The sequence below is a fragment of the Streptomyces sp. NPDC096176 genome (genome assembly GCF_044763255.1).
GTDB lineage: Bacteria > Actinomycetota > Actinomycetes > Streptomycetales > Streptomycetaceae > Streptomyces.
The window spans coordinates 222,498-279,073 of record NZ_JBIWFV010000001.1 but is presented as its reverse complement, the minus strand read 5'-3'; the positions used below and the strand labels follow the sequence as shown (position 1 = coordinate 279,073).

At 70.8% G+C, this 56,576-nt stretch carries 51 protein-coding genes (2 of these 51 cut by a window edge); 22 read left to right on the top strand and 29 right to left on the bottom strand.

All coding sequences use genetic code 11. From position 1 onward, the window contains the following. Positions 1-917: the 3' portion of a tetratricopeptide repeat protein gene (locus tag ACIQ7Q_RS01435; protein ID WP_403855054.1), read on the top strand. The gene continues 304 nt to the left of window position 1, outside the view; only the last 917 of its 1,221 coding nucleotides appear in the window; its start codon lies beyond the left edge, outside the window; its stop codon occupies positions 915-917. Between the two features lie 381 nt (positions 918-1,298). Here ACIQ7Q_RS01435 and ACIQ7Q_RS01430 read toward each other — a convergent pair whose 3' ends face one another. Further along, positions 1,299-1,652 (bottom strand): hypothetical protein, encoded by a 354-nt coding sequence (locus tag ACIQ7Q_RS01430; protein ID WP_403855052.1) that lies wholly within the window; start codon positions 1,650-1,652, stop codon positions 1,299-1,301. Positions 1,653-2,030: 378 nt separating this feature from the next. Between ACIQ7Q_RS01430 and ACIQ7Q_RS01425 the strand changes: the two genes are divergently transcribed. Further along, a complete protein-coding gene (locus tag ACIQ7Q_RS01425) occupies positions 2,031-3,080 on the top strand; it encodes an NlpC/P60 family protein (RefSeq protein ID WP_403855050.1) in 1,050 nt (349 codons plus the stop codon). A gap of 95 nt (positions 3,081-3,175) precedes the next feature. Continuing rightward, complete coding sequence (locus tag ACIQ7Q_RS01420; protein ID WP_403855048.1) at positions 3,176-3,940, top strand: GNAT family N-acetyltransferase; 765 nt, start codon at positions 3,176-3,178, stop codon at positions 3,938-3,940. Positions 3,941-3,947: 7 nt separating this feature from the next. Here the strand turns inward: ACIQ7Q_RS01420 and ACIQ7Q_RS01415 are convergent, their stop codons facing one another. Beyond that, on the bottom strand, positions 3,948-4,637 hold the full coding sequence (locus ACIQ7Q_RS01415; RefSeq protein ID WP_403855046.1) for a LuxR C-terminal-related transcriptional regulator: 690 nt from the start codon (positions 4,635-4,637) through the stop codon (positions 3,948-3,950). Further along, positions 4,634-5,926, bottom strand: a complete 1,293-nt coding sequence (locus ACIQ7Q_RS01410) for a PspC domain-containing protein (protein ID WP_403855044.1) — start codon at positions 5,924-5,926, stop codon at positions 4,634-4,636. Before ACIQ7Q_RS01410 ends, ACIQ7Q_RS01415 begins: the two co-directional genes overlap by 4 nt. A gap of 181 nt (positions 5,927-6,107) precedes the next feature. On the opposite strand from ACIQ7Q_RS01410, the gene ACIQ7Q_RS01405 reads away from it, so the two are divergent. Further along, positions 6,108-7,445: a PspC domain-containing protein gene (locus ACIQ7Q_RS01405; protein WP_403855042.1), complete on the top strand. Its 1,338-nt coding sequence runs from the start codon at positions 6,108-6,110 to the stop codon at positions 7,443-7,445. Positions 7,446-7,649: 204 nt separating this feature from the next. Here the strand turns inward: ACIQ7Q_RS01405 and ACIQ7Q_RS01400 are convergent, their stop codons facing one another. The 4 genes from ACIQ7Q_RS01400 to guaA form a co-directional block, all read right to left on the bottom strand. After that, positions 7,650-8,171: a DoxX family protein gene (locus ACIQ7Q_RS01400; protein ID WP_403855040.1), complete on the bottom strand. Its 522-nt coding sequence runs from the start codon at positions 8,169-8,171 to the stop codon at positions 7,650-7,652. A 137-nt stretch (positions 8,172-8,308) separates the two neighbouring features. Continuing rightward, the gene (locus ACIQ7Q_RS01395; RefSeq protein ID WP_403855038.1) at positions 8,309-9,550 is read right to left on the bottom strand and encodes a hypothetical protein; all 1,242 of its coding nucleotides are present in this window, start codon (positions 9,548-9,550) and stop codon (positions 8,309-8,311) included. A gap of 150 nt (positions 9,551-9,700) precedes the next feature. After that, entirely contained in the window at positions 9,701-10,513 is an 813-nt protein-coding gene (locus ACIQ7Q_RS01390; protein WP_403855036.1) for a class II aldolase/adducin family protein, read from the bottom strand. A 101-nt stretch (positions 10,514-10,614) separates the two neighbouring features. Next, positions 10,615-12,195 carry a glutamine-hydrolyzing GMP synthase gene (gene guaA, locus ACIQ7Q_RS01385; protein ID WP_403855034.1) on the bottom strand — a complete coding sequence of 527 codons (1,581 nt, stop codon included), beginning with the start codon at positions 12,193-12,195 and terminating at the stop codon, positions 10,615-10,617. Positions 12,196-12,503: 308 nt separating this feature from the next. Here guaA and ACIQ7Q_RS01380 point away from each other — a divergent pair, with 308 nt between their 5' ends. Both ACIQ7Q_RS01380 and ACIQ7Q_RS01375 read left to right on the top strand, forming a co-directional pair. Continuing rightward, a complete protein-coding gene (locus tag ACIQ7Q_RS01380; RefSeq protein WP_403855032.1) occupies positions 12,504-12,806 on the top strand; it encodes a chorismate mutase in 303 nt (100 codons plus the stop codon). Between the two features lie 848 nt (positions 12,807-13,654). Further along, positions 13,655-14,668 carry an LAETG motif-containing sortase-dependent surface protein gene (locus ACIQ7Q_RS01375; protein WP_403855030.1) on the top strand — a complete coding sequence of 338 codons (1,014 nt, stop codon included), beginning with the start codon at positions 13,655-13,657 and terminating at the stop codon, positions 14,666-14,668. Positions 14,669-14,775: 107 nt separating this feature from the next. Here ACIQ7Q_RS01375 and ACIQ7Q_RS01370 read toward each other — a convergent pair whose 3' ends face one another. From ACIQ7Q_RS01370 to ACIQ7Q_RS01345, 6 genes are all read right to left on the bottom strand, one after another. After that, positions 14,776-16,587 carry a GMC oxidoreductase gene (locus ACIQ7Q_RS01370; protein ID WP_403855028.1) on the bottom strand — a complete coding sequence of 604 codons (1,812 nt, stop codon included), beginning with the start codon at positions 16,585-16,587 and terminating at the stop codon, positions 14,776-14,778. Between the two features lie 42 nt (positions 16,588-16,629). Continuing rightward, positions 16,630-18,246: a succinic semialdehyde dehydrogenase gene (locus tag ACIQ7Q_RS01365; protein ID WP_403855026.1), complete on the bottom strand. Its 1,617-nt coding sequence runs from the start codon at positions 18,244-18,246 to the stop codon at positions 16,630-16,632. 224 nt (positions 18,247-18,470) lie between these two features. After that, positions 18,471-20,030, bottom strand: a complete 1,560-nt coding sequence (locus ACIQ7Q_RS01360; protein WP_403855024.1) for a serine/threonine-protein kinase — start codon at positions 20,028-20,030, stop codon at positions 18,471-18,473. Positions 20,031-20,143: 113 nt separating this feature from the next. Continuing rightward, a complete protein-coding gene (locus ACIQ7Q_RS01355; protein WP_403855022.1) occupies positions 20,144-23,245 on the bottom strand; it encodes a protein kinase in 3,102 nt (1,033 codons plus the stop codon). A gap of 129 nt (positions 23,246-23,374) precedes the next feature. Next, positions 23,375-25,906: a serine/threonine-protein kinase gene (locus tag ACIQ7Q_RS01350; protein ID WP_403855020.1), complete on the bottom strand. Its 2,532-nt coding sequence runs from the start codon at positions 25,904-25,906 to the stop codon at positions 23,375-23,377. A gap of 314 nt (positions 25,907-26,220) precedes the next feature. Continuing rightward, positions 26,221-27,927 (bottom strand): glycerol-3-phosphate dehydrogenase/oxidase, encoded by a 1,707-nt coding sequence (locus ACIQ7Q_RS01345; RefSeq protein WP_403855018.1) that lies wholly within the window; start codon positions 27,925-27,927, stop codon positions 26,221-26,223. 243 nt (positions 27,928-28,170) lie between these two features. Here ACIQ7Q_RS01345 and ACIQ7Q_RS01340 point away from each other — a divergent pair, with 243 nt between their 5' ends. Together ACIQ7Q_RS01340 and ACIQ7Q_RS01335 are read left to right on the top strand one after the other, a co-directional pair. Beyond that, positions 28,171-29,394, top strand: coding sequence for a nucleotide sugar dehydrogenase (locus ACIQ7Q_RS01340; RefSeq protein ID WP_403855016.1), 1,224 nt, complete (start codon positions 28,171-28,173; stop codon positions 29,392-29,394). A 137-nt stretch (positions 29,395-29,531) separates the two neighbouring features. Continuing rightward, entirely contained in the window at positions 29,532-30,014 is a 483-nt protein-coding gene (locus ACIQ7Q_RS01335; protein ID WP_403855014.1) for a hypothetical protein, read from the top strand. An 82-nt stretch (positions 30,015-30,096) separates the two neighbouring features. Here the strand turns inward: ACIQ7Q_RS01335 and ACIQ7Q_RS01330 are convergent, their stop codons facing one another. From ACIQ7Q_RS01330 to ACIQ7Q_RS01315, 4 genes are all read right to left on the bottom strand, one after another. Beyond that, positions 30,097-31,221, bottom strand: coding sequence for a GuaB3 family IMP dehydrogenase-related protein (locus tag ACIQ7Q_RS01330; RefSeq protein ID WP_403855012.1), 1,125 nt, complete (start codon positions 31,219-31,221; stop codon positions 30,097-30,099). Positions 31,222-31,333: 112 nt separating this feature from the next. Continuing rightward, a complete protein-coding gene (guaB, locus tag ACIQ7Q_RS01325) occupies positions 31,334-32,833 on the bottom strand; it encodes an IMP dehydrogenase (RefSeq protein WP_403855010.1) in 1,500 nt (499 codons plus the stop codon). A gap of 138 nt (positions 32,834-32,971) precedes the next feature. After that, the gene (locus ACIQ7Q_RS01320; RefSeq protein ID WP_356637910.1) at positions 32,972-33,559 is read right to left on the bottom strand and encodes a sigma-70 family RNA polymerase sigma factor; all 588 of its coding nucleotides are present in this window, start codon (positions 33,557-33,559) and stop codon (positions 32,972-32,974) included. Between the two features lie 221 nt (positions 33,560-33,780). Beyond that, positions 33,781-34,392: a response regulator transcription factor gene (locus ACIQ7Q_RS01315; protein ID WP_003948568.1), complete on the bottom strand. Its 612-nt coding sequence runs from the start codon at positions 34,390-34,392 to the stop codon at positions 33,781-33,783. 505 nt (positions 34,393-34,897) lie between these two features. Between ACIQ7Q_RS01315 and ACIQ7Q_RS01310 the strand changes: the two genes are divergently transcribed. Beyond that, positions 34,898-35,221 (top strand): WhiB family transcriptional regulator, encoded by a 324-nt coding sequence (locus tag ACIQ7Q_RS01310; protein ID WP_356637911.1) that lies wholly within the window; start codon positions 34,898-34,900, stop codon positions 35,219-35,221. Between the two features lie 192 nt (positions 35,222-35,413). Here the strand turns inward: ACIQ7Q_RS01310 and ACIQ7Q_RS01305 are convergent, their stop codons facing one another. After that, complete coding sequence (locus ACIQ7Q_RS01305) at positions 35,414-36,310, bottom strand: LysR family transcriptional regulator (RefSeq protein ID WP_403855007.1); 897 nt, start codon at positions 36,308-36,310, stop codon at positions 35,414-35,416. 82 nt (positions 36,311-36,392) lie between these two features. On the opposite strand from ACIQ7Q_RS01305, the gene ACIQ7Q_RS01300 reads away from it, so the two are divergent. From ACIQ7Q_RS01300 to ACIQ7Q_RS01280, 5 genes are all read left to right on the top strand, one after another. Next, complete coding sequence (locus ACIQ7Q_RS01300) at positions 36,393-37,097, top strand: MOSC domain-containing protein (protein WP_403855005.1); 705 nt, start codon at positions 36,393-36,395, stop codon at positions 37,095-37,097. Between the two features lie 425 nt (positions 37,098-37,522). Next, positions 37,523-37,795, top strand: coding sequence for a multicopper oxidase domain-containing protein (locus ACIQ7Q_RS01295; RefSeq protein WP_403855003.1), 273 nt, complete (start codon positions 37,523-37,525; stop codon positions 37,793-37,795). A gap of 9 nt (positions 37,796-37,804) precedes the next feature. Next, on the top strand, positions 37,805-38,578 hold the full coding sequence (locus tag ACIQ7Q_RS01290) for an SDR family NAD(P)-dependent oxidoreductase (RefSeq protein WP_403855001.1): 774 nt from the start codon (positions 37,805-37,807) through the stop codon (positions 38,576-38,578). 66 nt (positions 38,579-38,644) lie between these two features. Continuing rightward, positions 38,645-39,673, top strand: a complete 1,029-nt coding sequence (locus tag ACIQ7Q_RS01285) for a hydroxyacid dehydrogenase (protein WP_403854999.1) — start codon at positions 38,645-38,647, stop codon at positions 39,671-39,673. A 60-nt stretch (positions 39,674-39,733) separates the two neighbouring features. Continuing rightward, the gene (locus ACIQ7Q_RS01280) at positions 39,734-40,426 is read left to right on the top strand and encodes an ester cyclase (RefSeq protein ID WP_403854997.1); all 693 of its coding nucleotides are present in this window, start codon (positions 39,734-39,736) and stop codon (positions 40,424-40,426) included. A 92-nt stretch (positions 40,427-40,518) separates the two neighbouring features. On the opposite strand, the gene groL is transcribed toward ACIQ7Q_RS01280, so the two are convergent. The 3 genes from groL to ACIQ7Q_RS01265 form a co-directional block, all read right to left on the bottom strand. Beyond that, positions 40,519-42,141, bottom strand: coding sequence for a chaperonin GroEL (gene groL / locus ACIQ7Q_RS01275; protein ID WP_403854995.1), 1,623 nt, complete (start codon positions 42,139-42,141; stop codon positions 40,519-40,521). A gap of 112 nt (positions 42,142-42,253) precedes the next feature. Then, positions 42,254-42,562, bottom strand: a complete 309-nt coding sequence (gene groES, locus ACIQ7Q_RS01270; protein ID WP_005313390.1) for a co-chaperone GroES — start codon at positions 42,560-42,562, stop codon at positions 42,254-42,256. Positions 42,563-42,825: 263 nt separating this feature from the next. Beyond that, complete coding sequence (locus ACIQ7Q_RS01265; protein ID WP_403854993.1) at positions 42,826-43,866, bottom strand: polysaccharide deacetylase family protein; 1,041 nt, start codon at positions 43,864-43,866, stop codon at positions 42,826-42,828. A 90-nt stretch (positions 43,867-43,956) separates the two neighbouring features. On the opposite strand from ACIQ7Q_RS01265, the gene ACIQ7Q_RS01260 reads away from it, so the two are divergent. The 7 genes from ACIQ7Q_RS01260 to ACIQ7Q_RS01230 all read left to right on the top strand — a co-directional run bounded on the left by ACIQ7Q_RS01260 (position 43,957) and on the right by ACIQ7Q_RS01230 (position 49,305). Further along, positions 43,957-45,135, top strand: coding sequence for an SAM-dependent methyltransferase (locus ACIQ7Q_RS01260; RefSeq protein ID WP_403854991.1), 1,179 nt, complete (start codon positions 43,957-43,959; stop codon positions 45,133-45,135). Between the two features lie 96 nt (positions 45,136-45,231). Further along, positions 45,232-45,621, top strand: a complete 390-nt coding sequence (locus ACIQ7Q_RS01255; RefSeq protein WP_403854989.1) for a WXG100 family type VII secretion target — start codon at positions 45,232-45,234, stop codon at positions 45,619-45,621. 30 nt (positions 45,622-45,651) lie between these two features. Continuing rightward, positions 45,652-45,951: a WXG100 family type VII secretion target gene (locus tag ACIQ7Q_RS01250; RefSeq protein WP_037773978.1), complete on the top strand. Its 300-nt coding sequence runs from the start codon at positions 45,652-45,654 to the stop codon at positions 45,949-45,951. Next, positions 45,951-47,669, top strand: a complete 1,719-nt coding sequence (locus tag ACIQ7Q_RS01245; protein WP_403854987.1) for an RNase A-like domain-containing protein — start codon at positions 45,951-45,953, stop codon at positions 47,667-47,669. Before ACIQ7Q_RS01250 ends, ACIQ7Q_RS01245 begins: the two co-directional genes overlap by 1 nt. Positions 47,670-47,698: 29 nt before the next feature. Continuing rightward, positions 47,699-48,337: a hypothetical protein gene (locus tag ACIQ7Q_RS01240; RefSeq protein WP_403854985.1), complete on the top strand. Its 639-nt coding sequence runs from the start codon at positions 47,699-47,701 to the stop codon at positions 48,335-48,337. After that, the gene (locus ACIQ7Q_RS01235; RefSeq protein WP_403854983.1) at positions 48,334-48,648 is read left to right on the top strand and encodes an RNase A-like domain-containing protein; all 315 of its coding nucleotides are present in this window, start codon (positions 48,334-48,336) and stop codon (positions 48,646-48,648) included. Before ACIQ7Q_RS01240 ends, ACIQ7Q_RS01235 begins: the two co-directional genes overlap by 4 nt. A gap of 12 nt (positions 48,649-48,660) precedes the next feature. Continuing rightward, the gene (locus ACIQ7Q_RS01230) at positions 48,661-49,305 is read left to right on the top strand and encodes a contact-dependent growth inhibition system immunity protein (RefSeq protein ID WP_403854981.1); all 645 of its coding nucleotides are present in this window, start codon (positions 48,661-48,663) and stop codon (positions 49,303-49,305) included. Positions 49,306-49,369: 64 nt separating this feature from the next. On the opposite strand, the gene ACIQ7Q_RS01225 is transcribed toward ACIQ7Q_RS01230, so the two are convergent. The 6 genes from ACIQ7Q_RS01225 to tsaB form a co-directional block, all read right to left on the bottom strand. Beyond that, on the bottom strand, positions 49,370-50,719 hold the full coding sequence (locus ACIQ7Q_RS01225) for an RNA polymerase sigma factor (protein WP_403854979.1): 1,350 nt from the start codon (positions 50,717-50,719) through the stop codon (positions 49,370-49,372). Between the two features lie 45 nt (positions 50,720-50,764). Beyond that, on the bottom strand, positions 50,765-51,121 hold the full coding sequence (locus ACIQ7Q_RS01220) for a YciI family protein (RefSeq protein ID WP_403854977.1): 357 nt from the start codon (positions 51,119-51,121) through the stop codon (positions 50,765-50,767). 107 nt (positions 51,122-51,228) lie between these two features. Then, positions 51,229-51,486 carry a hypothetical protein gene (locus tag ACIQ7Q_RS01215; protein WP_403854975.1) on the bottom strand — a complete coding sequence of 86 codons (258 nt, stop codon included), beginning with the start codon at positions 51,484-51,486 and terminating at the stop codon, positions 51,229-51,231. Then, a complete protein-coding gene (tsaD, locus tag ACIQ7Q_RS01210) occupies positions 51,483-52,592 on the bottom strand; it encodes a tRNA (adenosine(37)-N6)-threonylcarbamoyltransferase complex transferase subunit TsaD (protein ID WP_403854973.1) in 1,110 nt (369 codons plus the stop codon). The genes ACIQ7Q_RS01215 and tsaD overlap by 4 nt, the downstream gene beginning before the upstream one ends. Beyond that, positions 52,592-53,047, bottom strand: coding sequence for a ribosomal protein S18-alanine N-acetyltransferase (rimI, locus tag ACIQ7Q_RS01205; RefSeq protein WP_403856379.1), 456 nt, complete (start codon positions 53,045-53,047; stop codon positions 52,592-52,594). Before rimI ends, tsaD begins: the two co-directional genes overlap by 1 nt. A gap of 20 nt (positions 53,048-53,067) precedes the next feature. Next, entirely contained in the window at positions 53,068-53,721 is a 654-nt protein-coding gene (gene tsaB, locus ACIQ7Q_RS01200; RefSeq protein WP_403854971.1) for a tRNA (adenosine(37)-N6)-threonylcarbamoyltransferase complex dimerization subunit type 1 TsaB, read from the bottom strand. A 152-nt stretch (positions 53,722-53,873) separates the two neighbouring features. On the opposite strand from tsaB, the gene ACIQ7Q_RS01195 reads away from it, so the two are divergent. Next, a complete protein-coding gene (locus ACIQ7Q_RS01195) occupies positions 53,874-54,437 on the top strand; it encodes a hypothetical protein (protein ID WP_403854969.1) in 564 nt (187 codons plus the stop codon). Between the two features lie 521 nt (positions 54,438-54,958). Here the strand turns inward: ACIQ7Q_RS01195 and tsaE are convergent. Both tsaE and ACIQ7Q_RS01185 read right to left on the bottom strand, forming a co-directional pair. Further along, entirely contained in the window at positions 54,959-55,486 is a 528-nt protein-coding gene (gene tsaE, locus ACIQ7Q_RS01190; RefSeq protein ID WP_403854967.1) for a tRNA (adenosine(37)-N6)-threonylcarbamoyltransferase complex ATPase subunit type 1 TsaE, read from the bottom strand. Continuing rightward, positions 55,458-56,576, bottom strand: the 3' portion of a protein-coding gene (locus ACIQ7Q_RS01185; protein ID WP_403854965.1) for an alpha/beta fold hydrolase. It continues 123 nt past the right edge of the window; only the last 1,119 of its 1,242 coding nucleotides appear in the window; its start codon lies off the right edge, out of view; the stop codon is at positions 55,458-55,460. Before ACIQ7Q_RS01185 ends, tsaE begins: the two co-directional genes overlap by 29 nt.

Here is a 56,576-nt window from a genome sequence, read left to right as displayed (position 1 = left end):
CCCTGAACAATCTGGGTACGGCTTTGCAGCAGGTGCGACGGTTCGACGAGGCCATCGACGCACATCAGCAGGCCGCCACCCGGTTCACCCATCTGGGTGACCAACACCGCGAGGGGCAGGCCCTGAACAATCTGGGTACGGCTTCGCAGCAGGTGCGGCGGTTCGACGAGGCCATCGACGCACATCAGCAGGCCGCCGCCCGGTTCACGGAACTCGGCGACCATGACGGTGAGGGCCGAGCCCTGAACAATCTGGGTACGGCTTTGCAGCAGGTGCGACGGTTCGACGAGGCCATCGACGCACATCAGCAGGCCGCCACCCGGTTCACGGAACTCGGCGACAACGAGGGCGAAGGCCGAGCCCTGAACAATCTGGGTACGGCTTTGCAGCAGGTGCGACGGTTCGACGAGGCCATCGACGCACATCAGCAGGCCGCCGCCCGGTTCACGGAACTCGGCGACAACGAGGGCGAAGGCCGAGCCCTGAACAATCTGGGCATGGCTTTGCAGCAGGTGCGACGGTTCGACGAGGCCATCGACGCACATCAGCAGGCCGCCGCCCGGTTCACGGAACTCGGCGACAACGAGGGCCGGGCCCTGAACAACCTCGGCACCGCCCTCCAGTCCCGGGGGCTGTGGCGGGGACGCAAGGGCAAGGACCAGAGCGATGCCAAGAGTGACGCCAAGGTTCGCGGCGAGCGTCTGGTGCCGCTCGTCGAGGACGTCCCCTCGGCATCCTCGGCCGTATCGGCGTCCGTGGCTACCGATTACCCCTCGTCCCCGGAGCTGCCCGCGAAGACGGAGGTCCTTTCGCTCGTATCCATGGACGAGTCGTCGGCGCAGGAAGACCTCCAGGCCAACAAGCGCTGGGGACGCCGCCGCAAGGTCGTGGACCCGGTGCTCTCCGACGACCGGTAGTGAGGCGGGGCGTGCGCCGTCATCAGCCGCAGACGCCGAAGCCGTACACCGTCTCCGAGCGGTACATCCTGCCCGGCCGCAGTTCCCTACTGGGAGCTGCGGCCGGTTGGGGCGTGAACCTCCTCCAACGCTCGGGCTGCCGTGGACACTCGGCCACCGATCTTGCGGCCCCGCAGTACCCCGGCCGCGGAGGATGGACAGCGCACGCACCGAAGAAGCGGGCCGTAGTCCACATGCCTGGGCTATGGCGAGCGGTCGGACGGCTCGGCCGTCCGGGCATCCGTGTGTCCGCCGCGTCGGCCCGGACCGCCACTCAGGTCGCGTCCGGGCCGCCCCTCAGGCCCGGAGCGGACCGCCCCTCAGGCCCGAGCGGACCGCTGCTCAGGTCCAGAGCGTGGCGATGAAGATGTTGACCACGGTCAGACCGCCGACCGCGCCGAACAGCGCCTTGTCGACCCTCTCCTCGTCCCGCTTCACGTACACCAGGCCGAGGATCACCACCAGGACCGCCAGCTTGATGCCGATCTTGAGGTTGTTCACGGTCTGGTCGTCCGCCTGGTTCAGACCCACCAGCGCCACGCCCGTGATCAGCATGGTCAGCGCGCCGTGCAGCATCGGCGCGTTGAAGCGGGCCGTGCCGTCGCGCATCGCCTTCGTCTGGGTCAGGAACCCGCCCAGCAGGGAGGCGATGCCGATGATGTGCAGTGCCACGAAGACATTGATGAGTACGTCCATGGCCGGACTCTAACCGCCGCCTTACCACTGCCCGTCGGGCAGGTGGGCGGGTTCGGTCGCATCGGTCGGTCGAGTACCGGAATGCGGGCCCGCGTCGCCGACGCGGCGTTCAGGAACCGATCCCGAATCTCCATCTTCGAAAGTTTGAGGACCTTCCGCCCCGCCCCCGTGACCGCCGGGTCTAGCGTCCTGCTCCAGGTGGCCGACTCCCCACCCGCCGTCGTGCAGCCGGACGGCACTCGGCCGCCACCGCCGAGGATCCGGCGGCGGACCGCTCCCCTGTGCGGCCCGCCGCCGGACCCGAAGGGACGGACCCAGCCCCTAGGGGACGGACCCGCAGGAACGGCGGCAGGCCGACGGAAGGACGTGGAAGCCCTCGTGGCAGCGCACCGCAGATCCAGGCAGCATCCGCTCACCGGGCCGGCCGTCCGCACCGCGGCCACCTTCGCGCTTGCCGGAGCGGCGACCACGACCGCGTTCGGCGGCACAGGACATGCCGAGCCCCGTCCCACCGCCGCACAGATCAAGGCACGGGTCGACAGGCTGTACCAGGAGGCGGAGGCCGCGACCGAGAAGTACAACGGCACCAAGGAGCGGGTGGAGAGCGCCCGGAGGTCGCTGGACTCGCTGCGCGACGAGTCGGCCCGCAGGACCGAGCGCCTGAACACCTCCCGCAACGCGCTCGGTTCCATCGCCACCGCCCAGTACCGGGGCGGCGGCCTGGATCCCGCCCTGCAGCTGGCGCTCACCTCGGACCCTGACGAGTACTTGGAACGCGCGGCCCGCGCCGAGCGCGTCGGCGCACGCCACGCGTCGGCGATCGCCGGTGTGCACCGGCAGCTGATGGAGCTCGCACGCCTCAAGGCACAGGCCGGCGAACGGATGGCCACGCTGGAGACACGCCGGGCCGAACTGGCCCGTCACAAGGCCACCGTTCGGGAGAAGCTCGCGGCCGCCGAGCGCCTGCTGGCCGAGCTGACGTCCGAGCAGCGCGCCGCCTACAACGGCGGCGGCCCGGCGGACGCCCCCGCACGCGCCGACCGCTCGAGCACGCCTCGCGGCCCGCTTCAGGCGCCGAGCAGCCGGGCCGCCCAGGCCGTCGCCTACGCCTACGGAGCGCTCGGCAAACCGTACGTATGGGGCGCGACGGGGCCCGGTGCGTTCGACTGCTCGGGCCTCACCCAGGCTGCGTGGCGTTCCGCGGGCGTCTCCCTGCCCCGCACGACCTACACCCAGGTCAACGCGGGCCGACGGGTCCCCCGTTCGCAACTCGCCCCTGGTGACCTGGTGTTCTTCTACTCGGGCGTCTCGCATGTCGGCCTCTACATCGGCGGCGGCCAGATGATCCACGCACCGCGCCCCGGCGCCCCGGTCCGTGTCGCGCCGATCGACCAGATGCCGTTCGCGGGAGCGACCCGCCCCGCGTAGCGGCCCCGGACGCGGTCCGAATTCGGTTGCCCGGGCCCTGGGCGGGTGCCACCATCCCGAGGTCCGTCCCCAAGGCCGACCGGCAGGAGCTGTACGTGGAACTCGACGTCCAGAACTATGTGCGCGCGCTCGCACTCCGCTCACCGAGCCACGTACGCGTCGGCCCCTTCACCGTGCGCTACAACGCCGACTGGCCCATCCCGCCCGTCAATTACGCCGTCCCCGACCCGGGCGCGAGCCCGACAACCGACGACATCAAGGCGCTGATCGAGGTGTTCAGGGAACGGGACCGGCTGCCGCGCCTGGAATTCCTGCCGTCCTGCTCGCCCGATGTCGAACCTGCCCTGCGGGAGGCCGGTTTCACCGTCGAGCGCCGTGCTCCGCTGCTCGCCTGCACGCCCGAGGCGCTCGTGCCGCCGTCCCCGGCGCCGGGCATCACCTTCACCGTGCTGTCCGACGAGGCCGGTTACCGCGCCGCGGCAGGCGTGCAGCATGACGCCTACGGCATGGAAGGCGAGCCGACGGAGGGCCAGATCGGCGGCCTGCGCGGCGTCGCGGAAGGCGGCGGCGTGGCGGCGCTCGGCACGGACGAGACGGACGGCATCCCGGTCGCCGCCGGCAGCTGCTCCATCCCGATCGACGGCCTCAGCGAGCTGACCGGTCTCGGGGTCGCCGCCTCCCACCGGCGCAGGGGCATCGGCGCCGCGCTCTCCGCCTACCTGACGGCGCAGGCCTTCGGCCTCGGGTGCCGCACCGTCTGGTTGGAGCCCGGCGACTCGGACATCGAGCGCATCTACGCCGGCATCGGCTACAGGCGCGCCGGCGACAAGACCGACATGTCCTTGACCCAAGGATCCTGACTGCCCGTCACACCAGGCGGCGGGCCGTCGCCCACCGTGTCAGCTCGTGCCGGTTGGACAGCTGCAACTTCCGCAGCACCGCGGACACATGCGACTCGACGGTCTTCACCGAGATGAACAGCTGCTTGGCGATCTCCTTGTACGCGTATCCGCGCGCGATCAGCCGCAGCACCTCGCGCTCGCGCTGGGTGAGCCGGTCCAGGTCCTCGTCGACCGGCGGCGCGTCGGTCGAGGCGAACGCGTCCAGCACGAAGCCGGCCAGCCGGGGCGAGAACACCGCGTCGCCGTCCTGCACGCGGAAGATCGAGTCGACCAGGTCGGTGCCCGTGATGGTCTTGGTGACATAGCCGCGGGCGCCGCCCCGGATCACGCCGATCACGTCCTCGGCGGCGTCGGAGACCGACAGCGCCAGGAACCGCACCGGGTTCTCCGCCGCCGCCATCAGCGTGGCGCAGCGGCGCAGCACCTCGACCCCGCCCCCGCCGGGCAGATGCACGTCGAGCAGCACGACCTCCGGCCGGGTCGCCGTGATCACGGTGACCGCCTGGTCGACATCCGCGGCCTCGCCGACGACCTCGACACCCGTGCGCTCCGTCTGGCCGATCTCGGCCTGCACGCCCGTGCGGAACATCCGGTGGTCGTCGACGAGCACGACCCGCGCCCGCCGCTCCGAACTCACTCCGGCAGTCTCGGTCATCCGTCCGCCCTCTCCATCTCCAGCTCCACTTCCGTACCCCCTCCGGGCACCGAGCGCAGCCGCGCCGTCCCGCCGTTGCGCTGCATACGGCCGATGATCGATTCTCTGACGCCCATACGGTCCTGCGGGACCGCGTCCGGGTCGAAACCCGGCCCCCGGTCCCGTACGGAGACGAAGACCGTACGGCCCTCGACCTCCGCGTAGACCTGCACCGCCCCGCCCGCGCCACCGTACTTGGCGGCGTTGACCATCGCCTCGCGCGCGGCCTGCATCTGTGCGCCCAGCTTCTCGTCGAGCGGGCAGTCGCCGACGACGACGACCTCCAGCGGGACGCCGTGCTTGTCCTCGACCTCCGCGGCCGCCTTCTTGACCGCCTCCGCGAGGGTGTCCGGCTCCTCGTCCTCGTCCTTGCCGGTGCCCTCCGGCTTGTAGAGCCAGTTTCGCAGCTCGCGCTCCTGCGCGCGGGCGAGCCTGCGCACTTCGCCGGCGTCGTCGGCGTTCCGCTGGATCAGGGTGAGCGTGTGCAGTACGGAGTCATGGACATGGGCGGCGACCTCCGCACGCTCCTGGGCCCGGATGCGCATGGTCCGCTCCTCGGAGAGGTCCTGCGTCATCCGCACCAGCCAGGGGCCGGCGAGCAGGGCGACACCGGCGATGACGGCGACCGCGGCGGTCAGGATGTTCCCCAGCTGGGCAGCCGAGCCGCGCACCACCATGAAGACGGTCAGGCCCATACCGACGAGCGCGACGCCCGCCAGCGCGCGGGCCAGCTGGAGCAGCCGGCGCCGACGGCCGACGTCGGTCCAGCGGGCGCGGCGGGCGTTGTCCGCCTGCCGCCAGACCAGGACCACACCGGCGCCGATGAGCAGCGTCGGCCACACGTAGCGGTTGCTGCCGCGCATGTCGACGTTGCCGACGAAGACCGCGGCACCGAAGAGCAGCGCGACCAGCGCGAAGAGCTGGCCCTTGTCGGGCTTCCGCAGCCGCCGGCGGCCGTCGGGCGTGGTCTCGAACACCGACCCCCGCGATTCGGCGGCCCGGCCGCCGACGCCGAGCGGCACGACGATCCAGAACACCGCGTAGAGCACTGCGCCCAGACCGTCGGCCAGGAACAGTCCGAGGAAGACAAGGCGCACCCAGACGACGGGGAGTCCCAGATGCCCGGCCAGGCCGCGCGCCACACCGCCGAGCATCCGGCCGTCGGCACTGCGGTACAGCCTGCGCAGAGCCGGCTCCTCCGGCAGCGGGGCGCGGGAGGTGCCGGTGGTTCCGGGCGTGGCGACTGGCATGCCCCGATCGTCACACGCGGGGGCCCGGCGCGGAATCAGGGTCGTCCCTTAAACCGACCCTGATACCGAGCCGGGCTCGTGTCAGCAGCGCGCGTCGTCGAGACACCTAGGGCCGGATATCAGGGAACGGCCAGGGTCGGGGCGGGTGCCCTCACGCCGCGCAGCCCGTCACCATGGACACATGACTGAGCCGACCACGCCGTCCGGGGAGCCGCACGCCGACGCGCGGACCCACGCGGGCCCGCGGGCGCCCGCGCCGGGCGGAACGGTGCCCGAGGTGCCGCCGCTTCGCCGCTCGCCCCGGCACAAGGTGGTGGCCGGCGTGTGCGGCGGTCTGGGCCGCTACTGCGACGTGGACCCGGTGATCTTCCGGATCGCCATCGGCGTCCTCTCCGTGACCGGCGGGATCGGCCTGATCTTCTACGGGTTCGCCTGGCTGCTGATCCCGTCGGAGGACGACGACGAGAACGAGTTCCGCCGCCTGCTCTCCGGACGGGTCGACGGCGCCTCGCTGACCGCCGTCCTCCTCGCGCTGATCGGCTGCGGGGTCTTCCTCTCCATGCTGGGCAACGGCGGCACGCTGTTCTTCGCGGCGCTGCTGTCGCTGACTGTCGCCGGTGCCGCCGTGTGGTCCCAGCGCCGCCTGCTGGCGACCACGGAGGGCGCGCCGATGGACACGGCCACGGCGCACGCGGTGGCGGAGGCCCCGCCGGAGACCAAGGCGCCGCCCGCTCCGGAGAGCCCGTCCTGGTGGCGCGACCCGATCGTCAAGGACGGCACCACGGGCCCCGTGCCGACCGGTTATCTGTGGGGTCCGGCCTCAGCGATGGCGGAAGCCGCCGCGCCGACCGTCCACGTGCGGGGGCCGGTGCCGCGGCAGGGCCGGGGTCCGCGGGGCATCGGCGGCCCGGTCTTCCTTCTCGCCCTGCTCGCGGGCGGGCTCGGCACCGCGATCGGCTGGGAGGGGCAGCCGCTGGGTACGGCCCTGCAGATCGGGCTGGTCGCCGCGCTGGCGGTCTTCGGGCTCGGTCTGCTGGTCAGCGCCCTGCTGGGACGCACGGGCTTCGGCACGATCCTGCTCACGCTCGTCACCGCCGGGATGCTGGCGGCTGCCTCCGCGCTGCCGAAGGACATCGGCACGAGCTGGGGCGAGACGGCGTGGCGGCCCGCCGCGGTCACGGCCGTGGAGCCGCTCTACGAACTGGGCACCGGCGTCGGCACGCTGGACCTGTCGGCCGTCGCCGTCCCGGCGGGCACGAGGGTGACGACACGGGCCGAGCTCGGTGCGGGTCAGCTCAAGGTCGTGGTGCCGAAGAACGCTCGGGTGGAGCTCACCGCCGAGGTGGGCATCGGCGACATCCGCCTCCCCGATGACACGGCGGAGGACATCGACGTCGGCCCGAGCCAGGACCGCAGGAGCACGCTGGCACCGGCGGCGGGCGTGAAGCCGGGTGGCACGGTGGAGCTGGATCTGGAAGTCGGCATCGGACAGGTGGAGGTCACCCGTGCAGCGCCATGAGTCGGGGGCCCGCCCGGGCACTGGGACGGGCCGCGGGTTCCGGCACGAATTCCGGCCCGCGCGGCTGATCGCGGGGCTGTGCGTGCTGACCACGGCCCTGCTCTACGGCGGGGACGCCGCGAACGCCTGGCACACCCCGTGGTGGCTGGCGTTCCCGCTCGTCTTCGGCGGGCTGTTCGTGGCCGGCGCGGTGGCCGCTCTGCACTACGGAGTGCGTCGCCGCCGTGCCGCGATCAGCGCGTCGAGGGAGAACACGGAGGCGCCGGCCAGCACCAGCGGCAGCCAGGCCATCAGGTAGGCGAGATCATTGCCGTAGTAGTACGGATCCGTCTGCCAGCTCACGGTCAGCCACAGGCTCAGCGAGATCAGCGCCCCTCCCAGGGCGGCGAGCCTGGCCAGCAGTCCGACGAGGGTGCCGATACCGACCGCCAGTTCGCCGAGGGCGATGGCGTAGCCGAAGCCATCCGGGTTGCTCAGCGCCAGGTCGACGAGGGCGGGCACGGCGGACGAGTCGCGCACGCCGTTCATCAGCTCTCCGACGGAGCCGGTGCCGCTCGCCGACATGAAGGCGCTGTCCGTGAGTTTGTCGATGCCCGCGTAGATGAACGTGACGCCGAGGAAGAGACGTAGCGGCAGCAGCGCGTACCGCTGAGCCTGCTCCTTCCATCCGCGCCGCTCGACGTCGAACGTTTCGTACGTGGATGTCGCCCGCTGCGTGTGTGTCATCGCTGGTCCCGCTTTCAGGTTGACCCGTCAGACGACCATACGTACGGCTTGGCCATGCCGCTCACCAGGTTGGCGACACAGACTGTGACACGCGGGGCACAAGAAGCACAGGAGGTGCGAGCAACCCGGACGGACCGTCAGTCGGTCACCTCGATGAGGCAGCGGTTGCTCTCCACGCCTGCGGCCGTCACCACCTGCACATTGACCTGGCCGGGCTCCACCTCCACCGGGACCGGCACGGTGAGCACCGTGTCGGTCGGGTTGGCGAAGCCGCCGGGGACGGGGATCAGCGGCACGTGCACATGTACTGCCCCGATACGTACGACCATGCGGGCCAGCCGGTCCGGCGCACCGGCGCCGGGCGGGACGAAGCCGGTGCCGCGGATCTCGATGTCGTCGCCGGTGCGGATCGGCCCGTCCAGGTCGCCGGCCTCGCGGGCCCGCACCACGGACATCACGACGGGCCGGCCGCCCTCCGCGTACTTGGCCGCCAGGTACGTCGCCGCTGATACCGCCACCAGCAGCGCGGCACCCCAGGGCAGGTCGGGCAACTGCCCGGGGCTGCGGCCCAGTCGTACCAGCGCGAACGTCACGGCCGCCGCGCTCACCAGCAGGTACTGCACATCGGCGAAGGCGGCGCGGCCGTCGTCGTCGCAGATCAGGTCGCGGGGGCGGGGCCGGTCGGCCCGCACCTTCTGCAGCCGCTGTCCCCGCACGCGTAGGGCGACGACCCGGCGCGCCGTCACGGCTACCGCGCAGGTGAGTGCGACGACGAACAGCAGACCGCCGCCCCGGCCGACGGCCATCCCCTCGAAGAGCCGGTCGCGGTCGGCGGGCGCGGAGGCCCAAGCCTGCTGCAGCGCGAGGACCATGACCGCGCAGCACACGAACAGCACCCAAGCGGCGGCCACGGCGCGGGAGGTGGAGAGCCGGTTGTCCTCGCCGGTCAGCGGGGCGAGCAGGCCGCCTTTCGCCCGATGGGCTTGGGCTGCGCCGGTCAGCAGCACGGCGACGGCCAGTCCCGCCAGGAGGCCGGCCGTACGGGCGCCGGTCCAGCCCGCTCCTATGGCGGTCACGGTCTGACCGAGGACGAGCGCACCGAAGCAGGCCCAGACGGCGGCCAGGGAACGGTGCCGCAGGCTGCGCAGCCGGGCCGTGGCAGCCGCTCGGCCGCGGTCGGAGACGGCACGGGCGGACTGCGTCAGTTCGTCGGACACCCACTGGCGGGAGGCGCCCGGCGAATGGGCGACTGCCGTGGGCAGGCCGTGACCGGAGGCGAACTCGTCCCGCCGACGGATGAATTCGGCCACTGCTCGCCGGTGGCTGTCGCGCGCGTCGTGCACGCACTCGTCGCACCGTCCCGCTTCCTGCACCGCCACGACCGAACGCCACCTCTCCACGCATCGCACCGGACCCATCGCCGTGTGATGCAGGGGAATTGTGCCGTACGCAAACCGCCGCCACCCCGATGGCCGAGGCCAGGGAGGGTGAATCATGACGTCACCGCATTGACGCTCCCCCGTCCTCGCTCACCGCAGCAGCTCCGGCTCCTCCCGGCTGATCTGCCGCCACAGGGGCTGGTAGTTGATCCATGCGGCCAGATCGCCGCCGATCTGGCCGCGCGTGGCCAGCGCCTCCCGATGCCCGATGAGCAGGGGCTTTCCGGCGGCCCGCGCCGCGAGCTGGACCTGGGCGCAACGCTCCATGGAGACGAACCACCAGGCGGCGGCGTCGACCGAATCACCGACCGTCAGCAGACCGTGGCCCAGCAGTACGACGGCTTTGTACGCGCCGAGGGCCTCGGCGATCCGCCGCCCCTCATCCTCGTCGACGGAAACACCCGTGTACGCGTCGATGAGCGCGTGGTCCTCGTAGAAGGCGCACGCCTCCTGAGTGATGGGCTCGATCAGCTCACCGAGCGCCGCGAGCGCCCGCCCGTGCACGGAGTGGGTGTGTGCGACGGCGACCACGTCGGGCCGGGCGAGGTGCACCTGCGCATGGACCGTGAACGCCGCCTGGTTGACGTGGTGGCGCCCGACGACGGCCTGCCCCTTCTTGTTGGCGAGGACCAGATCACCGGCGGACACCTGCGAGAACGGGACCCCGAACGGATTGACCCACAGGCAGTCGGCGAACTCGGGGTCCCGGACGGTGATGTGTCCGGACACCCCGTCCTCGTAGCCGAACCGCCCGAACAGCCGCAGCGCCCCGGCCAGCCGCTCCTTGCGGTACGCCCGCTCCTCGACCACGGTCGCGTGCACGGGCGGCATCGCGAACCGCAGCTGCTCCGCGGGTATGGGCTCGGGTGTCCGGGGCGTCTGCGGCGGTGGCGTCTCGGTCATGGCCGGAAGGTAACGCCGGACCCTTCAACTGACCAGACACACGACGAGGCCGCCGCCCACAAGGTGAGCGGCGGCCTCGGCAGCCGAGGGAGCGGGACCTGCTACTCCCACTCGATGGTGCCCGGGGGCTTGCTCGTCACATCGAGGACCACGCGGTTCACGTCCGCGACCTCGTTGGTGATCCGGGTCGAGATCTTCGCCAGCACGTCGTACGGCATCCGCGTCCAGTCCGCCGTCATCGCGTCCTCCGACGAGACGGGGCGCAGCACGATCGGGTGACCGTAGGTGCGGCCGTCGCCCTGGACGCCGACGCTGCGGACGTCGGCGAGCAGCACCACCGGGCACTGCCAGATGTCGCGGTCGAGACCGGCCACCGTGAGCTCCTCGCGGGCGATCGCGTCCGCCTCGCGCAGCAGGTCGAGGCGCTCGCGCGTGACCTCGCCGACGATGCGGATGCCGAGGCCCGGGCCCGGGAACGGCTGGCGCTGGACGATCTCGTCCGGCAGGCCGAGCTCCTGGCCGACCATGCGGACCTCGTCCTTGAACAGCTTGCGCAGCGGCTCGACGAGCTCGAACTCGAGGTCCTCGGGCAGGCCGCCCACGTTGTGGTGCGACTTGATGTTGGCGGTGCCGGTTCCGCCGCCGGACTCGACGACGTCCGGGTAGAGCGTGCCCTGGACGAGGAACGCGACGTCCTCGCCGTGCTCGGCCTCGGCCACGATCTCGGCCTGAGCCTGCTCGAAGACGCGGATGAACTCGCGCCCGATGATCTTCCGCTTCTCCTCCGGATCGGACACCCCTGCGAGCGCGTCGAGGAAGCGCTCCTGCGCGTCGACGACCTTGAGCTGGACACCCGTGGCGGCGACGAAGTCCTTCTCGACCTGCTCCGTCTCGCCCTGGCGCATCAGACCGTGGTCGACGTACACGCAGGTCAGCTGGGAGCCGATGGCCTTCTGCACGAGGGCCGCGGCGACGGCGGAGTCCACGCCGCCCGACAGACCGCAGATGGCGCGCTTGGTGCCGACCTGCGCGCGGATCGCCTCGACCTGCTCCTCGATGACGTTGCCCGTGGTCCAGTTCGGCTCGATGCCGGCGCCGCGGTAGAGGAAGTGCTCGAGGACCTGCTGGCCGTAGGTGGAGTGCATCACCTCGGGGTGGTGCTGCACGCCGTACAGCTTCTTCTCGTCGTTCTCGAAGGCGGCGACCGGCACGACGTCGGTGGACGCGGTGACCGTGAAGCCCTCGGGAGCGGCGGAGCACGCGTCGCCGTGCGACATCCACACCGGCTGCTCGGCCGGGGTGCCCTCGAAGAGCGTCGAGCTGCTCTTGGAGACATGGAGCGGCGTGCGGCCGTACTCACGGGCTCCAGTGTTGTCGACGGTGCCGCCGAGCGTCGTCGCCATCAGCTGGAAGCCGTAGCACATGCCGAAAACCGGGACCCCGGCCTCGAAGATCGCGCGGTCCAGGCGCGGGGCGCCCTCCGCGTACACCGACGAGGGACCGCCGGAGAGGATGATCGCCTTCGGGTTCTTGGCCAGCATCTCCGCCACCGGCATGGTGGACGGGACGATCTCGCTGTAGACCCGGGCCTCACGGACGCGGCGGGCGATGAGCTGGGCGTACTGCGCACCGAAGTCGACTACGAGTACGACGTCGGGGGCGGCGGAGGGTGCTGCTGGCACTGGGGCGGCCTTCCGGCGGGGAGAAAGGGTCTGCTCTGTCGATTCTACCGGCGCGCCGGTTATCACTTTTCGTCTCACCATCCGAACCGGGATTGGCCCCCTCGACGGGATCCGGTCCATACTTCTCGCATGCACAAGCAGCTGACCTTCGTCTTTACCTATGGCACCGGCCCGTCCGGCTGCCATAGTCGCGCTGCTTGATCTGCTGATCAGCGACTTCCCAGGCGCCCCGGGCCGACAAGGCCCGGGGCGCTCTGTCGTTCTCCGGACCGTGCCGATCCGGGCCCACCGACCGAGAGGCCCATGAGATGAGCATCACCGAGACCGCGCACACCACCGCCGAGAAGACCGGCGCCCGCACCGACGAGGCCGCGAACCTGATCACCGGGGCACGCGAGCGCATCAACACGCTCGACGACCGCATCATCGGCCTGATCCAGGAACGGATGGCCGTCTCCGCCGTCATCCAGGAGGCCCGGATCTCCTCCGGCGGCCGCCGGGTGAACCTGGCGCGCGAGATGGAGGTGCTGAGCCACTACAGGGACGCGCTCGGCAAGCCGGGTACGGCGCTGGCGATGACGATGCTGGAGCTGTGCCGGGGCCGGATCTGAACGGGGCCGGGCCGGGCCGGATCCCGGCCCCGGGCCCGATCGGTGCGGTCCGCGTACCCCTGCGTATCTGCGTTCGGGCGCATCCTCACCCGTACGGCGCGTGACGCACCCGGCGGGCCTTCGTTGGTCCGGTTGTCCGTGCCAGCCAGGGGCGGGCCGTGAAGGGAACCACGCGTGGCTCCGCTGGAGCGTGTGACGTACTGCAGGTACGTCGTGGGACCTCGCCCCAGCGCGCGTGACCGGTCGGCAGGGGACAGCAGCCCGGTCACCCAAAAGCGGTCGGCTCCGGGGACGCCCGGAGCCGACCGCATCGGGCACAGAACGGCCCGGCCGGCCGACAGCCTGCCCAGCACATGCAGCACGAGCAGGCCCCCTCTGCGCACCCACATCGCCGAAGGTCGTAACCACCGGGCGCCCCCTGTGCGCCGGGACCCTCGAGACCTCCCCGACGCGGCGCAACCGCCCGACGCCGCGTCTTCGCACCGCCGCTGCCCTGATGCCGGTGCTGGGCGCAGGGCCCCGCGGACGTGATGCCCGCGGGGCCCACTCTCATTCCTTCCTGCGCGAGGTGTCACTGGGGTGGGGGTGACGCCGCGTGCAGGAAGCCCCTCCGTCCCGGGGAACGTGGTGCGACGGCGCTTCACGGGATGAACTCGTTCCAGCCACGGGGGCGCGGGAGTGGCGCAGATCACACAAAGATCCTCTGAGTTGCGTGCAACCAATCCCCCTGGTCACAGGTCATGCATGCGTAACAACGACCTCACGTGTTCGCAGCCGTTGCGGTGCGGTGGGTCGGAACCCAGCCTTCGTGCCGCGTCCCGCGGTACCCAGACTTCACTGAGGTCTCCATGAAGATTCGCCGCGCCATGGCCGTCGCAGCCGCGACCGCTGTCATCGCCCCTGCCACCTTCCTGGCGGCGCCGGCCGCGTACGCGACGACCCCCACTCCGTCCACCACGGCCTCGGACACCGTGCCCCCGTCGGCTTCGCCCTCGGACACCGTGTCGCCGTCGCCGTCGGCCTCGGACACCACCTCCCCGTCGCCGTCGGCCTCGGACACCACCTCCCCGTCCCCGTCGGCCTCGGACACCACCTCCCCGTCCCCGTCGGCCTCGACGCCCACCGCGGACCCGGAGGACCCGGAGGAGCCGCCGTACTGCGAGGAACTGGACGAGAACTTCGAGGAGAAGGCCCTCGGTCTCGAGATCTCCGGCCTGCCCGGCAAGATCGTCGCCGGCAGCGGCTGGGAGGACTTCAACCTCACCGTCACCAACGAGTCGAAGGCCGACCTGAAGAAGGTCGTCTTCTACGCCGAGGTCGAGAACGACGAGATCGACGAGGACAAGTGGCTCAGCAAGTACGTCGAGCTGCAGTTCCGCATCCCCGGCACCGACACGTGGGAGCGGATCGGCAACGAGGACTGGGCGGGCGCCGAGTTCTGGGGCGTCGAGACCATGAAGCCCGACGACTTCGTGAAGGTCGACCTCCGCATGAACATCGCGAAGGACGCGCCTGCCGCTGACAGCTACTCCTTCGGTTCCGGCGGCTACCTGGCCAACATCGACGGCCAGGACTGCTTCGCCGCGAACGCCGGCGTCTACGCCGACTTCACCGTCCTGAAGCCGGGCACCCCGAACGACAACCCGGGCGAGGCCACGCCGGGCGAGGGCAACCCGGGTGACAAGGGCCCCGACACCAAGCCGCAGGGCGACGTCAAGGAGCTGCCGGTCACCGGCAACCTCGCCGAGACCGGTTCCGACTCGAACCTGCCCGTCATCGGCGCGGTCGGCGGTGTCGCGATCCTCGCCGGCGCCGGCGCCGTTCTCGCGATGAAGCGCCGCCGTGGTGACGCCACCGCGTAACTCCTGACACTCAGGCCCGCGTAACGCCTGACGCTCAGGCCCGCAAAGCCACCAAGGCCGCTGCACTCGGAGGGGGGTGCAGCGGCCTTTGTGCTGGGTACGGCAGGTCACTTCTTCGGCGGGACCACCGGCATCCCGAGGAACGGCAGCTTCAGTGCGCCGAACGCGTCCGCCGGAACCGCCGGTGACTTGGGCGCCACCGGGGCCAGACGTTCGTACGCCGTGCCCTGCGCCGGGCGGGGGTCCTGCTCGCCCTTGTTCGGCCAGAAGGACATGGCCCGTTCGGCCTGGGCGGTGATGGTCAGCGACGGATTGACTCCGAGATTCGCGGAGACCGCGGCGCCGTCCACCACCGAGATGCCGGGGTGGCCGTAGAGCCGGTGGTACGGGTCGATGACACCGTCCGTCTCCGTGGCGCCGATCGGACAACCGCCGAGGAAGTGCGCGGTGAGCGGTGTGCCCATCAGCTCGCCGATGTTGCTGCCCGCGAAGCCGTTGATCTCCTCTGCGAGCAGCGATGCGGCGCGGGTGGCCTCGGGGATCTGGTTGGGGTTCGGGGCTCCGTGGCCCTGCCGGGCGGTGAGCAGGCCCTTGCCGACGCCCTTCGGCTTGCGGTACGTGGTCAGCGAGTTGTCCAGGGACTGCATGACCAGACCGATGATGGTCCGCTCCGACCAGCGCCGGTTCGACAGCGCGCGCATCGCGAGCCACGGGTGCCGCGCCATGTTGCCGAGCCAGCCGACGACGCGGCCCTTCACCCGATAGGGCACCTGGAGGACGGTCATGCCGCCCATCGCGTTCGATCCCCTGCCGTAGCGGACCGGTTCGATGTGGGTGTTCGCGTCCGGGTGGATCGACGAGGTGATCGCGACGCCGCGCGTGAAGTCGACCCGCTCCGCGCCGTGCCGCTTGCGGTACCGCCGGTTGTCGGTCTGGGCGCCGACGAGTGCCTCGGAGTTGGTCCGGGTCAGCTCGCCGAGCCGCGACGAGAGGTGCGGCAGCCGGCCGCCGTCCTTCATCCGGTGCAGCAGCGTCTGGGTGCCGTACGTTCCCGCGGCGACGACAACCCGGCGGGCGGTGAACGTGCGGCCCTTCCCCTTCCGCCTGTTGTCGCTGGGCAGGGTCCGGATCTCGAAGCCGCCCCGCGAGTCCTCGGTGACGGCGACAACGGACGTCATGGGGTGGACGACTGCGCCCGCCTTCTCGGCCAGGTAGAGGTAGTTCTCGTTGAGGGTGTTCTTCGCACCGTGCCGGCAGCCCGTCATGCACTCACCGCACTCGCTGCACGCCTTGCGGGACGGGCCGGCTCCGCCGAAGTAGGGGTCGGCGACCTCCTCGCCCGGCCTGGCCTTCACCGTTCCGTCGGCGTCGTCACCGTCACCGAAGAACACGCCGACCGGCGCCATGTGGAAGCTGTCACCGACGCCCATGGCCTCCGCGGTCGCCTTCAGATGCACGTCGGAAGGCGTCATCGTCGGATTGAGCCGTACGCCGAGCATGCGCCGGGCCTGGTCGTAGTAGGGCTTCAGCTCGTCCTGCCAGTCCGTGATGTCCTTCCACTGCGGGTCGTTGAAGAACGGCGCGGGCGGCACATAGAGGGTGTTGGCGTAGTTGAGCGATCCGCCGCCGACGCCCGCTCCCGCCAGCACCATCACGTTGCCGAGCAGATGGATGCGCTGGATGCCGAACAGGCCGAGGGCAGGTGCCCACAGGTAGTTGCGCAGGTCCCAGGAGTTCTTCGGCAGGGACTCGCGGGTGAAGCGCCGGCCGGCCTCGAGCACGCCGACCCGGTAGCCCTTCTCGGTGAGCCGGAGGGCGGAGACGGAGCCGCCGAAGCCCGAACCCACGACGATCACGTCGTAGTCGTACGAGTCGTCGTCAGCCTCTTCCTGATTTTGGGCAGGGGGTACCTCGGACATGGCTCTCCTCGTGAACTGTTCGGGCGTACGGGCGGGTCGGGGTCAGCGAAGCCGCAGGGCCTTCATCGCCTTGAGACTGACGCTCATGAAGGCCGCGTACTTCTCGTCGTCCATGCCGAACGACGGGGCCAGCGGCAGCAGGCGCTGCTGGGCCACGGTCTGCGCCTCCGTGTACTTGAGGATGCCCTCGGAACCGTGGCGCCGGCTGAGTCCGGAGTCCTTCATGCCGCCCATCGGCGACTGGACGCTGCCGTACGCGGGTGCGTAGCCCTCGTTGATGTTGACCGTCCCGGTGCGCAGCGTGGCGGCGACGGCATGGCCGCGCTTCGCGTCCTTGGTCCAGACGCTGGAGTTGAGGCCGTACGGCGTGGCGTTGGCCTGCACGACGACGTCGTCCTCGTCCGTGAAGCGGTAGATGGAGACGACGGGGCCGAAGGTCTCCTCCGTGCACACCGCCATCGGCGCCTCGACGCCGTCGAGGATGGTCGGCTCGTAGAAGAGCGGCCCGATGTCGGGCCGGGCGACGCCGCCCGCGACCAGCTTGGCGCCCTTGGCGACGGCCTCCTCGACATGCCGGGTGACGGTCTCGAGCTGGCGCTCACCGACGAGGGAGCCCATGTCAGCCCCGTACGCGAGGGAGTTGCCGAGACGCATCGCCTTCGTGCGGGCGGCGAACCGGGCGACGAAGTCGTCGGCGATCGACTCGTGCACGTACAGCCGCTCGATGGAGATGCACAGCTGACCCGCGGAGGAGAAGCACGCCCGTACGGCACCGGCGGCGGCCTTCTCCACGTCGGCGTCGTGCAGCACCAGCATGGCGTTCTTGCCGCCGAGTTCGAGGGAGACGCCGACCAGCCGGGCGGCGGCGCCCTTGGCGACCTCGCGGCCGGTGCGGGTGGAGCCGGTGAAGGAGACGTAGTCGGCGTGCTTGACGACCTCGGGGCCCACGACGGGGCCGTCGCCGATGACGATCTGGAACACCTCGGCGGGCAGACCGGCCTCGATGAGCAGGTCACGTGCCCACAGCGCGGTGAGCGCGGTCTCTGTGTCGGGCTTCATCACCACGGCGTTGCCGGTGACGAAGGCGGGCAGCGCGTCCCCGACGGACAGCTCCAGCGGATAGTTCCAGGGTGCGATCTGCCCGATGACGCCGCGCGGATGGCGCAGCTCGGTCGCCTTGGTGAGCACGGGCACCACACCGGTGTGCCGCTTCGGCTTCAGGTACGCGGGCGCTTTGCGGCCGTAGTGGCGCGCGGCGACGGCGACCGCCTGCACCTCCTCGTGCGCGTGCAGGCGTGCCTTGCCGGTCTCCAGCTGAATCAGGTCGAGGACCTCTGCCTGGCGCTCCAGGATCAGGTCGTGGAACCGCAGCAGGACGGCCGCCCGGGCGCGGACCGGGGTGGCGGCCCACGCCGGCTGGGCGGCGCGTGCGCGTTCGAAGGCGATGGCGACGTCCTGCGGGGTGGACTCGGGGAGCTCGGCCAGCTGCTCGCCGGTGAACGGCGTGTGGTTGGCCGTACGGCCGGAGCCGACGACACCCTTGATCAGCTGGGCGACCACTTCGGGGGTCACCACGTCGGCGGCGGTGCGCGCGCCGGCCGGGGCGGCGGCGGTCGGGTTGGTGCCGAGGGCGGCCGTGGTGGCCTGCGAGTCCGTCATGGGGTGGAGAGTAGGCCCCGATCGGCCGTTTGGATACCCGTCGGTAACGGCTTTTCACCATCCGCACACGACCACGCCAGTGATTGCTGGCACATAAGCCCTGATCAGGGGCTATGGCCGGGCCTCACCGGCTTCGAGCAGCGGGTGAACGGATTCGTCAACGCGCGATGCCCGAATACCGGCGCGGATCCCGACGGCACGGATCAGGCCCCCGGCGGCACGGATCACTGCTGGGCGGGACGCCATCCGCGCAGCATGACATCGAACTGCTCGCGGGTCTTGGTCCAGTCCCCCGCCGGGCCCGACATGTAGAGGGCGTACTCCGTGCCGTCGTCCTCGTAGTACATCTGGTCGATCGCCCGCCGGGGTCCGGGGTGCTCCTTGCTCTCCGTCCAGGTGAACTCCCAGAGCGCCGAGTTCGTCCGGTCCCGGAAGGTGTTGGGATGCAACTGCACGCGGCGGTACTCGGGCAGCCGCTTCTCGAGGCTCTTCTGCATGTCGAGCATGTGCATGTACGGGTTCTCGTGGTCGGGCGCCGGGTCGATGCTGATACGAATGCGGTGGCGGCCGTTGTCGGGCGTGTAGTCGATCTGGTTGCCGTCCATCTGGCGCCGCCAGCCCTTGGGCACCCAGAGACTGAAGCCCTCCGGGTCGACGACGCGCTCCCAGCCCTTCGGGAGCCCCGAGGCGTTGCCCGGCTCGCCGGCCTGCGTGCCGCCCGACTGCGCGCCACCGGTACCTGTCTCCGTGCCGTCGCCGTCGTTCACGTACTGGGTGGCCAGGCCCGCGCCGCCGCCGACCACGGCAGCGAGCAGCACGACGACGAGAGTCTTGCGCAGGCGGCCGGGACGGCGGGGTGCGGCCGCCTGCGCCGTACCGGGCTCCGGCCCGGCGACCGGCCGCGGCGTCCGCTGGGTGGGTACGCGCATTCGCTCCGTGGCGGCCGGCGCACGCCCCTCCATGGCGTCCGTCAGCATCCGCTCCGCCTCGACCGCCGTGGGCCGGGCGGCCGGGTCCTTGCGCAGCAGAGCCATGATCACGGGGCCGAGCCGGCCGGCCCGCCTCGGCGCGGGCGGTTCCTCGTCCACCACTGCCTGCATGGTCGACAGCGGCGACGAGCGCCGGAACGGCGACTCCCCTTCGATCGCGGCGTACAGCGTCGCGCCCAGCGACCACAGATCGGACGCGGGCCCGGGGTCGTGGCCGCGCACGCGCTCCGGCGCGAGGTAGTCGATGGAACCGACGATCTCTCCCGTGCGGGTGATCGTCGCGTCCCCCTCGATGGCCGCGATCCCGAAGTCCGTGATCAGCGCCCGGCCGTCCTTGCCGAGCAGCACATTGGCGGGCTTGATGTCGCGGTGCAGCACGCCCGCGGCATGCGCGGCGCTCAGCGCGCCGAGGATGTGCAGCCCGATCCGGGCGGCCTCGGTCTCGTCGATCCGGCCCGGCTCCTTGGCGGCGTCCGCGAGCGACGGCCCGTCGACGTACTGCATGACGATCCAGGGGCGTGCGTCGTGCTCGAGCACGTCGTGGACGGTGACGACTCCGGGATGGCTGATCCGCGCGGCCGCCCGGGCCTCCTTCTGGGTGCGGGCGTGCAGGACGAGCCGGTCGGCCTCGGAGACGTACAGACCCGCCGTCAACTCCTTGACGGCGACTACTCTGTGCAACACCTCGTCATGGGCACGCCATACCTTGCCCATCCCTCCGCGTCCGATGGTCTCGCCCAACCGGTAACGCCCGGCAAGCAGCAGACCGGCGCCTGTGCTGTGAGTGTGTTCCACGTACCCCGCCCCGTTTCTTGGAATGCCAGGTTACGGAGCGGATGTACGGACACGGAACCTCGGACGCCTCAAGTGACCGCACTGTGATGCGCGTTCCGTGCGCGGCCGCGCACTCAGCGGGTGGCGCGGTAACTGGCCGTGGCCTGCTCGAAGACCTCGGTCACTTTGTCACGCTGCGCTTCCGGCCCGATCACCTGGACGACGTGGTAAGCGCCGTCGACGGCGAGCGCGAGGTTGCGCACATACACATCACGGCCGTTGCTGTCCTGCCAGGTGAACTGCCCCTCGGCCATGGACTGACGGCCGACGTCGATCCGGCGCAGTCCGCTCGCCGTGGCCCACGACGAGTCACGGAAGGGCTGGAGCTCCGGCTCCTTGTCGCGCTGATAGGCCAGCGGATCGTCGCCGTTGGCCTGCACCGTGTCCCGACCCGGCACGATGATGAGAGTGAAGTCGTCTCCCGTGTAGCGGACTTGACCGGCATCGTTGATCGGCCGGCGCTGCCAGGCCTTGTCGACGACAACCTGGAAACCCTCCGGGTCCTTGCGGAGCGCATAGCCCTCCGGCAGGTCGCCGGCCGGGGCGGAGGTCTGCGGCTGCTGGGATCCCGGCGTGCCGCTGGGCGCCGGATCCGGGGCCTGACCGCCGCCGGTACGACCCGGACTCGGTCCCGACTCCGTATGCTGCGCGCCCGCGTTGCCGCCTTCCCGCGCCCCCTGTTGGTCGTCTGCCTTCGGCATGAACAGCACCGCATAGGCGATGGCGGCCACCAGCGCGAGCAGGATCAGCACCAGGAGCGTGCGGCCGAGCGAGCGCGGCTTACGCCTCTCGTCGCCGTACGAGCGCTGCGGCCTGTACGACGTCTCGTACGACTCCTCGTACGAGTGCTCGAACGACTGCCGCGGCGCCTGGCGGGCCGTCCGCCGGTCGGCCTCCCTGGGCGGGGCGACCACGGCTCTGTCCCGCTCCCTGCCCTTGGCCTTCTTGTGGCGGTGCCGCCCGTGAGCCGCGTCCGACACGCCCCCGCGGCGCCGGCGCACGAGTTCGCCCCTGCGGCGCACGATCGGCAGCCGCGAACCGTCGACCACACCGGCCGGCAGCGGCACGACGTCCATACCGGCCTCGGGCTCGGGCGCCGAACGCACGAGGGAACGCAGCCAACCGCGCAGCTCCTCGAAGTCCGGGCGCTCGGTGGGGTCCTGACGCAGAAGCGACTCGACGACGGGGCGCAGCGGGCCGCACTCCTCGGCGAACGCGGGCGGCTCCGCGCACACGAGCTGGACCAGCTCGGCGGCACTCTCCTCCGGATAGGGAGCGTGCCCCTGCACGGCACGGTAGAGCAGCGCGCCCAGAGCCCACAGATCGGTCGCCGGGCCGACGGGCGCGGCCAGTTGCCAGTTCTCGTGGACCGGGCCGGCCTGCTCGGGCGCCCACCGCTCCGTCACGGCGCCGACGACGGTGATCCGCGCCTGGCGTGCGCGCTCGGCGGCCAGCGGTGTGGCCGGGCCCCGGTAGGCGGGGGCTCTGCCGTCCGCGACGACCTCCTCCCAACGGCCGGTCGCCGCGTTGCCGGCCGCCTCCACGGGACGGCGCTGGGCATCGGCGCGCAGGGCGTCGCCGCCGCGGTCCCAACTGCTGCCCGCGGTACCCCCCGTGCGGGCCGGAGGCAGCGCGGGGCGGCGGCCGCCCGAGGGCCCGCTGCCGGTGCCGCCGGGACCGCTGTCGGCGCGGGCGACGGGCAAAGCGGAAGGGGCCGCACGGCCACGGCCGGTCTCCGCCCGGCGCACGCCGTAGGGGTCGTCGCGATACGGGTCGTGGCTGCGGGCACCCGGGAGCGGCGGGCGCGCGACGATGCCACGAGGTCCGGCACCGCCACCGCCACCGACGGGCAGTGAACCGGGGCCTTCGCGACCGGCGAAGGGCGCGTCGTGCCAGGTCCCGGCGAGCCGTGCCCGGCCGTGCCCGCCCTGCGGGCCCTCGCGATCGGTGTGGTCGTCGTACTCGTCGTCCTCGACGGGGCTCTCGCCGTACCGGCGCACCCCGTACCCCTCACCGTCCCGGTCGTCGACGTACCGGCCCCCGGCGTAAGCGTCACCGCCGAACCCGGACCCGCCGTCCCGGTCGTCGGCGTACGCGTCCCCGCCGAACCCAGCGTCGCCGTCCCGACCGCCCGCATACGCGTCACCGCCGCCCCGGCCGCCGCGGCCGAAGTCCTCGGTGTCGTCGGCGAGGCCGTCGAAGCCCAGCGCGCCGAAGTCCGCGTCACCGTCCTCCTCGCGGCCCTCCCCGAGCCCGAGCAGCCCGCCCCGCCTCTCCTCCGGCCGGTGGGCCCACCAGTCGGGATCGAGGCCGCTCTGCACCGGACGGTCGTCGTGCTCGGTGCCGTCGTCGTGCGACCGGTCCTCGTTGACCCGCGCCCCCGCCCGCGCGCCCGCGCGGTAGGCCGCGATCGCCCCGGCGCGCGCGGCGCGCACATCAGGCGCGCCGCCTGCCTGCCGGGGCAGCTCCGGCCGGGAGGGCTGGTCGTCGACGTGAGGCGGCCCCTCAGCGGGGCCGCGGTCGGGGTGGAACGGTTCCGCCTCGGCCCCCGGCTCCGTCTCCGGATCCGGCTCTGGCACGGGCGCGTACCCGCACAGCGCCTCCTCCGCCGCACCCGACGCCAGGCCGGTGAGCACCACCCGCCCGTCCTCGCAGACGAGCACCGTACGCACGGTGATGTTCCGGTGCGTCCAGCCGTGCGCATGCAGGACGCGTAGGGCGGTGAGGACGTCGGAGGCGATCTCGGCCGCCCGGTAGGGGCTGAGTGGCTTCTCCGCGAGGAGCGCCGCGAGCGGCCGGGCCGCGACCCGTTCACTCACTATCCAGAGCGAACCGTCCTCCGCAAAGACGTCGAAGACCTGGTCCAGCCGCGGATGGTCGGGGATCTGCGCGGCCGCCTGCGCCGCCTCGACGGCGCGGCGCACCGCCGGATCGGTGGGCCGCCGTGTCGTGCCGCCTCTGCGGCCCTGGGCCCGATGGGGCACCGCGGCGCCGACGAGGTCGTCGGCATCGAGCACCTCGGCTTCCACGATCTCCGGCAACGGCACCTGCCGCACCAGCACTTCGTGCCCGCTGTAGGTGTCGAAGGCGCGGGTCTCCGCCAGTTCGAACTCGTCGGACGGCGGCAACGGCAGGCGGTAGCGGTCGGCGAGCACCCTTCCCGCATAGTCGTCCACGACGCCTCCCCACAAGCGCGCTGTCCCCCGGCCGGTCCCCGAATGACACGGGAAGCCGTCAAATCCGGTCGCTCAACGGCACCTTGCGGCTCCGTACCGTCCGCGAGTTCTCACGATACGTGTCCTTGGTCAGTCCTTGGGGCTGAACGTGGCGAACGCCGTCTTGCGCAGCGTCTCGCACTCCGCGCTGCGCCACTCGCTCGCCTTGCACGTGATCATGATCGAGTAGCCGCGCTTGGCGTCGACCTTGAAGCCCCTGTTGAGGATACGTACCCGCTGGCCGTTCTCGTTGCGCTCGAACTGCCAGTCGGCGACGGTCGGATAGCCGTTGTACTCGACCGTCTCTATCCCGAGGTGCTTGTAGCCGTTGCTCGTGGCGCTCACCCCGGCGACGGCCGCCGACCACGCCGCCGCCGCGTCGTCCTTGGGTCTGTTGTTGAAGTCGACCTGCACACGCGGGACTCCGCCGTCGACGCTGAACTTCCCGCCCGAGTTCTGGCCCGCCACGCCCGTGAGCTTGAAGTCCTTGGGCATCGCCATGGTGAAGTGCCAGCGGTCGTTGGAGACCATCACGTAGCCGGCCGGAAGGGTGGCCCCACCGGCGTCGTCGCCCTTGGGCTTCCCGGACGGCTGTTCGCCCAGGGTGCCGGTGCTGCCGCCCTGGTCGTCCTTGCCGTCGTCCTTGCCCTGGTCCTTGCCGGGGTCGTCACCGCTGTCCGGGCTCGCGTCGCTGCCGGCGCCGCCGGTGGCCTTGCCCTCGCCACCGCCGGCGGTGGCGCCTGCCGAAGCGGCCTTGTCGCCCTTGCCCTGGTTGCCCGCATCGTCACCGCCACCGAGGGCGAGGACGAGGACGGTGGACAGCACGGCCAGCGCGGCGACGACCGCGATGATGACGAGCGTGCGCCGGGGCACCACGTCGGTGAGCGGCGCCCGCACCGGAGCGGTCCGCCGGGTGGAGCTGTCAGGAGCGGGCGCCGGCTTCGGCTCCGCCTTCGCCGCAGCGGCCGCGTTGCGCACGGAACGCAGCGCGCCGCGCACCCGGTCGGCGGCCGGGTCCTTCTGACGCGCCGGTGCCGCAGGCGGCACGGGTGGCACGGAAGGAAGCCTTATGACCCGGGTCGCCTCCGGCGACGGCTCGGGCTCCGCGGCCGGCTCCGGCGCGTTCACCACCTGCGTGAGCAGGGCACGTGCACCGGCGTCGTCGAGCCGCTGGGCCGGATCCTTGGCGAGCAGGCCGTAGATGACCTCCTCCAGCGGGCCCGCGTTCTTGGGCGGGTCGACCGGCTCGGTCATCACGGCGGTCAGCGTCGCGATCGCCGACCCCTTGTCGTACGGCGGGCAGCCCTCGACGCTCGCGTAGAGCAGGCCGCCGAGGGACCAGAGGTCGGCGGCCGGACCCGGCTTGTTGCCGCGGGCCCGCTCGGGCGAGATGTACGACGGTGCGCCGACGAGCATGCCGGTCGACGTGATCGAGGGGTCGCCCTCGACCTGAGCGATGCCGAAGTCGGTGAGCACGACGCGACCGTCACGGCCGATGAGCACGTTGGACGGCTTCACGTCGCGGTGCAGGATGCCCTCGCGGTGCGCGGAGCGCAGCACGTCGAGGATCGCCAGGCCGACCTCGGCGGCCCGGCGCGGCGTGAGCGTGCCGTCCTCGCGCACCACCTCGGCAAGGGACTTGCCCTCGACGAGCTCCATGACGATCCACGGGCGGTCGTCCTCGTCCACGACGTCGTAGACGGTCACGGCGCTGTTGTTGCGGATACGGGCAATGGCCTTGGCCTCGCGGAGGGTGCGCGTGATGAGTCGGCGCTTCTCGTCCTCGTCGATGCTGTTGGGGAAGCGCAGCTCCTTGACGGCGACTGTGCGGCCGAGCGTCTCGTCGACGGCACGCCACACGGTGCCCATGCCGCCGCGTCCGAGGACGCCGCCGAGCCGGTAGCGCCCGGCGAGCAGCCGCCCTTCGGTGGGTCCCGCGACGCCGCCCTTGCGGGCCGTCGCGCCAAAGGACCCGGAGCCCGCGGCGCTCGATGACTTCGCATCCTCACCGGCCTTCGCACCGGCCCGGTCCACCGATCCGGAGTCCGCCCCGGCTGCCCCGGCCTTGATGCCCTGCTCTGCAGGGCCGGCCGCGCCCTTGTCGTCCGTCGCACCCTTGACGCCTGCAGCACCCGCCGCGCCCTTGGCGTCCCTCGCACCCTTGGCGCCTGCCGCGGGCTTCTCGGCAGGGGCGGCCGCCCCTGCCTCGCCCGCAGCACCGGCGTCACCGCTCTTCACGCCTGCCGCTGCCGGGCCTTCGGCCTCCGCGTCCTCGGCGGAATCCACGCTCCCGGCGGCGTCGGCGGACTTCCGGCCCACGGCTCCGGCCGGCGCCTGGGCGCCCTTGGAGTCGGCCGCGTCCTGCGTCGCGCCGTTGTCCAGCGTCGTGCCGCTGTCCTGCGTCTTCGTGGGGACGCCCGTGGCGTCGTCGGCTTCGGCGTCCACGCCGGCCGCGCTCTTGGTGTCCTTGTCGTCGCCGGCGTGAGCGTCCTCGCCCACGGCCTCGGGGGCCACGTCGGCATCGGCGGACTTCGAGTCCGCCGCGCCCGCGGCAGAGCCCGCACCCTCGCCGGTGAAGCCGGCCCCCCGCTGGGGCTCCCGCGACTGCTCAGCCTCCGACATGCGTCCCCTCTGCGATCCCTGATCTTCGCCCGCGCCTGCCGCTTTCCGCGCGATGCGGTAACCCGCCCTGGCAGAGCGCCCATTGTCTCTCACTCCGGGACCGGTATGGCGCCCGGGTCCACCCAGTGGAGCACCGAGGCACACACCGACGTGGCACCCACCATGCCACTACTCGTCGTGAAGCCCACCCCCGCGCTGGTCGGGGGCGTGTCCACTCCCGTCAACAGCCCCCACTCCAGACCGGCTTGCACCGCATCAGGGTTCGACGCAGCCGGGCCACCGCCCCTGCCGCGAAGGCCAAAGGGCGGGAGCGATCAGAGCGGCACGATCTCAGGGGCCCCCAGCCGCGCCGCGTCCGCGGTCAAGTCGTCCGGCTGCCGCTGCGACTCGCGCTCCGCCTCCACCCGCTTCTCGTAGTGCTCGATCTCCTTCTCGATCTGGGCCTTCTCCCAGCCGAGCACCGGAGCCATCAACTCGGCGCACTCCCGGGCGCTGCGCGTCCCCCGGTCGAATGTCTCGATCGAGATGCGGGTGCGCCGTGTGAGCACGTCGTCGAGGTGACGGGCGCCCTCGTGCGACGCGGCGTAGACGATTTCGGCCCGCAGATAATCGTCCGCGCCGCCGATCGGCTCGCCGAGCGACGGGTCGCCCGCGATGAGGTCGAGCAGTTCTTCGGTCATCGCCCCGTAGCGGTTCAGCAGGTGCTCGACGCGCACCACATGAAGGCCCGTGCGCGCCGCGATCCGTGCCCTGGCGTTCCACAGGGCGCGGTAGCCCTCCGCACCGAGCAGGGGGACGTCCTCCGTGACGCACTCGGCCACCCGCTGGTCGAGGCCGTGCACCGCCGTGTCCACGGCGTCCTTCGCCATCACTCGGTACGTCGTGTACTTCCCGCCGGCCACGACCACGAGCCCCGGCACCGTGTGCGCCACCGTGTGTTCCCGCGACAGCTTGCTCGTCGCGTCCGACTCGCCGGCGAGCAGCGGCCTCAGTCCCGCGTACACACCCTGGACGTCGTCCCGGGTCAGCGGCACGGCGAGCACCGAATTGACGTGCTCCAGCAGGTAGTCGATGTCGGCGCTGGAGGCGGCGGGGTGCGCCTTGTCGAGGTCCCAGCCGGTGTCCGTCGTGCCGACGATCCAGTGCCGGCCCCAGGGAATGACGAACAGCACGGACTTCTCGGTCCGCAGGATCAGCCCGGTCGAGGAGTGGATGCGGTCCTTGGGCACCACAAGGTGGATGCCCTTCGACGCCCGTACATGGAACTGTCCGCGCTCCCCGACGAGCGCCTGGGTGTCGTCCGTCCACACCCCTGTGGCGTTGACGACCTGGCGGGCCCGGACCTCGTACTCACCGCCTGCTTCGACATCGAGCACCCGGACGCCGACGACCCTCTCGCCCTCCCGGAGGAAACCGACCACCCGGGCGCGGCTGGCCACTTGTGCACCGTAGCTCGCGGCCGTCCGCACCAGGGTCGTCACATACCGGGCGTCGTCCATTTGGGCGTCGTAGTACTGCAGGGCGCCGACGAGGGCGTCCTTCTTCAGCGCGGGCGCCACCTGCAGCGCCCGCCGCCGCGAGAGGTGGCGGTGGACGGGCAGCCCGCGCCCGTGGCCGGAGGACACCGACATCGCGTCGTACAGCGCGACGCCCGAGCCCGCGTACAACCGCTCCCAGCCCTTGTGCTTCAGCGGGTAGAGGAACGGCACCGGCTTGACCAGATGCGGGGCCAGCCTCTCCAGCAGCAGTCCGCGCTCCTTGAGGGCTTCTCTGACCAGGCCGAAGTCGAGCATCTCCAGATACCGCAGTCCGCCGTGGATGAGCTTGCTGGACCTGCTCGACGTGCCCGACGCCCAGTCACGCGCCTCGACCAGGCCGGTCGACAGGCCGCGGGTCGCCGCGTCGAGCGCGGTACCCGCTCCGACGACGCCGGCGCCCACCACGAGCACGTCCAATTCACGCTCGGCCATCCCGGCGAGCGCCTCCGCGCGCTCTTCGGGTCCCAGTGTCGCTGTCCTCACCGTTGCCTCCCGTCGCCCCCGTGTGTCCCCTGCGGTCGGTCTCACAACATCGAACTCACCCTGTCGATTCTGTCCGCACTCGCCGACTTCAGCCACTGCCTGTGGATAACACTCGGTCGACCACAAGCCCACAATGCGACATAACGTTCATATTTACGCCTAGTCTGACATTGCGCCTGCCCGCTCCGCCCACAGGGCTTGCGTCCTCTGTCCCCTTCGGCTATGGGAAGGACGGCCACCGCCATGCCCGCAGATCTCGCCGTCATCGGACTCGGACACCTCGGTCTGCCGCTCGCCCAGGCCGCCGTGGCCTCCGGCATCGAAACCATCGGCTACGACCCCGACCCGCGCCAGCTCGCGGAGCCCGCCGCGGGAGTGACACCCGCCGACATCCGGCGCATGCTCTCCGGCGGCTTCCGCACCGTCACCGACCCTGCCGAGCTCGGCCGGGTACGCACGGCGGTCATCTGCGCCCCCACCCCGCCCGGCGCGGACGGCACGCCGGACCTGACCCCGCTCGCCGACGCCGCGCGTGCTCTCGCGTCCCGCCTGCGTCCCCACACCACGGTCCTGCTGGAGTCGGCCGTCGAACCCGGCACCACCGAGGACTTCCTGCGCCCGCTGCTCGAGGAGGGCTCCGGGTTGCGCGCCGGCCGGGACTTCCACCTGGCGTACTCCCCCAGCCGTACCGATCCCGGCCGCCGCACGCACGGGTACGCCAACATCCCCAAGGTCATCGGTGGCCTCACCCCCGCGTGCACGGAATCCGCCGCCGCGTTCTACGCCCGCCTCACCGACAAGGTGGTCCGCGCGCGCGGACTGCGCGAGGCCGAGACCGTCAAGGTCCTGGAGACGAACTTCCGGCACGTCAACATCGCCCTGGTCAACGAGATGTCGGTGCTCTGCCACGACTTGGGCGTCGACCTGTGGGACGTCATCCGCTGCGCGGAGACCAAGCCCTTCGGCTTCCAGGCCTTCCGCCCCGGCCCCGGAGTCGGCGGCCACGGCGTCCCCATGGATCCCGGACACGCCCCCGGCCGCCCCCTGCGCATGGTCGGCCTCGCCCAGGAGATCAACACGCGCATGCCCCAGTACGTGGTCCGGCGCTGCGCCACCCTCCTCAACGAGCACGGCAAGTCGGCCCGGGGCGCCCGCGTGCTGCTCTTGGGCGTCACCTACAAGCCGGACCTCGCCGACCTCCAGGGCTCCCCGGCCACAGAGCTCGCCCGCCGCCTGACGGACCTGGGCGCGTCCGTCAGCTACCACGACCCCTACGTCCCCGACTGGCGCGTGGACCAAGTCCCGGTCCCGCGCGCCGAGTCGCTCTACGAGGCCGCCGCCGCCGCGGACCTGACGGTGCTGGTGCAGCACCACCGCACGTACGACCTCCAGGGCCTGGCGGTCAAGGCCCAACTCCTGCTCGATACAAGGGGAGCGACCCCGGCCGGCGCGGCACACCGCCTCTGAGCCCCTTTCAGGAGGCCGCAGCGGCCTGCGCAACGGTCGCATAACCGAATGTCGCTCCGTCCGACCGGACTGCTAGTCTCCGGGACCGCCGCCCGCACGCTCGTGCGAGGCGCTCGATTCCCAGGGGGACATTCACCATGAGCCAGCCCGTCACGCCGCCGTCCGGCAACCCGTTCGCCGGCGGGGACCAGTACGCGCCTGCCCCGCCGCCCGCGCCGGTGCGCAACAACGTCGGCCTCGGCGTCCTCGCCGCCGTCGTCGCAGCCCTGGTCAGCGCCGGCGTGTACGGCGCCATCGCCGGTTCCATAGAGCGCGAGATCGGCTACGCGGCCATCGGTGTCGGCTTCCTCATCGGCTTCGCCGCAGCAAAGGTCGGCGGCCGGAACCCGGTCCTGCCGGTCATCAGCGCCGTCCTCGGCATCGGCGCCGTGTACCTCGGCCAGCTGGTCGGTATCGCGATGATCCTCAGCGACATGGGCGGCTCGTTCGGTGAGATCTTCTTCCAGCACTTCGGCGACCTGACGGACGTGTGGAAGGAAGCGGCGGACGGTATGACGTACGTCTTCCTCGCCATCGCCGCGGTCACCGCGTTCGCCGGCGCCAAGAAGGCCAACTCCTGACGCGCGCGGCAGAAAGGGAAGGGCCCGGCACCTGGGGTGCTGGGCCCTTCCCTTGCGCGCGGTCCACCCGCGCGCGACGTCGTCAGCGGCTGTGCTGCGAGTCCGCCACCGTCACCTCGACGCGCTGGAACTCCTTGAGCTCGCTGTAGCCCGTCGTCGCCATCGCCCGGCGCAGCGCGCCGAAGAAGTTCATCGAACCGTCGGGGCTGTGCGACGGACCGGTGAGGACCTCCTCGGTGGTGCCGACGATGCCGAGATCCACCAGCTTGCCGCGCGGCACGTCCTCGTGGACGGCCTCCATGCCCCAGTGGTGCCCCTTGCCCGGCGCGTCGGTCGCGCGGGCCAGCGGGGAGCCGATCATCACCGCGTCGGCGCCGCAGGCGATCGCCTTCGGCAGGTCGCCGGACCAGCCGACGCCGCCGTCGGCGATGACGTGGACGTACCGGCCGCCGGACTCGTCCATGTAGTCGCGGCGGGCAGCGGCGACGTCCGCGACGGCGGTCGCCATCGGCACCTGGATGCCCAGCACGTTGCGGGTGGTGTGCGCGGCGCCGCCGCCGAAGCCGACCAGCACGCCCGCGGCGCCGGTGCGCATCAGGTGCAGGGCCGCGGTGTAGGTGGCGCAGCCGCCCACGATGACCGGCACGTCGAGCTCGTAGATGAACTGCTTGAGGTTCAGCGGCTCTGCGGCGCCGGAGACGTGCTCGGCGGAGACGGTCGTGCCGCGGATGACGAAGATGTCGACGCCCGCGTCGACGACGGCCTTCGAGAACTGCGCGGTGCGCTGCGGCGAGAGCGCGGCGGCGGTGACGACACCGGAGTCGCGCACCTCCTTGATGCGCTGCCCGATCAGCTCCTCCTTGATGGGAGCCGCGTAGATCTCCTGGAGCCGGCGGGTGGCGCTCGCCTCCTCCATCTCGGCGATCTCGTCGAGCAGCGGCTGCGGATCCTCGTAGCGGGTCCACAGGCCCTCGAGGTTCAGCACGCCGAGGCCGCCCATCTCGCCGATGCGGATGGCGGTCTGCGGGGAGACCACGGAGTCCATCGGAGCGGCCAGGAACGGCAGCTCGAAGCGGTAGGCGTCGATCTGCCAGGCGATCGAGACCTCCTTCGGGTCCCGCGTACGCCGGCTCGGTACGACGGCGATGTCATCGAACGCGTACGCCCGGCGGCCGCGCTTGCCGCGCCCGATCTCGATCTCAGTCACGATGTGTGGCCTTTCCCTTTACGACTGCGCCCTTGAGAGGCCCTACCAGTATCCCCGACGCACACGTGAGGGGCGGTCCCGGCAACCCCGGGACCGCCCCTGGACGTATGGACTACTTCCTGCTGTAGTTCGGCGCCTCGACCGTCATCTGGATGTCGTGCGGGTGGCTCTCCTTGAGGCCCGCCGAGGTGATGCGCACGAAGCGGCCCTTGCTCTCCATCTCGTCGACGGAGGCCGCCCCGACATAGCCCATGGTCTGGCGCAGGCCGCCGACCAGCTGGTGCAGCACGGCCGAGAGCGGACCGCGGTAGGGCACCTGGCCCTCGATGCCCTCCGGGACGAGCTTGTCGTCGGAGGCCACCTCGGCCTGGAAGTAGCGGTCCTTGGAGTACGAACGGCCCTGGCCGCGGGACTGCATCGCGCCGAGCGAGCCCATACCGCGGTACGACTTGAACTGCTTGCCGTTGATGAAGAGCAGCTCGCCCGGGGACTCCTCGCAACCCGCGAGAAGGCTGCCCAGCATGACCGTGTCGGCCCCGGCGGCGAGCGCCTTGCCGATGTCTCCGGAGTACTGCAGGCCGCCGTCGCCGATCACCGGGACGCCCGCCTCGCGGCATGCCAGCGCCGCCTCGTAGATGGCGGTGACCTGCGGGACGCCGATGCCGGCGACCACGCGGGTGGTGCAGATGGAGCCGGGTCCGACGCCGACCTTGACGCCGTCCACACCCGCGTCGATCAGGGCCTGGGCGCCGTCACGCGTCGCCACGTTGCCGCCGATGACATCGACGCCCACACTCGACTTGATCTTCGCCATCCAGTTGAGGGCGTTGCTGTTGTGCCCGTGCGAGGTGTCGACGATCAGGAAGTCGACGCCCGCACCGGCCAGCGCCTGGGCCCGCTCCAGCGCCTCCGGGCTCGCACCGACGGCGGCACCGACGAGCAGACGGCCCTCGCCGTCCTTCGCCGCGTTCGGGTACTGCTCGGCCTTGACGAAGTCCTTGACGGTGATGAGGCCCTTGAGAATGCCCGCGTCGTCGACCAGCGGAAGCTTCTCGATCTTGTGTCGGCGCAGCAGCTCCATGGCGTCCACGCCGGAGATGCCGACCTTGCCCGTGACCAGCGGCATCGGGGTCATGACCTCGCGCACCTGTCGCGTGCGGACCGACTCGAAGGCCATGTCACGGTTGGTGACGATCCCGAGCAGCTTGCCCGCGGCATCGGTCACCGGCACACCGCTGATGCGGAACTTGGCGCACAGGGCGTCGGCCTCGGCGAGCGTGGCATCGGGGTGGACCGTGATCGGGTCCGTGACCATGCCGGACTCGGACCGCTTGACCAGGTCGACCTGATTGACCTGGTCCTCGATGGACAGATTGCGATGCAGCACGCCCACGCCGCCCTGGCGCGCCATCGCGATCGCCATGCGGGACTCGGTGACCTTGTCCATCGCCGCCGAGAGCAGCGGGATGTTCACCCGTACGTTCCTGGAAACACGGGACGAGGTGTCGACCGCGTTCGGAAGTACTTCCGACGCACCCGGCAACAGCAGCACATCGTCGTAGGTCAGCCCGAGTGTCGCGAATTTCTCGGGCACTCCGTCGACGTTGGTCATGACACCTTCCCCAAATGGCCTTGATCCCTGCGGATGTCCATGCTAACGGCCCGATCGGCCGTCTCATTCCACGATCAAGATCGATGAGTAGCTTTGTACCTTCGCACGATGGTCATACGTACGCGACCGGCACCCGGTTCACTGCTCGGCCAGCGCCCGCAGCCTGCTGAGAGCACGGTGCTGTGCGACGCGCACCGCTCCCGGCGACATCCCCAGCATCTGACCGGTCTCCTCAGCGGTGAGCCCGACGGCGACCCTGAGCACCAGCAGCTCCCGCTGGTTCTCCGGCAGATTGGCGAGCAGTTTCTTGGCCCACTCCGCGTCGTCGCTGAGCAGCGCCCGCTCCTCCGGTCCGAGCGAGTCGTCCGGCCGCTCGGGCATCTCGTCCGACGGCACGGCCGTCGATCCGGGATGGCGCATGGCCGCCCGCTGGAGATCGGCGACCTTGTGGGAGGCGATCGCGAACACGAAGGCCTCGAAGGGCCGTCCGGTGTCCTTGTAGCGCGGCAGCGCCATCAGCACCGCGACGCAGACCTCCTGGGCGAGGTCCTCGACGAAGTGACGCGCGTCGCCCGGTAGCCGGTTCAGCCGCGAGCGGCAGAAACGCAGCGCGAGCGGATGGACGTGCGCCAGCAGGTCGTGCGTCGCCTGCTCGTCGCCGTCGACGGCACGGTGAACAAGCGCACCGATGGCACCCTGGGCGGTCACCGCCTCGTCGTCGCGCATCGGTCCATGGTGCCCTGGCCGCCGGTCACCCGTGGCACCGCGTCCCTTGTTGTGCACCGAAGCGTTATGAGCAGGTGCGCCGGAACTCATCTCCTGCGCCCTCCCCTCCCGCTCGACCGACTTGTCCCCGAGGAACTCCACACCTCAAGGATGCGGCATCGCGCGGGAAACGGATGCCCTCGGGCATCCGTCACCCCCGTGCCGCTTCGTTCTCACCGCCTTCAGCGGACCAGACCCCAGCGGAATCCGAGCGCCACCGCATGAGCCCGGTCCGACGCGCCGAGCTTCTTGAACAGCCGCCTGGCGTGCGTCTTCACCGTGTCCTCGGAGAGGAACAGCTCCCGCCCGATCTCCGCGTTGGACCGGCCGTGGCTCATGCCTTCGAGGACCTGGATCTCACGCGCGGTGAGCGTCGGCGCGGCGCCCATCTCCGCCGAGCGGAGCCTGCGCGGCGCGAGCCGCCAGGTGGGGTCGGCGAGCGCCTGGGTGACGGTCGCCCGCAGCTCGGCGCGCGAGGCGTCCTTGTGCAGATAGCCGCGGGCGCCGGCGGCGACCGCAAGAGCGACGCCGTCGAGGTCCTCGGCGACGGTCAACATGATGATCCGGGCGCCGGGGTCGGCGGAGAGCAGCCGGCGCACGGTCTCGACGCCGCCCAGGCCGGGCATGCGTACGTCCATCAGAATCAGATCCGAACGATCCGCACCCCAGCGGCGGAGGACTTCCTCGCCGTTGGCCGCGGTCGTCACGCGCTCGACACCGGGCACGGTCGCGACCGCGCGGCGGAGCGCCTCTCGGGCAAGCGGGGAGTCGTCGCATACGAGGACGGATGTCATGGCCGCCCTCCGCAGCTGATGCGCGTCACCTTGAGCCTCCAGGCTGGGTACGTTTCTTCACCTGTGCGGTTGAACGCTGTCGGACATGTGCCCGAGAGCTTGTTCTTTCAACCGCCTCCGCCCTCTCAACGACGGTCACTCGAAAGAGTTACGGGTCGGACGGAGCTCTTCAGCACGCTGCGTGAGGGGCTCATCTGGTCTGCGTGATCACCCATCTGGCGGGGCGCAAGGGTGCCACGGGAACGGCGCGAAGGTTTGGCGGATCACAGGCAGAGCGCTCGGGCCCTTCACGAGCACCTTCTGCCCCATTCAGCGGCTTTTCTTCCCTTTTCCCGGTGTCTGTGGCTAGATTCGCAATGAGTCATATTTACATCTACTTACACAGCAGATGTACGGTCGTTGGCACGGAGCGTGGTGCCGGATCCGGCGCTCGTCCGGTCGGCGCCCCGTCTGTTTCCGACCTGGTCCTGTATCCACCCACCACGGTTTCAAGGGGATATGCGCCATGGCAGATTTCTCTCGCCTTCCCGGACCCAACGCCGATCTGTGGGACTGGCAGCTCCTCGCGGCATGCCGTGGGGTCGACAGCTCGCTCTTCTTCCACCCGGAAGGCGAACGAGGGGCGGCACGCAGCGCGCGTGAGAACTCGGCGAAGGAGGTCTGCATGCGGTGCCCGGTACGGGCGGAGTGCGCGGCGCATGCACTGGCCGTGCGAGAGCCCTACGGCGTCTGGGGCGGACTGACGGAGGACGAGCGCGAGGAGCTCATGGGGCGGGCACGTCATCGGCTGATCCCTGCCACCAGCGCGGGTGGCGCGGTGGGGAACTGACCCGCATACCAAGAGTGCTCACGGAAGAAACGTTCCTGCGCTATCCCTGCGCCCTTCTGCCCGGCGGACCCATGATGCGTACCTGCTTCGGCCCCCGGTCCCTTACGGCCGGGGGCCTTTGACGGCCGCGGGCGCCCGCGTCGCCGGAAGGCCGGCCGGTTCCCCGTCAGCGGCGGGCCGGCCGGGCACCCGTCAGCGGGCAGCCGCGCGGGAGAGCTGGGTCAGCGTCGCCGCGACCGCCGGGACGTGCGCCAGGTCGGGAAGCGTGAGCGCGACGATCTCTCGGTGGACGGCCGGCTCCACCGCCACCGCACGAGCCCCCTTGGGCAGCACCGACTCCAGTGCCAGCTCCGGCAGCACGGCCACGCCGAGACCCGCACCGACCAGGCCGACCACTGCCGGGTAGTCGTCGGTCGCGAAGTCGATGCGCGGGCTGAAGCCCGCCTCCTCGCAGACGTCCACGAGTTGCCGGCGGCAGCGCGGGCAGCCCGCGATCCACGACTCCTCCGCCAGGTCGGCGATCGCGACGGCGTCCGACGCCGCGAGTCGATGGCCCTCGGGCACCAGACCCACGAGCCGGTCGGTGAGCAGGGGCCGGACGACCAGGTCGTCCCATTCCGCCTCGGCGCCGGGTGTGCCGTAGCGGAACGCCAGCGCCACGTCGCAGTCGCCCTCACGCAGCATCTCGACCGAGCGCGGCGGCTCGGCGTCGACCAGGGAGACGCGGGTGCCCGGGTGTGCGGCGCGCAGCGCCGCGAGGGCGGTCGGCACCAGCGTGGAACTGCCGCTGGGGAACGACACCAGGCGGACCCGCCCGGCCCTCAGCCCCGCGATGGCCGCAACCTCCTCCTCGGCCGCCGTCAGCCCGGCGAGGATGCCGGACGCGTGCCGTACGAGCGCCTCGCCGGCCTGGGTCAGGCGCATCTCCCGGCCGGTACGGATCAGCAGCGGCGTGCCCGCGGAGCTCTCGAGCGCCTTCATCTGCTGACTGACGGCCGGCTGGGTGCAGCCCAGTTCACGGGCGGCCGCGGAGAACGAGCCGGTGGCGGCGACGGCACGCAGGACGCGGAGGTGGCGGGCTTCGATCACGGCGTCCAGCATAAGGGACACTTGGGGGCGGCTGTGATTATTGGGTGGTCGCTTTGAGGTGCGCTCGGTTAGCGTTCCGGGCATGAAGCTTCTGACCGTGAACGTGGGTCGACCCAAGGCCGTCGAATACACCGATGCGCGGAGCGGCACGACCGGGATCGACAAGCGTCCGGTGGAGGGGCCCGTCCAGGTGGCCGACCCCGGCCCCAAGGGCGAGGGCGGAAGCGGACTGTCCGGTGACGCGGTCTGCGACCTGCGCCACCACGGCGGCACGGACCAAGCCGTGTACGCCTTCGCACGCGAGGATCTCGACGCCTGGGAACGGGAGTTGGGCCGCCCGCTCGCCAACGGCACGTTCGGGGAGAACCTCACGACGAGCGGGGTCGACGTCACCGGCGCGAGGGTCGGTGAGCGCTGGCGCATCGGGGATTCGCTGGTGCTCGAGGTGACCTGCGGCCGCATTCCGTGCCGGGTGTTCGCGGGCTGGCTCGGCGAGAAGGGCTGGGTCCGACGCTTCACGCAGAACGGCGCCTCCGGCGCCTATCTGCGGGTGATCGAACCGGGCGAGATCCGCGCGGGCGACCCGGTGAAGGTCGTGCACCGGCCGGACCACGAGGTCACGGTGGCGATGGCGTTCCGAGCCGAGACGACCGAGCGCGCGCTGCTGCCGCAGGTGCTCGCCGCCGGCGAGGCGCTCCACGCCGAACTGCTGAAGAACGCCCGCGAGTACATCGCCACGTACGGGCCTGCCGAGCCCGAGAGGGCCTGCGAGCCCAAGACGCCATAAGGAAGGCCCCCGAGTCACCGGGGCGGCCGGATCGGGGACGACTGGGGCCGCCCCCGATGGCGCCGGGGACGGCGGCCGATGACGCCGAGGGCATGTCTCGCCACAAGCGCGCCCTCGTCACTCTCGCCGCCCTCGCCGTCACCTTCGCCCTCACTCTCGGCGCGAAGCGCTCTGGCTCTCCTCGGACGCCGAAGCATCCACGGCCGGTGCCGAGTTCATACGGGAACCGGCCGTGCCGCCGCTCGCCGGCTCGAGGGTGGCCGGCGACGGCACGCGCGTCTTCGACCTGACGATGCGGGCAGGCGAGAAGGAGTCCAGAACCGGGCTGAAGAGACGCCCCTTCCCCGCAGATCCCCGCGACGCTCGGCGAACTCGAGCTCCCGGGCGGCTCGGACTCGGCGTGGACGCGATTCTTCGGCCTGCGGATGTCCGGGATCAACGGCAGGCCGATGACCATGGACCGGATCGACGAGACGGTCACCCGCGGCGCGGCGGAGACGTGGACCGTACGCAACCAGGACGGAGTGCCGCACAACTTCCCTGTGCACGAAGAGCAGTTCAGGGTGCTCGCGGTCGACGGCCGCCGCAGGAGCTGCGCGGCGCCAAGGACACCGTCTTCGTGCCCAGCGGCACGACCTCCTCGAGAAGGGGCAGCGGGCGGGGACGGTGCGTACGGCGCCCTCACACGGGGGCATTAACGTGCGCCTATGACAACTGCACTGATCACGGGAGCGACCGCGGGCATCGGCGCCGCCTTCGCACGGCGGCTGGCGGCCGATGGCCACAACCTCGTGCTGGTGGCCCGCGACACCAAGCGGCTGCAGGAACAGGCCACCGAGTTGCACGACCGACACGGCATCGAGGCGGAGGTGCTGACCGCGGATCTGTCCGAGGAGGACGGGATCGCGGCGCTCGAGACACGGCTCGCCGACCGCACACACCCCGTCGACCTGCTGGTCAACAACGCGGGTTTCGGGAACAAGGGACGCTTCCTGGAAGTCTCCATGGCCGACGAGCTGACGATGCTGAAGGTGCACTGCGAGGCGGTGCTGCGGCTGACATCGGCAGCGGCGGAGTCGATGCGCGAGCGCGGCCGGGGCGGCGTGGTCAACGTGGCATCGGTCGCCGCGTTCATGCCGCGTGGCACCTACGGGGCGTCGAAGTCCTGGGTCGTGCAGTTCACCCAGGGCGTGGCCCGTGACCTCGCGGGGTCGGGCGTACGCCTGATGGCGCTGTGCCCCGGTTTCGTCCGGACCGAGTTCCACCAGAGGGCCGGGATGGGTACGGACAACATCCCGGGCTGGATGTGGCTGGACGCCGACAAGCTGGTGGCGTCGGCTCTTGCGGACCTGGCGAAGGGGAAGTCGCTCTCCATCCCCGATCCGCGGTACAAGGCGCTGATGGGCGTGGTGAAGCTGGCGCCGCGCGGTCTGCTGGGGGGCGTCAGTTCGCGAGCAGGGCGCAAATACGGTCCGCAGTAGGCCGACCGCAGGTACCGTCCGCAGCAGGCCGAACGCAAGTACGGTCCGCAGTAGAGGGAGTTCCCGATGCACCAGGCCCCTGACCGTCGCCTCTCGCTGCTGCTCGCGATGGGCCCCGGCGTCGCCGACCGGCTCCTCGCCGACCGGCACCGCGCGCGTCTCGCCGCGCTCTTCCGCACCGACCCGCGGCTGGTCGCCCACGACCTGGCCGCCCCGGCACCGGATGCGGCTGCCGCGCTCGCCGGGGCCGACGTCCTGCTGACCTGCTGGGGCGCTCCGGAGCTCACCGCGGAGGTCCTGGCGTCCGCACCACGGCTGCGCGCCGTGGTCCACGCCGCCGGATCCGTCAAGCACCACATCACGCAGGCCTGCTGGGACCGCGGCATCACCGTGACCTCGGTGGCGGCCGCCAACGCTCTGCCCGTCGCGGAGTTCACCCTTGCCGCCGTGCTCTTCGCGGGCAAACGGGTGCTGCCCACGGCCCGGCGGTACGCGCGTCTGCGCGCGGCTCACGACTGGCACGCGGAGTTCGACGGCGCGGGCAACTACCGCCGTACGGTCGGCGTGATCGGCGCCTCCCGCATCGGCCGGCGCGTGATCGAGCTGCTGCGCCCGTTCGACCTGCGGATCCTGCTCCACGACCCGTATGTGGACGACGCCGAGGCGGCCGTGCTCGGTGTCGAACGCACAGGTCTCGACGACCTCTGCGCCCGCGCCGACATCGTCACCGTGCACGCTCCGCAGGTACCGGCCACCCGCCATATGATCGGCGCCCGGCAGCTGGCCCTGATGGCCGACGGAACGACCCTGATCAACACCTCGCGTGGCTCGCTCGTCGACGAGGACGCCCTGCTCCCGGAGCTGATCGCCGGGCGCCTGGACGCCGTACTGGATGTCACGGAGCCCGAAGTGCCCCCCGCCGGTTCGCCGCTGTACGACCTGCCGAACGTGCTGCTCACCCCGCACATCGCCGGTTCGCTCGGCGGCGAGCTGCACCGGCTGGCCGACCGGGCGCTGGACGAGCTCGAGCGGTTCGCGGCCGGTCTGCCCTTCGCCGATCCCGTGCGGCCGACGGACCTGGAAAAATCGGCCTGATCGAACAAATGCCGCATTTCTCATAAAATGGTGGCGTACCGTCGATCGCCGGGAGGCGCCATGAAATTCGTGCAGATCATCGACTACAAGACCGCGGACTTCGACGGCATGAATGCCGCCATGGACAAGTGGGTCGAGCAGACCAAGGGCAAGCGGACCACCGGCCACGCGGTGACCGGCAGGGACCGTTCCGCGAGCAACCACTACGTGGACATAGTGGAGTTCGACTCGTACGAGGACGCGATGAAGAACTCCCACCTCCCGGAGACCGACAGGATGTTCCAGGAGATGGTGTCCCTCTGCGACGGCATGCCCTCCTTCACCGACCTGGACGTGGTCCGTGAGGAGCAGCTGAACGCGGCGACCGCGCGGCGTTTCTTCCACGAGATAGCCGTCGGAGGAAATCTGGACGCCATCGACGAGGTGTTCGCCGCCGACTACGTCGACCACGACATTGCCAATGAGCAGGAGAGCGAGACCGGCAGCGACGTCATCCGCCGCGACGTCGCCAAGTGGCGCAGCGCCTTCGACTTCACCTTCGAGCTCGACCGCCAAGTGGCGGAGGGCGACGACGTGGTGCTGATGTGGACCTGGATCGGGAAGCACAAGGGGGAGTTCCAGGGCATTCCGGCCACCGGCGAGCAGTGCGTCATGACCGGGACCACCGTCTTCCGCTTCGACAGCGGGAAGATCAAGGAAGGCTGGTGGCAGATGGATCTGATGCGCCTGATGCGACAGCTCGGCGCGATGTGACCACCCCGGTCCCCCGCCGCTGCGGGCGTACACGGGAAAGCCCCCGCCCCCGCGCAGAACGCGGGAACGGGGGCCTTTCGTGACGCGATGCGTCAGTGGCTGTGGCCGTGACCGTGGCCCGCGTCGCCCTCGTCCTCGGCCGGCTTCTCGACGACCAGGGTCTCGGTCGTGAGCAGCAGGGAGGCGATGGACGCGGCGTTCTCCAGCGCGGAGCGCGTCACCTTGACCGGGTCGATGACGCCGGCCTTGACCAGGTCGCCGTATTCGCCGGTCGCGGCGTTGAAGCCCTGACCCGCCTCGAGCTCGGCCACCTTCGCGGTGATGACGTAGCCCTCGAGACCGGCGTTCTCGGCGATCCAGCGCAGCGGCTCGACGGCGGCACGGCGGACGACGGCGACACCGGTGGCCTCGTCGCCCTCCTTGCCCAGGTTGCCCTCGAGCACCTTGACGGCGTGGACGAGCGCGGAGCCGCCACCGGAGACGATGCCCTCCTCGACCGCGGCGCGGGTCGCGGAGATGGCGTCCTCCAGACGGTGCTTCTTCTCCTTCAGCTCCACCTCGGTGGCGGCGCCGACCTTGATCACGCACACGCCGCCGGCCAGCTTCGCGAGGCGCTCCTGGAGCTTCTCGCGGTCCCAGTCGGAGTCGGTGGACTCGATCTCGGCCTTGATCTGGTTGATGCGGCCCGTGACGTCCTCGGAGTTGCCGCCACCGTCGACGATGGTGGTGTCGTCCTTGGTGATCGTCACGCGGCGGGCGGTGCCCAGCACGTCCAGACCGGCCTGGTCGAGCTTGAGGCCGACCTCCTCGGCGATGACCGTGGCACCGGTGAGGGTGGCCATGTCGCCGAGCATCGCCTTGCGGCGGTCGCCGAAGCCGGGGGCCTTGACGGCCACCGCGTTGAAGGTGCCGCGGATCTTGTTCACGACGAGGGTGGAGAGGGCCTCGCCCTCGACGTCCTCGGCGATGATCAGCAGCGGCTTGGAGCCACCCGCCTGGATGACCTTCTCCAGCAGCGGCAGCATGTCCTGGATGGAGGCGATCTTGCCCTGGTGGATCAGGATGTACGGGTCGTCGAGGACGGCCTCCATACGCTCCTGGTCGGTCACCATGTACGGGGACAGGTAGCCCTTGTCGAAGGCCATGCCCTCGGTGAAGTCGAGCTCCAGACCGAAGGTGTTGGACTCCTCGACGGTGATGACACCGTCCTTGCCGACCTTGTCCATCGCCTCGGCGATGAGCTCGCCGACCTGCTGGTCCTGCGCGGAGAGCGCGGCCACGGCGGCGATGTCGGCCTTGTCCTCGATCGGGCGGGCGGTCGCCAGCAGTTCGTCGGAGACGGCCCTGACGGCGGCGTCGATGCCCTTCTTCAGGGCGGCCGGGGAGGCGCCGGCGGCGACGTTGCGCAGGCCCTCGCGGACCAGCGCCTGGGCCAGCACGGTGGCGGTGGTCGTACCGTCACCCGCGATGTCGTTGGTCTTGGTCGCCACCTCCTTCACCAGCTGGGCGCCCAGGTTCTCGTACGGGTCCTCGACCTCGACCTCGCGGGCGATGGTGACACCGTCGTTGGTGATGGTGGGAGCGCCGAACTTCTTGTCGATGACGACGTTGCGGCCGCGGGGGCCGATCGTCACCTTGACCGTGTCGGCAAGCTTGTTGACGCCGCGCTCGAGGGCGCGACGGGCGTCCTCGTCGAACTTCAGGATCTTCGCCATGGGAGCGGTTCAGCCCTCTCGGATTTGTGTTCAAAGAACTGCGCCCCTCGCCGCCCGGCATCAGCGGGGTGGCCAGGGGCGCAGCTCAAGGCAAAACAGGTGAAGCAGGTGCTTACTTCTCGACGATCGCGAGCACGTCGCGAGCCGAGAGGACGAGGTACTCCTCGCCGCTGTACTTCACTTCGGTGCCGCCGTACTTGCTGTACAGCACGATGTCGCCGGTCTTAACGTCGAGCGGCAGGCGCTCGCCGTTCTCGAAGCGGCCCGGGCCCACGGCCAGGACGACGCCCTCCTGGGGCTTCTCCTTGGCAGTGTCCGGAATGACCAGGCCAGAGGCCGTGGTCTGCTCGGCGTCGAGCGGCTGGACCACAATGCGGTCCTCGAGCGGCTTGATGGCAACCTTGGAGCTGGCGGTCGTCACGATCCGACCTCCCCCTTCGGAGATCTCACGGGGTTAACTGATCTGAGGTGGCGACCAGGTCGATCCGTCGTCGCGGGTGCCGGACCTGCCCGTCGCTGTGTTGGCACTCTCACTTGGTGAGTGCCAGAGCCGAGACTATGACTGTGATTAGCACTCGGTCAAGCGGAGTGCCAATGTGGCGGCGTCCGGCTCGGCGGATCCCGACACGAAGAACGCCAGGACGGCGCCCACGGTTCCGCATGCCGGGCGCTCCCGGACCACGCTCAGACATAGTCCTCGAGCTTGGCCACGGCGTAGCCCTTCTTCGTCACCATGTCCACGACCCGCCGGATCATGTCCGGCATACTGCCCTTCCACTCGTTCTTGCCGCGGAAGTGAGTGAGGATGATGTCGCCGGGATGCAGGTCCCTGTCCCACTCGCGCCACTCCATGTGGTCGGGGAAGGCTTCAGCCGCCCACAGCGGCACGGCCTCGATCCCGCACTTCTTGGCGACGCGCAGCGTGTCCCTGTTGTAGTTCCCGTACGGCGGGCGCATCAGCCGGGGCCGCTTCCCGTACCGTTTCTCCAGCTTGTCCTGCTGACCGCAGATCTCACGCTTCTGCGCGGAGTACGAAAGACCGGGCAGGTAACGGTGGTTGAGCGTGTGGTTGTGCAGCGCCACCCCTCGGTCCTGCATCTTCTCGAAGTAGCCGTAGTCGTCGTCGATGACGTAGTCGGTGAGGAAGGCGCTGTAGGGGATTTGCAGGTCGGACATCATGCGCAGCAGTTCGGGGTCCTTCTCCGCGCCGTCGTCGATCGTCAGGAAGACGACCTTCTCCTTCGTCGGCACGGTGGTGAAGACGGGCGGCAGATCGTCCCCGCCCTTCACCTCGAACCCCTTACGGGTGGTGATCTCCGGCTTTTCGGCGGGCGGCTGGGGTGCGGGGAGCGGGGTCCGCTTGAGCTTCCATCTCTTCGCAGCGGCGGCGCGGGCCTTCTGGGCGCGCCTGACCTTCTCGGCGTAGGCGGAGTTCACGCCGGCGGCGCCGCCCTCTTTCGCGCCCTTCTTCCCACCCTCCTTCGCCCGCTCCTTGGCGCCTTCCTTGGCGCCCTCTTTCGCGCCTTCCTTCTGCGCCTGGGGGCCCCGTGCGGCCTCCTGGCCGGCCGGAGACTTCGCCTGGGACGAGGACGGCGACTTGGCCGGAGCGGCGACTTGCGCCCCCTCGGTGGCGCAGCCCGAACCGACCGCGGCGACGATGAGCGCGGCCAGGGCCGCGCGGACCCGATAAGCACTGAGTTTTCCTTTTTGTCTTACTAGCTGCATGCCGCCGCATCCTGTCAGCGCCCGGCCCGCTCAACGGCCCGACACCGCCGCCGTGAGCGCACCATCCCCCAGCTGGCCCACAATGGCCCGGTGAACGACCTCGATCCGCTCGCCGCCTTCTCCGCACTGCGCACCGAGGAGGGCGGAGCGCTGCTGGCCTCGCTGGCCTCCTACGAACCTGCCGACGAACTGGCCGTCGCCACACGACTGCGCCGCGAGCACCCCGCGGAGCTGGTCTCCGCGGCCCTCGGGCAGGCGCGCCTGCGCCAGCGGGCGGTGGCGAAGTTCGGCGAGGAGGACGCCCGCCGGATGTTCTTCACCCCGAACGGCGTCGAACAGTCCACCCGCCGCTCGGTCGCCGCCCACCGGGCCGACCGCTTCGCGGCCCTCGGCGTTCGCAGCGTGGCTGACCTGTGCAGCGGCATCGGCGGCGACGCGCTCGCGCTCGCCCGGGCCGGCATCTCCGTTCTGGCAGTGGACCGCGACCCGCTGACCGCTGAAGTCGCACGTGCGAACGCGGAAGTACTCGGCCTCACCGCCCTGATCGAGGTCCGCTGCGCGGACGTCACGGACATCGACACGTCCGCCTACGACGCGGTGTTCGTGGACCCCGCCCGGCGTGGCGGCCGCGGCCGGATCTTCGACCCGGAGGCGTACTCGCCGCCCCTCTCATGGGCCGTCGGCGCGGCCCGCACCCGCCCCCGCGCCGCGCTCAAGATCGCCCCCGGCATCCCGCACGAGGCGATCCCCGAGGACGCAGAGGCGGAGTGGATCTCGGACGGCGGCGACGTGAAGGAGGCGGTGCTCTGGTTCGGCACGACCCCCTCCACGGTCCGTGCGACCCTCCTCCCGGGCCCGCACACCCTGACCGGCCGCAGCCTTCCCGACCCGCCCGTCCGCAAGGCCGGCCGCTACCTGTACGAGCCGGACGGCGCCGTCATCCGGGCCCACCTCGTGGCGGAGGTCGCGGAGACCGTCTCCGGCGGCCTGCTCGACGAGACGATCGCGTACGTCACCTCGGACGAGCTGCGCCCCACCCCGTATGCGACGGCGTACGAGATCACCGACGAACTCCCCTTCAACATGAAGAAGTTGAAGGCCCTGCTGCGCGAGCGCGAGGTCGGCAACCTGACGGTGAAGAAGCGCGGCAGCGCGGTGGAACCGGAAGAGGTCCGCCGCAAGGTGAAGCCGCACGGCCGAAACGCGGCGACGGTCTTCCTGACGCGGGTGGCGGGCGCCCCGACGATGCTGATCGGCCGGCCCCTGTAATCAACCTCACGAGGGCTCCGGTTCTGCAACCTTCTTGCTGTCGCCGGGGGTTGTTAGAGTCCGAAGGATGTTCGACGACCGCATGGAGGGGGAACCGTGGTCGACAAACCCGATCTCGACGTCTCCGACGACGATCTGACCAGACTCGCCGGCGATCTCGACGCGATGCAGCGCCACTTGGACAACCAGGTACGGCGGATGGACGCCGTCGTCGACGGGATCGAAGCGGGCTGGAAGGGCGAGGCGGCCAAGGGCTACCGGGCCCTCCACCAGGGCGCGGCCGAGGACGCCGTAAGGATCCGGGAGATCCTCGAGGTCCTCGAATCAGCGATGCGGATGAGCCGGGACGGCTTCACCGATCAGGAACTGGACACCCTGCGCCGCATGCGCTCGGCCGAGAACAGAGTCGACGCCGCCCTCGAAGCGGCCAAGCTCTCCGAGGGCACCGCCTCTTTCACGCCGGCCAGCCGAATACTCGACGTCTGACACACACCAGTCCACGGGGGCACCACAGACATGGCCGACGACTACATAGGCGTCAGCTTCAGCACCCTGCGCGAAGCGGCCGGCGAACTCGAAGACATCCTCAAACAGCTCAACCTGCGCCTGGAAGACCTCTACACCCGCACCGAGAAAGTCGTCCTGACCTGGAAGGGCGACGCCCGCGACGCCTTCGTGGAAGAACTCGACCAGTGGGACAAGCAGATGGCGGACCTCCAGGCCGCCCAGGCATGGCTGCACGAGGTGGTCACCACGGGGCACGCCAACTACGCCGAGGCCCACCGCGCGGTGCTGCGAGGCTGGGGAGCCGCCTGATGGGCACGCCACCGCCTCCGCAGAACGGCACCATCGACGTCAAGCCCTCGGACCTGCATCGCGTCTCCCAAGGCTTCGCGAGTCAGCAGCCGATGTACGACCAGGCCGCCAAGACACTGCTCACGGAGCTGCAGAAGCACCCCGACGCCGGCGGTTACGGGACCGCCGCACAGGCATTCGCCTCTGCCTACGTCAAGGTCGGCAACCGGTTCCTCGAAGTCTGGGCCCGGAGCGTGGTCAGCATCGGCGGTGCCGCCGTCGGGTTCACGACCACGGCCAACAACTATTCCAAGGCCGAAGCAGCGGCCGACCCCACCGGCAAGAAGAAGCCGGTGGTCCAGCCCCCTCCCCAGGTGGTCGACAAGGCTCCCTCCTACGGGAGCGTCCCGAATCTGAAGTGGGGGGACGACGACGGCGGCGACGGCTGGCTGCGCAGCATCCTGGAGTGCATTCCCGAGGTCCTTCGCGATGCCTTCCGCCCCGTCCTCAAACACGCCTTCCGCTGGGGCAAGGTCGCGGACGTCTACCCGTATCCGCATCAGCACTACCTGAACGACCTGGCCAAGGCCTGGCGGGACGTGACCGTCACCCTCTCCATGACCGAGGGCACCCTGACGGGGCAGGTCAGCAGCATCACCCAGCAGACCAACAGCGAGTGGCACGACGCGATGCGTCAGTTCTGCAGTTCGCTGTGGGGTACGACGGCATGGGGCACGTCCACGGCCGGGTACGAGTGGAAGCACGACTCGGGATCGGCGCCCACCTCGAGCCACCCCGTGATGGCCGTGCTCTACGACACGGCCATGAAGGTCTACGACCTGCTGTACGAGTTCGCGGAAGCCGCCGTGGACCTCAACGGCAAGGTATGGGACATCTACATGGAGGCCGTACGGGAGGCCGTCGGCAAGATCGATCTGAGTGACGGCGTCGATGCCGGCGACGTCAAGGAAGGCGCCAAGGCTCTCGGACGTTTCGTCAAGGGCCTGGCGAAGGGTGCCGCCGAACTCAGCATCGAGATAACGCTGAACATCGACACGGCGGCCATCAATCGGGTCGTCGAGGCGTACAACACGCGGGTGAACGGCCTGGTGCCGAGGCTGAACGCCCTGATGGGGCCGCTGGACGAGGCGTTCCGCAGTGCGCCCACCTTCAAGGCGGAGGACGCCCGTGCGCAGGCTTTCGGAGCTCGGGCGCTCAACGAGTTCAAGCCGCAGCACCACTACACGGTTCCCGGGAGTGACCCCGACAACATCTACTACCCGATGGACCTGGCGAACCAAGAAGGCCTCTACGGCAGCCACCCCATCGACAAGCACATCGGTCTGACCGACGACCAGCTCCGAATGCGGCTTCGGGACCAGGCAGGTGCTCCGGCCGCTTCTACCTTCCCGGACCTGACTTCCGCCCAGCGATTCACCCAGGCGGCGCTCCAGAACGACGCGAACGAGAACCGGATCGCGGACTGGATCGACAGCGTGGAGAAGAAGATCCAGAACAACCCGAACTACGATCCGAACAAGTCGGAGATCCAGCCGCCGGTCTACTTGGAATTCCCAGGTCAGTCCACCGGCCGTAGTGTCTCGCGCGACGACTATGCTGCGGACGGCATGAATGCCAGGGCCGAGGACAAGAGCTGGGTCCAGGTGCGTCTGATCTACAAAGAAGGCCTGGAACCGCCCTTCATCGTGCTCACCGCGATGCCGCACAAAGGTCCGTGAGAGAGGTGCACCACATGCAGCCGTCCCCTGTGTCGCTGCTCTCCGACGGCCCGGCATTGCGACTCCTGGGCATTGCCGTGGCAGCACAGGAATCGGACGGGCGACTGGAGTTGGACGAAGAGATCCAACGCTACATCCGCCTCGTCCGCAACGACTGGATCGCCAACTGGAACTGCTCCGTCCACGCCTCGGCCGGAGTGCTGGAGTTCGCCGCGGATTCCGTCGAGCGGGCGGGTGGGCTCGACTCGTTCCCGCCGCAGTTCCGGGAAGTGGCTGCGCGGGCGGCGGGGGACATGGAGCCTGCCGACTATCTGCGTACCCTGGCGGAACTGGTGCGTCTCCTCGACCGCCAAGGGGCCCCGGAGTATTCCGAACTACCAATGGGCGGCGAGGAGTTCCTGCAAACCTTCCCCTATCTTTTCGGCTTCGACGCCATCCTCATGGACGAGGGTGACAAGCCTTTCGCCGACGCCGTCCGGTCGGTGCTGACGAATGAGCATCCGTACTGCTCCATGCGAGCAGCTGCCTATTCGACCGAAGCGCAGCGGGCCCTCGCTCTCTTTCCCGGCCCGGACGCGCTCAGGCCGCGCCTCTCCTGGGCCGACCGCGACCGACTCCGTGAACTCATCGACACCGTCAACGATCACATGCAACGAGAGCACTCATGACCGCAGCCGTCAGCCAGAACCGCGCCGCGAGCTATCCCGACCGGGAGACCGCCCAGTGGGCGACCCAGCACGTCGTCACGGCCAATGAGCAGGTCATCCACCGGTGGCTCGCCCAGTCGACCCGTCGGCGCCTCACCGTCGAGGCCGCCTGGCCGTCCCGGCCCGAGCCCGTCGGGCGCGTCCTGCTCCAGGCGATGATGCTCGCCGGCCGCGAGCCCGTCGACGTGCGCGCAGCCCGGGTGATCCTCAAGCGGGACGAGACGAGCCCGCACGGCTTCACCGTCCACGCCACCTTCCCGATCTACCTCTAGAGGCAGCACCTCGTGTCTTTGAAGCCGCGCGAACACGACCGCAAATACGGCGAGCTGGACCACGTCATCCGCGCCTACCTCGGCCGCACCGCCGACGACGACGAGCCCCTGACCGCCTACCTCCGGCACACCTGGCGCACCCGCCCCTGGGCCATCCCGATCGCCGAGGAACAACTGCGCGCGTACGCCGACAACCCACCCGGCCGCCTCCGGCTACGCCTCGGCGAGTTCTACCCCGTACCCGACGTGGGCCTGCCCGACTCCGAGATCCAGGCCTGGCTGGTCCGCCTCGCCGACCGCCTCAAGAAGAGCGTGGACACCGGTCAGGCACCGCCCCCGGCCACCCCCCGGACACACTGGGAATGGCACGCCCGCTTCCCCGAACTCGCCCAGCTCCTCGGCGGCTGGTACTCCCAGGACATGCCGGACGAGTTCGAGGACCACGACGCCGCACTCGACGACTACCTGGACACCACCGACTCCGGCCTGATCGCCCAGCTCACCGGCGAACTCCACGACCTGCTCACCCTGCCCCTCGACGAATCCGACTACGCAATCGCCGTCGCCGAACTCGGCATGGAAGTCGACCCACCAGCTCCGTACACACCCGGCGCCTGGCTCACGGAACTCGCCGGCCGGCTGCGCACGCGCGGCTGACGCCCGCTGGTCGACAGGAATTCCCCGAAGGGGCGTTGGAACCCTCCGACGGGGCCCGAGCGTGTCAGCGCTGCGCGCCGGCCGGAGGCTCCTCGTCGGCCAGGCCCGTATGTCGGCAGGCGGGGGCGGTGGCGGAAGGGCACGGCTGGGCATGGCGACGAGGCTGCCGGGCGGTGTCGGCCGCACGCGCCAGCAGCAGCTCACGCTCCCTGGCGTTACGCGTCAGGGAGGCGGCCCGTTCGAACTCGGCCCGTGCCTCGTCGGTACGCCCCAGACGGGCCAGCAGGTCGCCGCGTACGCTCGGCAGCAAGTGGTAGTCCTTCAGGGCCGGTTCGTCGGCGAGTGCGTCGACCAGCACCAGGCCCGCCTCCGGGCCCTCGGCCATCGAGACGGCGACCGCGCGGTTCAGCTCCACGACCGGTGACGGGGTCAGGACCGCCAACTGCCCGTACAGCGCGGCGATCATGGCCCAGTCCGTGTCCTCGTACCGCACCGCCCGCGCGTGGGAGGCGGCGATCGCGGCCTGCAGCGCGTACGGGCCGTACGGGCCGCCGCCCACCCGGTTCAGCGCCTCGATGCCGCGCCGGATCAGCAGTCGGCTCCACTTGGCGCGGTTCTGGTCCGCGAGCAGCACGGGCTCGCCGGACGGTCCCGTGCGGGCGGGGATGCGGGACGCCTGGAGTTCGAGGAGGGCGTTCAGGCCGTGCACCTCGGGTTCGTCGGGCATCAGGGCGGCCAGGACCCGGGACAGCCGCAGGGCGTCCTCGCAGAGCGCCGGGCGCACCAGGTCGTCACCCCCGGTGGCCGAGTAGCCCTCGTTGAAGACCAGGTAGATGACTTCGAGCACCGAGCCGAGTCGCGCGGCACGGTCGGCTCCGTACGGGACCTCGAAGGGGACGCCCGCCTTCGCCAGCGACCGTTTCGCGCGAACGATGCGCTGCGCGACGGTCGGCTCCGCGGCCAGGAAGGCGCGGGCGATCTCCTCCCTCGTCAACCCGCCAAGGAGTCTCAGCGTGAGCGCGATGCGGGCGTCGGTGGAGAGCACCGGATGGCAGGCGGTGAAGATCAGCCGCAGCAGGTCGTCGTCGATGTCGTCGGGGTCCGACGGTTCAACCGGCGGCCCGACGTCTTCCAGGGCGCGTCCCACCTCGGCCAGCTTGCGCGCGTACGTCTCCTTGCGGCGTACGAGATCGATCGCACGGTGCTTGGCGGTGGCCATGAGCCAGGCCCCCGGCCTGTCCGGGACGCCCGACTCCGGCCACTGCTCCAGCGCGGCGACCAGAGCGTCCTGCGCGAGCTCCTCGGCGATGCCCACGTCCCGCACGATGCGGGCGACACCGGCGATGATCCGCGCGGACTCGATCCTGAACACCGCTTCGACCGCTGCGGTCGCTCCTGCTGCCGTCACGGCCACCCATCAGAGCAGCCGCGGCAGAACAGGGGCAAGCGCGGCAGGCGCTCAGCCCTCTTCGATCTCGCGGACCTCGCAGGTGATCGTCCACCTCTCCGGGTGGATCTCGAGGAAGCGCTTGGCCCACTCCATGGCCTCGGCCTTGTCCTTGCACTGCGTGATGGAGTAGCCGCCGATGACTTCCTTGGTCTCGGTGAAGGGCCCGTCGGTGTAGGAGATCTTGCCGTCGGACCAGGTCACGCGGGTGCCCTCGGAGGTCGGCCGGAGACCGGCGGTGTCCAGCATGACGCCGGCCTTGGTGATCTCCTCGAGCAGCTTGCCCATCCGCTCGCCGAGCTCCTCGGGGAAGTCGTCCTCGGAGATCTGGTTCTCCTCGATGCGGATCATCGACAGAAAGCGCGGCATGGTGACTCCTCGTCTCGTGAGGACGGGGCCGTTCCCCGCCTCTCACCCATGCGTCGAACGGGGGGCGACCGGATCGACACCCCCGCCGAACTTTTTCGTGGGATTCCTCAGCCGAGCGACTCGAACCGCCAGCGGTGCACCGGGCGGGTGATCAGATCGGCCGCCGGCTCGGGCAGTTCGGGGAGGTCCGCGTCCGTGTTCGGCGCCTCCCACCAGGTGATGACGAGCACCCGGTCCCCCGCCGCCCGGAACGTCTCGCGGCGCAGGGGCTCTCGCGCCAGTTCCCGGGTGCGGGCCCACTCCAGCAGTTCCGCGCCGCGGTCCTGGACCGCGCGGGCCTCCCACATCAGGGCGACGACGCTCATGAGTAGAGGTTCTCCTTGCTGACCTCGTGCACATGGTCGTGCCCGTGGTGGTCATGGCCGTGCGCGCCCGGGACGTGCGTGTCGGTCACCGGCAGCGACGAGTCGGCCGACAGCTCCCAGTCGGAGGCCGGCCGGTTGCGGGCGACCATCTCCGCGCCCAGTGCCGCCACCATCGCGCCGTTGTCGGTACACAGCTTCGGCCGCGGTACGCGCAGTCGGATCCCGGCCCGTTCGCACCGCTCCTCCGCGAGGGCCCGCAGCCGGGAGTTGGCCGCGACACCGCCGCCGATCATCAGGTGGTCGACGCCCTCGTCCTTGCAGGCGCGCACCGCCTTGCGGGTCAGCACGTCGACGACCGCCTCCTGGAAGGACGCCGCCACGTCCCGTACCGGCACCTCCTCGCCGGCGGCGCGCTTGGCCTCGATCCAGCGCGCCACGGCCGTCTTCAGTCCGGAGAACGAGAAGTCGTACGCCGGGTCCTTGGAGCCGCTCAGTCCGCGCGGGAACGCGATCGCCGCCGGGTCGCCCTCCTTCGCCAGCCGGTCGATGACCGGGCCACCGGGGAAGCCGAGGTCGAGGACGCGCGCGATCTTGTCGAAGGCCTCACCGGCCGCGTCGTCGATGGTGGCGCCCATGGGCCGCACGTCGGCGGTGATGTCGGGGGCGAGCAGCAGGGAGGAATGGCCGCCGGAGACCAGCAGCGCCATGGTCGGCTCGGGCAGCGGGCCGTGCTCGAGCTGGTCGACGCAGATGTGGGAGGCGAGGTGGTTGACCCCGTACAGCGGCTTGTTCAGGGCGTACGCGTAGGCCTTCGCCGCCGAGACGCCGACCAGCAGCGCGCCCGCGAGGCCCGGCCCTGCGGTGACCGCGATGCCGTCGAGGTCGCGGGCGCTCACACCCGCCTCCTTCAGCGCGCGCTCGATGGTCGGCACCATCGCCTCCAGATGCGCGCGCGAGGCGATCTCGGGCACCACGCCGCCGAAGCGGGCGTGGGTGTCGACGCTGGAGGCGATCGCGTCGGCGAGCAGGGTCGTACCGCGGACGATGCCGACGCCGGTCTCGTCGCAGGAGGTCTCGATGCCGAGTACGAGCGGTTCGTCAGCCATCAGTTGGTCTCTGTTCCTTGTACGGTCAGTCGCATGACGAGGGCGTCGACGTTGCCCGGCTGGTAGTAGCCGCGGCGGAATCCGATGGGCTCGAAGCCGAAGCGCTCGTACAGCTTCTGGGCCCTGACGTTGTCCACGCGCACCTCGAGGAGCAGCTCGTCACACTCGAAGGCGGTGGCGTGCTGCAGCAGGTCGGTCAGCAGCCGGGAGCCGAGTCCGGTCCCCCACTGGCTGCGGTCGACGGCGATGGTCTGTACGTCGCCGAGTCCGCCGGCCGCCGCCAGCCCCGCGTAGCCGACGATCTTCCCGTCGGACTCCGCGACCACATAGCGGCGGGTGGCCTGTGGGCCCCGGGAGTGCGCGAGTTCCGACCAGAACATGCCCGGAGACCAGGCGTCCTCGGGAAACAGCTCGTGCTCGAGCTCCAGCACCGGCTCCAGGTCCCACCAGCGCATCTCACGCAGGGCGGCGGCGCTCACTTCGGGGTGACCACCTTGTAGTTCTTGGGCACCTGGGCGTCGGGGCGGCGCAGATACAGCGGCTGCGGCGCGAGGAACTCCTCGCCCGCGGCCAGCTTCTCCGCGGCCAGCGCGGCGAGCGCGCCGGCGCTGACGTGCTCGGGGCCGCGGGTGTCGGGGAACGCCTGCGGGTACAGCAACGCACCGGCCCCGACCGCCGGCAGGCCCGCGACCTGCTCGGCGATGGCGTCGGGACGGTCGACGGACGCATCGGTCAGGCGCGTACGGGCGTCCGCGTACCGCGCCCAGTAGACCTCCTTGCGGCGAGCGTCGGTCGCCACGACGAAGGGCTCGTCGAGCCCGGCGGCGTAGGCGAGTCCGTCGAGCGTGCACACGCCGTGGACGGGGACGCCGAGCGCCGACGCGAAGGTCGCGGCGGTGACCAGGCCGACCCTCAGGCCCGTGTACGGCCCGGGGCCCACGCCGACGACGATGCCGGTGACGGCGTCGAGCTTCACACCGGCCTCGGCCAGCACGCGGTCGACGGCGGGCAGCAACAGCTCCCCGTGACGGCGCGCGTCCACGCGGCTGGACTCGGCGACGACGGACGAGCCGTCGTGCAGGGCTGCCGTGACGGCAGGGGTTGCGGTATCCATGGCGAGCAAGAGCACGCAAACAGCCTACGGCTCCGGCGAGGGCGCCATGGCGGCCCCGTCGAACGAAGCGGCGGTGCTACCGTCACCACAAATAGGCTGACCGCCTTTGATCGAGAGCGATCACAGGCAGTCACAGGCAATCGCAGGCGTCCGAGAGGGTGGGCAGGGTGGCACGGAGCAGCTCGGGACTCGTGGCCGGGCTCACGGCGGCGGCGTTGGCCGTCGTCGGTTTCCTCGCCTACCAGGCGTCGGCGAACGTCCCCGAGAACCTCGACCCCGCGAAGCGGCCGAGCGCCGCCCCGTCGGCTGCCGCCCCCGGCGCGACCGCCTCCACCGAGCCGAAGGACCCGCTGGCGGTCCCCGCGGACTCCGGCACCGGTGTACGCGTCGTGTACGCACTCGGTGACCGGCGGGTTTGGCTGGTGAACGCGAACGAGAAGGTGCAGCGCACCTTCGAGGTCATGCCGTCCACGGTCAGTCCGAAGCCGGGCACCTACACGGTGACCTCGCGGTCGGGAAGTGTGTCCGGCTCCGACGGGGTGCCGATCGAGCACGTGGTGCGGTTCGCGACCGTCGACGAGGTGTCCGTCGGCTTCAGCGCGGCGGTGGACGGCACCATGGCCAGCCCGGACCCGACGAAGAGGACGGGCGGCGTGCGGATGAAGCGGGCCGACGGGGACGCGGTGTGGGTGTTCGCGACGGTCGGCTCGAAGGTGGTCGTGGTCCCGTAGGGCACGCCGGTATCGGCGCCCTGGCCGTACGCGTGTCCCACCCGTACGGGTGTCTGCGTACGACCGCTTCCGAACGAACCGGGCCGCTCAGGCCGCGTCGCGGTGCTGTGCGGGCCGTGGCGTCTCACGGGACGCGCGGGGCGCTTGCCGGGGCGGGGTGGACACCGCGCTGGCCGCGGCACAGGACGCCAGCAGCTCCCGCATCGACAAGGCCGTCGGCAGCGGCGCCGCCGCGGCGGGCTCGGACGACTGCTGACTCGAGTGTGCTTCGCGCTCCGATGCCGACATGGACGCCTCCTGGGGCTCCGGGGGCAGGCGAGGTTAGGTAGACCTAACCAGGTCTCGATACCATGTCATCACGCCGAGCGCGACGGACGCAACACTTTCCCGACGTCTTGTCGGAACGTGCGGTGTTTCTCCCCCGTCCCGCCGATCCCGAACCGGGGCGACCGGTCCAGGCGGCGATCGAGGCGCGGGGGCCCGGGGCAGAGCCCCGCGACGCCGCCCAGCACTCCCCAGGCCTACGCTCCCGCCGCCGCCAGGTCCACGTCGGCCCACCGCGCCCCGTACCCCGCGAGGGTCACCGTGCGGCGGTCGTCGTCGGTGTCGCCGACCACGCGGTCGATGACCACGTGCAGACGGTCCTCCGAGAGGTCCTCGACCTTGCCGTCGCCCCACTCCACGACCACCACCGACTCCGGCAGCGATACGTCGAGGTCGAGGTCTTCCATCTCGTCGAGGCCACCGCCCAGCCGGTACGCGTCCACGTGCACCAGTGCCGGACCGCCCGTCAGAGACGGGTGGACGCGGGCGATGACAAACGTCGGGGACGTGACGGCGCCGCGCACGCCGAGGCCCTCCCCGAGGCCGCGGGTCAGCGTGGTCTTGCCGGCGCCGAGCTCACCCGTGGGCATCACCAGGTCGCCGGGACGCAGCAGTTTCGCGAGGCTGCGCCCCAGGTTCTGCATCTCCTCGGGGGAGTCCACCGAGAGACGGACCAGGACGCGGGCGGCGGCGGTCTCAGCCGCCGGGCTGTGCGGTGCTTCCATACCGACCAACGGTAGCGGCTGGCGGCACCGCGCCGGCCCGCACCAGGAGGTCCGCCAGCCGGTCGGTGACGGCCTCCGGGTGCTCGAGCATCACGAGGTGCCCGGCGTCCGGCACGATGACCAGCTCGGCCGCCGGCTCCACCTCCCGCAGCAGATCGGCGATCGCCTCGCTGTGCGCACTCGGCGTCACGAGGTCCTTGTCGCCCGCCAGGACCAGCACCGGCAGCCCCTGGAAGACGGCGAGCGCCTCGGTCTTGTCGTGCTCGGCGAACGCCGGATAGAACTCGGCGACCACGTCGATCGGCGTCGACTCGATCATCCTCTCGGCGAACCGCGCGACCGCCGGGTCCAGGTCCTTCGAGGAGAACGAGTACCGCTTGATCAGCCCCGCGAACAGGTCCGCCGTGGCCCGCCGGCCGCGTTCGACCAGTTCGGCCTGCGATCCCAGCGCACGCAGCACACCGGGCAGGACCCGCCGTATCGCGTTCACACCGGCCACCGGCAACCCGTAGTTGACCTCGCCGAGCTTCCCGGACGACGTGCCGACGAACGCCGCCGCGACCACACGCTCCCGCACCAGCTCCGGGTAGTCGGCGGCAAGCGCCATCATCGTCATGCCGCCCATGGAGTGGCCGACCAGCACGAGCGGCCCGTCGGGGGCCGCCGCGTCGATGACCGCCTTCAGGTCGCGGCCCAGCTGGTCGATGGAGACAGGCGCGCCGCCGGCGGCGGCCGCGGCGCTGCGGCCGGAACGGCCGTGGCTGCGCTGGTCCCAGTGGACGGTCCGCACCAGGCCGCGCAGCGCCGCCCGCTGGAAGTGCCAGGAGTCCTGGCTGAGGCAGTAGCCATGGCTGAAGACGACGGTCACGGGAGCGGGGGCCTTACGCCCGAACAGCCTGCGCCGGCGCGGCGCGGCGACATCCGGCTCGGTCTCGTCCACCTCGTAGTAGAGCGTCGTGCCGTCGTCGGCGAACGCCCTGCCCGGGGTGCCGCGCAGGGCGCCGTACGGCCCTGACGCGTCGAGCGCCAGCCGTGCCTTCTTCCGAATACCGCGGCCGACGGTGAGCCTCTCGAGCGCCACGCCCGCGGC

Coding starts and splice junctions, on each gene's coding strand:
- ACIQ7Q_RS01310 (WP_356637911.1), top strand. CDS start 34,898: ATGGCAGATTTCTCTCGCCTTCCCGGACCCAACGCCGATCTGTGGGAC.
- ACIQ7Q_RS01295 (WP_403855003.1), top strand. CDS start 37,523: ATGTCCGGGATCAACGGCAGGCCGATGACCATGGACCGGATCGACGAG.
- ACIQ7Q_RS01290 (WP_403855001.1), top strand. CDS start 37,805: ATGACAACTGCACTGATCACGGGAGCGACCGCGGGCATCGGCGCCGCC.
- ACIQ7Q_RS01215 (WP_403854975.1), bottom strand. CDS start 51,486: ATGAGCGTCGTCGCCCTGATGTGGGAGGCCCGCGCGGTCCAGGACCGC.
- ACIQ7Q_RS01340 (WP_403855016.1), top strand. CDS start 28,171: ATGCCCGCAGATCTCGCCGTCATCGGACTCGGACACCTCGGTCTGCCG.
- ACIQ7Q_RS01370 (WP_403855028.1), bottom strand. CDS start 16,587: ATGTCCGAGGTACCCCCTGCCCAAAATCAGGAAGAGGCTGACGACGAC.
- ACIQ7Q_RS01335 (WP_403855014.1), top strand. CDS start 29,532: ATGAGCCAGCCCGTCACGCCGCCGTCCGGCAACCCGTTCGCCGGCGGG.
- ACIQ7Q_RS01245 (WP_403854987.1), top strand. CDS start 45,951: ATGGGCACGCCACCGCCTCCGCAGAACGGCACCATCGACGTCAAGCCC.
- ACIQ7Q_RS01375 (WP_403855030.1), top strand. CDS start 13,655: ATGAAGATTCGCCGCGCCATGGCCGTCGCAGCCGCGACCGCTGTCATC.
- tsaE (WP_403854967.1), bottom strand. CDS start 55,486: ATGGAAGCACCGCACAGCCCGGCGGCTGAGACCGCCGCCGCCCGCGTC.
- ACIQ7Q_RS01220 (WP_403854977.1), bottom strand. CDS start 51,121: ATGCCGCGCTTTCTGTCGATGATCCGCATCGAGGAGAACCAGATCTCC.
- ACIQ7Q_RS01380 (WP_403855032.1), top strand. CDS start 12,504: ATGAGCATCACCGAGACCGCGCACACCACCGCCGAGAAGACCGGCGCC.
- ACIQ7Q_RS01235 (WP_403854983.1), top strand. CDS start 48,334: ATGACCGCAGCCGTCAGCCAGAACCGCGCCGCGAGCTATCCCGACCGG.
- guaB (WP_403855010.1), bottom strand. CDS start 32,833: ATGACCAACGTCGACGGAGTGCCCGAGAAATTCGCGACACTCGGGCTG.
- ACIQ7Q_RS01410 (WP_403855044.1), bottom strand. CDS start 5,926: ATGCCAGTCGCCACGCCCGGAACCACCGGCACCTCCCGCGCCCCGCTG.
- ACIQ7Q_RS01390 (WP_403855036.1), bottom strand. CDS start 10,513: ATGACCGAGACGCCACCGCCGCAGACGCCCCGGACACCCGAGCCCATA.
- ACIQ7Q_RS01350 (WP_403855020.1), bottom strand. CDS start 25,906: ATGTCGGAGGCTGAGCAGTCGCGGGAGCCCCAGCGGGGGGCCGGCTTC.
- ACIQ7Q_RS01405 (WP_403855042.1), top strand. CDS start 6,108: ATGACTGAGCCGACCACGCCGTCCGGGGAGCCGCACGCCGACGCGCGG.
- rimI (WP_403856379.1), bottom strand. CDS start 53,047: ATGCGCTGGTGGGACCTGGAGCCGGTGCTGGAGCTCGAGCACGAGCTG.
- ACIQ7Q_RS01250 (WP_037773978.1), top strand. CDS start 45,652: ATGGCCGACGACTACATAGGCGTCAGCTTCAGCACCCTGCGCGAAGCG.
- ACIQ7Q_RS01415 (WP_403855046.1), bottom strand. CDS start 4,637: ATGACCGAGACTGCCGGAGTGAGTTCGGAGCGGCGGGCGCGGGTCGTG.
- ACIQ7Q_RS01280 (WP_403854997.1), top strand. CDS start 39,734: ATGAAATTCGTGCAGATCATCGACTACAAGACCGCGGACTTCGACGGC.
- tsaD (WP_403854973.1), bottom strand. CDS start 52,592: ATGGCTGACGAACCGCTCGTACTCGGCATCGAGACCTCCTGCGACGAG.
- ACIQ7Q_RS01365 (WP_403855026.1), bottom strand. CDS start 18,246: ATGACGGACTCGCAGGCCACCACGGCCGCCCTCGGCACCAACCCGACC.
- ACIQ7Q_RS01400 (WP_403855040.1), bottom strand. CDS start 8,171: ATGACACACACGCAGCGGGCGACATCCACGTACGAAACGTTCGACGTC.
- ACIQ7Q_RS01430 (WP_403855052.1), bottom strand. CDS start 1,652: ATGGACGTACTCATCAATGTCTTCGTGGCACTGCACATCATCGGCATC.
- ACIQ7Q_RS01285 (WP_403854999.1), top strand. CDS start 38,645: ATGCACCAGGCCCCTGACCGTCGCCTCTCGCTGCTGCTCGCGATGGGC.
- groL (WP_403854995.1), bottom strand. CDS start 42,141: ATGGCGAAGATCCTGAAGTTCGACGAGGACGCCCGTCGCGCCCTCGAG.
- ACIQ7Q_RS01300 (WP_403855005.1), top strand. CDS start 36,393: ATGAAGCTTCTGACCGTGAACGTGGGTCGACCCAAGGCCGTCGAATAC.
- ACIQ7Q_RS01320 (WP_356637910.1), bottom strand. CDS start 33,559: ATGCGCGACGACGAGGCGGTGACCGCCCAGGGTGCCATCGGTGCGCTT.
- ACIQ7Q_RS01265 (WP_403854993.1), bottom strand. CDS start 43,866: ATGCAGCTAGTAAGACAAAAAGGAAAACTCAGTGCTTATCGGGTCCGC.
- ACIQ7Q_RS01315 (WP_003948568.1), bottom strand. CDS start 34,392: ATGACATCCGTCCTCGTATGCGACGACTCCCCGCTTGCCCGAGAGGCG.